The 52,777-nt window shown below is 67.5% G+C and carries 66 protein-coding genes (1 of these 66 cut by a window edge); 52 read left to right on the forward strand and 14 right to left on the reverse strand.

The window, feature by feature from the left end; translation table 11 throughout:
* The 32 genes from E7T09_RS14030 to E7T09_RS14185 form a co-directional block, all read left to right on the forward strand.
* A partial coding sequence (locus E7T09_RS14030) for a hypothetical protein (RefSeq protein ID WP_205747029.1) occupies nucleotides 1-68 on the forward strand: 68 nt, incomplete at its 5' end.
* 5 nt (nucleotides 69-73) lie between these two features.
* Complete coding sequence (gene rpsJ / locus E7T09_RS14035) at nucleotides 74-397, forward strand: 30S ribosomal protein S10 (protein ID WP_092265343.1); 324 nt, start codon at nucleotides 74-76, stop codon at nucleotides 395-397.
* On the forward strand, nucleotides 394-1,014 hold the full coding sequence (rplC, locus tag E7T09_RS14040; protein WP_136389842.1) for a 50S ribosomal protein L3: 621 nt from the start codon (nucleotides 394-396) through the stop codon (nucleotides 1,012-1,014). The genes rpsJ and rplC overlap by 4 nt, the downstream gene beginning before the upstream one ends.
* Nucleotides 1,014-1,622 (forward strand): 50S ribosomal protein L4, encoded by a 609-nt coding sequence (gene rplD, locus E7T09_RS14045; RefSeq protein ID WP_136389843.1) that lies wholly within the window; start codon nucleotides 1,014-1,016, stop codon nucleotides 1,620-1,622. Before rplC ends, rplD begins: the two co-directional genes overlap by 1 nt.
* Nucleotides 1,619-1,906, forward strand: coding sequence for a 50S ribosomal protein L23 (locus E7T09_RS14050; protein WP_136389844.1), 288 nt, complete (start codon nucleotides 1,619-1,621; stop codon nucleotides 1,904-1,906). Before rplD ends, E7T09_RS14050 begins: the two co-directional genes overlap by 4 nt.
* A gap of 13 nt (nucleotides 1,907-1,919) precedes the next feature.
* Nucleotides 1,920-2,753 (forward strand): 50S ribosomal protein L2, encoded by an 834-nt coding sequence (gene rplB, locus E7T09_RS14055; protein WP_136389845.1) that lies wholly within the window; start codon nucleotides 1,920-1,922, stop codon nucleotides 2,751-2,753.
* Between the two features lie 12 nt (nucleotides 2,754-2,765).
* Nucleotides 2,766-3,053, forward strand: a complete 288-nt coding sequence (gene rpsS, locus E7T09_RS14060; RefSeq protein WP_136389846.1) for a 30S ribosomal protein S19 — start codon at nucleotides 2,766-2,768, stop codon at nucleotides 3,051-3,053.
* Nucleotides 3,050-3,463 (forward strand): 50S ribosomal protein L22, encoded by a 414-nt coding sequence (rplV, locus tag E7T09_RS14065; RefSeq protein WP_136389847.1) that lies wholly within the window; start codon nucleotides 3,050-3,052, stop codon nucleotides 3,461-3,463. Before rpsS ends, rplV begins: the two co-directional genes overlap by 4 nt.
* Nucleotides 3,464-3,466: 3 nt before the next feature.
* A complete protein-coding gene (gene rpsC, locus E7T09_RS14070; RefSeq protein WP_136389848.1) occupies nucleotides 3,467-4,213 on the forward strand; it encodes a 30S ribosomal protein S3 in 747 nt (248 codons plus the stop codon).
* A complete protein-coding gene (gene rplP, locus E7T09_RS14075; RefSeq protein ID WP_136390122.1) occupies nucleotides 4,213-4,638 on the forward strand; it encodes a 50S ribosomal protein L16 in 426 nt (141 codons plus the stop codon). Before rpsC ends, rplP begins: the two co-directional genes overlap by 1 nt.
* On the forward strand, nucleotides 4,625-4,843 hold the full coding sequence (gene rpmC / locus E7T09_RS14080; protein WP_136389849.1) for a 50S ribosomal protein L29: 219 nt from the start codon (nucleotides 4,625-4,627) through the stop codon (nucleotides 4,841-4,843). The genes rplP and rpmC overlap by 14 nt, the downstream gene beginning before the upstream one ends.
* Complete coding sequence (rpsQ, locus tag E7T09_RS14085; protein ID WP_136389850.1) at nucleotides 4,840-5,124, forward strand: 30S ribosomal protein S17; 285 nt, start codon at nucleotides 4,840-4,842, stop codon at nucleotides 5,122-5,124. The genes rpmC and rpsQ overlap by 4 nt, the downstream gene beginning before the upstream one ends.
* A complete protein-coding gene (rplN, locus tag E7T09_RS14090; RefSeq protein WP_136389851.1) occupies nucleotides 5,121-5,525 on the forward strand; it encodes a 50S ribosomal protein L14 in 405 nt (134 codons plus the stop codon). The genes rpsQ and rplN overlap by 4 nt, the downstream gene beginning before the upstream one ends.
* Nucleotides 5,525-5,872: a 50S ribosomal protein L24 gene (rplX, locus tag E7T09_RS14095; protein WP_136389852.1), complete on the forward strand. Its 348-nt coding sequence runs from the start codon at nucleotides 5,525-5,527 to the stop codon at nucleotides 5,870-5,872. The genes rplN and rplX overlap by 1 nt, the downstream gene beginning before the upstream one ends.
* A gap of 91 nt (nucleotides 5,873-5,963) precedes the next feature.
* Nucleotides 5,964-6,506, forward strand: a complete 543-nt coding sequence (gene rplE, locus E7T09_RS14100) for a 50S ribosomal protein L5 (protein ID WP_136389853.1) — start codon at nucleotides 5,964-5,966, stop codon at nucleotides 6,504-6,506.
* Nucleotides 6,507-6,516: 10 nt separating this feature from the next.
* On the forward strand, nucleotides 6,517-6,702 hold the full coding sequence (locus E7T09_RS14105; RefSeq protein WP_136389854.1) for a type Z 30S ribosomal protein S14: 186 nt from the start codon (nucleotides 6,517-6,519) through the stop codon (nucleotides 6,700-6,702).
* 376 nt (nucleotides 6,703-7,078) lie between these two features.
* Entirely contained in the window at nucleotides 7,079-7,480 is a 402-nt protein-coding gene (gene rpsH / locus E7T09_RS14110; RefSeq protein ID WP_136389855.1) for a 30S ribosomal protein S8, read from the forward strand.
* A 112-nt stretch (nucleotides 7,481-7,592) separates the two neighbouring features.
* Complete coding sequence (gene rplF / locus E7T09_RS14115; protein ID WP_136389856.1) at nucleotides 7,593-8,150, forward strand: 50S ribosomal protein L6; 558 nt, start codon at nucleotides 7,593-7,595, stop codon at nucleotides 8,148-8,150.
* A complete protein-coding gene (gene rplR, locus E7T09_RS14120) occupies nucleotides 8,150-8,488 on the forward strand; it encodes a 50S ribosomal protein L18 (RefSeq protein WP_136389857.1) in 339 nt (112 codons plus the stop codon). The genes rplF and rplR overlap by 1 nt, the downstream gene beginning before the upstream one ends.
* Nucleotides 8,478-8,990, forward strand: coding sequence for a 30S ribosomal protein S5 (rpsE, locus tag E7T09_RS14125; RefSeq protein WP_168734854.1), 513 nt, complete (start codon nucleotides 8,478-8,480; stop codon nucleotides 8,988-8,990). The genes rplR and rpsE overlap by 11 nt, the downstream gene beginning before the upstream one ends.
* Before the next feature lie 11 nt (nucleotides 8,991-9,001).
* Nucleotides 9,002-9,169: a 50S ribosomal protein L30 gene (gene rpmD / locus E7T09_RS14130; RefSeq protein WP_205747030.1), complete on the forward strand. Its 168-nt coding sequence runs from the start codon at nucleotides 9,002-9,004 to the stop codon at nucleotides 9,167-9,169.
* Nucleotides 9,166-9,636, forward strand: a complete 471-nt coding sequence (gene rplO, locus E7T09_RS14135; RefSeq protein WP_136389860.1) for a 50S ribosomal protein L15 — start codon at nucleotides 9,166-9,168, stop codon at nucleotides 9,634-9,636. Before rpmD ends, rplO begins: the two co-directional genes overlap by 4 nt.
* On the forward strand, nucleotides 9,636-10,961 hold the full coding sequence (gene secY, locus E7T09_RS14140) for a preprotein translocase subunit SecY (RefSeq protein WP_136389861.1): 1,326 nt from the start codon (nucleotides 9,636-9,638) through the stop codon (nucleotides 10,959-10,961). The genes rplO and secY overlap by 1 nt, the downstream gene beginning before the upstream one ends.
* Before the next feature lie 142 nt (nucleotides 10,962-11,103).
* Nucleotides 11,104-11,697 (forward strand): adenylate kinase, encoded by a 594-nt coding sequence (locus E7T09_RS14145; protein ID WP_136389862.1) that lies wholly within the window; start codon nucleotides 11,104-11,106, stop codon nucleotides 11,695-11,697.
* A gap of 141 nt (nucleotides 11,698-11,838) precedes the next feature.
* Nucleotides 11,839-13,161: an SWIM zinc finger family protein gene (locus E7T09_RS14150; protein WP_136389863.1), complete on the forward strand. Its 1,323-nt coding sequence runs from the start codon at nucleotides 11,839-11,841 to the stop codon at nucleotides 13,159-13,161.
* On the forward strand, nucleotides 13,158-14,627 hold the full coding sequence (locus E7T09_RS14155; RefSeq protein ID WP_136389864.1) for a DUF5691 domain-containing protein: 1,470 nt from the start codon (nucleotides 13,158-13,160) through the stop codon (nucleotides 14,625-14,627). The genes E7T09_RS14150 and E7T09_RS14155 overlap by 4 nt, the downstream gene beginning before the upstream one ends.
* 183 nt (nucleotides 14,628-14,810) lie before the next feature.
* A complete protein-coding gene (locus tag E7T09_RS14160; protein WP_136389865.1) occupies nucleotides 14,811-15,902 on the forward strand; it encodes an AAA family ATPase in 1,092 nt (363 codons plus the stop codon).
* A gap of 68 nt (nucleotides 15,903-15,970) precedes the next feature.
* The gene (locus E7T09_RS14165; protein WP_136389866.1) at nucleotides 15,971-16,675 is read left to right on the forward strand and encodes a hypothetical protein; all 705 of its coding nucleotides are present in this window, start codon (nucleotides 15,971-15,973) and stop codon (nucleotides 16,673-16,675) included.
* Nucleotides 16,675-18,858, forward strand: coding sequence for a DUF5682 family protein (locus E7T09_RS14170; protein WP_136389867.1), 2,184 nt, complete (start codon nucleotides 16,675-16,677; stop codon nucleotides 18,856-18,858). The genes E7T09_RS14165 and E7T09_RS14170 overlap by 1 nt, the downstream gene beginning before the upstream one ends.
* Before the next feature lie 121 nt (nucleotides 18,859-18,979).
* Nucleotides 18,980-20,923 (forward strand): bifunctional diguanylate cyclase/phosphodiesterase, encoded by a 1,944-nt coding sequence (locus E7T09_RS14175; protein ID WP_168734855.1) that lies wholly within the window; start codon nucleotides 18,980-18,982, stop codon nucleotides 20,921-20,923.
* A gap of 55 nt (nucleotides 20,924-20,978) precedes the next feature.
* The gene (locus E7T09_RS14180; protein ID WP_136389869.1) at nucleotides 20,979-22,169 is read left to right on the forward strand and encodes a VWA domain-containing protein; all 1,191 of its coding nucleotides are present in this window, start codon (nucleotides 20,979-20,981) and stop codon (nucleotides 22,167-22,169) included.
* Nucleotides 22,166-22,600 carry a DUF6636 domain-containing protein gene (locus E7T09_RS14185; protein ID WP_136389870.1) on the forward strand — a complete coding sequence of 145 codons (435 nt, stop codon included), beginning with the start codon at nucleotides 22,166-22,168 and terminating at the stop codon, nucleotides 22,598-22,600. Before E7T09_RS14180 ends, E7T09_RS14185 begins: the two co-directional genes overlap by 4 nt.
* A gap of 87 nt (nucleotides 22,601-22,687) precedes the next feature.
* Here E7T09_RS14185 and E7T09_RS14190 read toward each other — a convergent pair whose 3' ends face one another.
* Nucleotides 22,688-23,149: a DUF4188 domain-containing protein gene (locus tag E7T09_RS14190; RefSeq protein WP_136389871.1), complete on the reverse strand. Its 462-nt coding sequence runs from the start codon at nucleotides 23,147-23,149 to the stop codon at nucleotides 22,688-22,690.
* A 70-nt stretch (nucleotides 23,150-23,219) separates the two neighbouring features.
* Here E7T09_RS14190 and E7T09_RS14195 point away from each other — a divergent pair, with 70 nt between their 5' ends.
* The 9 genes from E7T09_RS14195 to E7T09_RS14235 all read left to right on the forward strand — a co-directional run bounded on the left by E7T09_RS14195 (nucleotide 23,220) and on the right by E7T09_RS14235 (nucleotide 27,982).
* The gene (locus E7T09_RS14195) at nucleotides 23,220-23,768 is read left to right on the forward strand and encodes a PadR family transcriptional regulator (RefSeq protein WP_136389872.1); all 549 of its coding nucleotides are present in this window, start codon (nucleotides 23,220-23,222) and stop codon (nucleotides 23,766-23,768) included.
* 119 nt (nucleotides 23,769-23,887) lie between these two features.
* Entirely contained in the window at nucleotides 23,888-24,130 is a 243-nt protein-coding gene (infA, locus tag E7T09_RS14200; protein ID WP_136390123.1) for a translation initiation factor IF-1, read from the forward strand.
* A 106-nt stretch (nucleotides 24,131-24,236) separates the two neighbouring features.
* Nucleotides 24,237-24,350, forward strand: coding sequence for a 50S ribosomal protein L36 (gene rpmJ, locus E7T09_RS14205; RefSeq protein ID WP_019012075.1), 114 nt, complete (start codon nucleotides 24,237-24,239; stop codon nucleotides 24,348-24,350).
* Entirely contained in the window at nucleotides 24,350-24,730 is a 381-nt protein-coding gene (rpsM, locus tag E7T09_RS14210) for a 30S ribosomal protein S13 (RefSeq protein ID WP_136389873.1), read from the forward strand. The genes rpmJ and rpsM overlap by 1 nt, the downstream gene beginning before the upstream one ends.
* 3 nt (nucleotides 24,731-24,733) lie before the next feature.
* Nucleotides 24,734-25,129: a 30S ribosomal protein S11 gene (gene rpsK, locus E7T09_RS14215; RefSeq protein ID WP_136389874.1), complete on the forward strand. Its 396-nt coding sequence runs from the start codon at nucleotides 24,734-24,736 to the stop codon at nucleotides 25,127-25,129.
* Nucleotides 25,130-25,284: 155 nt separating this feature from the next.
* Nucleotides 25,285-25,905, forward strand: coding sequence for a 30S ribosomal protein S4 (gene rpsD / locus E7T09_RS14220; protein ID WP_136389875.1), 621 nt, complete (start codon nucleotides 25,285-25,287; stop codon nucleotides 25,903-25,905).
* A gap of 14 nt (nucleotides 25,906-25,919) precedes the next feature.
* Nucleotides 25,920-26,924, forward strand: a complete 1,005-nt coding sequence (locus E7T09_RS14225; protein WP_136389876.1) for a DNA-directed RNA polymerase subunit alpha — start codon at nucleotides 25,920-25,922, stop codon at nucleotides 26,922-26,924.
* Between the two features lie 29 nt (nucleotides 26,925-26,953).
* A complete protein-coding gene (gene rplQ / locus E7T09_RS14230; RefSeq protein WP_136389877.1) occupies nucleotides 26,954-27,304 on the forward strand; it encodes a 50S ribosomal protein L17 in 351 nt (116 codons plus the stop codon).
* A 102-nt stretch (nucleotides 27,305-27,406) separates the two neighbouring features.
* Nucleotides 27,407-27,982, forward strand: coding sequence for an alpha/beta hydrolase (locus tag E7T09_RS14235; RefSeq protein ID WP_136389878.1), 576 nt, complete (start codon nucleotides 27,407-27,409; stop codon nucleotides 27,980-27,982).
* A gap of 63 nt (nucleotides 27,983-28,045) precedes the next feature.
* Here the strand turns inward: E7T09_RS14235 and trxA are convergent, their stop codons facing one another.
* Nucleotides 28,046-28,405, reverse strand: a complete 360-nt coding sequence (gene trxA / locus E7T09_RS14240; RefSeq protein ID WP_136389879.1) for a thioredoxin — start codon at nucleotides 28,403-28,405, stop codon at nucleotides 28,046-28,048.
* A 114-nt stretch (nucleotides 28,406-28,519) separates the two neighbouring features.
* Between trxA and E7T09_RS14245 the strand changes: the two genes are divergently transcribed.
* The 4 genes from E7T09_RS14245 to E7T09_RS14260 all read left to right on the forward strand — a co-directional run bounded on the left by E7T09_RS14245 (nucleotide 28,520) and on the right by E7T09_RS14260 (nucleotide 31,953).
* Entirely contained in the window at nucleotides 28,520-28,885 is a 366-nt protein-coding gene (locus tag E7T09_RS14245) for a DUF309 domain-containing protein (protein ID WP_136389880.1), read from the forward strand.
* 131 nt (nucleotides 28,886-29,016) lie between these two features.
* Nucleotides 29,017-29,616, forward strand: coding sequence for an NYN domain-containing protein (locus E7T09_RS14250; RefSeq protein ID WP_136389881.1), 600 nt, complete (start codon nucleotides 29,017-29,019; stop codon nucleotides 29,614-29,616).
* A complete protein-coding gene (gene plsX, locus E7T09_RS14255) occupies nucleotides 29,606-30,691 on the forward strand; it encodes a phosphate acyltransferase PlsX (protein WP_136389882.1) in 1,086 nt (361 codons plus the stop codon). The genes E7T09_RS14250 and plsX overlap by 11 nt, the downstream gene beginning before the upstream one ends.
* 65 nt (nucleotides 30,692-30,756) lie before the next feature.
* Nucleotides 30,757-31,953, forward strand: coding sequence for a mechanosensitive ion channel family protein (locus E7T09_RS14260; protein WP_136389883.1), 1,197 nt, complete (start codon nucleotides 30,757-30,759; stop codon nucleotides 31,951-31,953).
* A 10-nt stretch (nucleotides 31,954-31,963) separates the two neighbouring features.
* On the opposite strand, the gene ftsH is transcribed toward E7T09_RS14260, so the two are convergent.
* On the reverse strand, nucleotides 31,964-33,925 hold the full coding sequence (ftsH, locus tag E7T09_RS14265; RefSeq protein WP_240741801.1) for an ATP-dependent zinc metalloprotease FtsH: 1,962 nt from the start codon (nucleotides 33,923-33,925) through the stop codon (nucleotides 31,964-31,966).
* A 132-nt stretch (nucleotides 33,926-34,057) separates the two neighbouring features.
* Between ftsH and E7T09_RS14270 the strand changes: the two genes are divergently transcribed.
* The 4 genes from E7T09_RS14270 to E7T09_RS14285 are packed head-to-tail and all read left to right on the forward strand — an operon-like array spanning nucleotide 34,058 to nucleotide 36,072.
* Nucleotides 34,058-34,561, forward strand: coding sequence for a DUF4384 domain-containing protein (locus E7T09_RS14270; protein WP_136389884.1), 504 nt, complete (start codon nucleotides 34,058-34,060; stop codon nucleotides 34,559-34,561).
* 59 nt (nucleotides 34,562-34,620) lie between these two features.
* Nucleotides 34,621-35,010, forward strand: coding sequence for a nucleotide pyrophosphohydrolase (locus tag E7T09_RS14275; protein WP_240741802.1), 390 nt, complete (start codon nucleotides 34,621-34,623; stop codon nucleotides 35,008-35,010).
* A 45-nt stretch (nucleotides 35,011-35,055) separates the two neighbouring features.
* Nucleotides 35,056-35,574, forward strand: a complete 519-nt coding sequence (locus tag E7T09_RS14280) for a YfiT family bacillithiol transferase (protein ID WP_136389885.1) — start codon at nucleotides 35,056-35,058, stop codon at nucleotides 35,572-35,574.
* A gap of 3 nt (nucleotides 35,575-35,577) precedes the next feature.
* Complete coding sequence (locus E7T09_RS14285) at nucleotides 35,578-36,072, forward strand: Nudix hydrolase (protein WP_136389886.1); 495 nt, start codon at nucleotides 35,578-35,580, stop codon at nucleotides 36,070-36,072.
* Nucleotides 36,073-36,141: 69 nt separating this feature from the next.
* Here E7T09_RS14285 and era read toward each other — a convergent pair whose 3' ends face one another.
* Nucleotides 36,142-37,071 carry a GTPase Era gene (gene era, locus E7T09_RS14290; RefSeq protein WP_136389887.1) on the reverse strand — a complete coding sequence of 310 codons (930 nt, stop codon included), beginning with the start codon at nucleotides 37,069-37,071 and terminating at the stop codon, nucleotides 36,142-36,144.
* A 160-nt stretch (nucleotides 37,072-37,231) separates the two neighbouring features.
* Here era and E7T09_RS14295 point away from each other — a divergent pair, with 160 nt between their 5' ends.
* Nucleotides 37,232-37,837, forward strand: coding sequence for a YIP1 family protein (locus tag E7T09_RS14295; RefSeq protein ID WP_136389888.1), 606 nt, complete (start codon nucleotides 37,232-37,234; stop codon nucleotides 37,835-37,837).
* Between the two features lie 55 nt (nucleotides 37,838-37,892).
* On the opposite strand, the gene E7T09_RS14300 is transcribed toward E7T09_RS14295, so the two are convergent.
* The 7 genes from E7T09_RS14300 to E7T09_RS14330 form a co-directional block, all read right to left on the reverse strand.
* The gene (locus E7T09_RS14300; RefSeq protein ID WP_136389889.1) at nucleotides 37,893-38,720 is read right to left on the reverse strand and encodes a transglutaminase family protein; all 828 of its coding nucleotides are present in this window, start codon (nucleotides 38,718-38,720) and stop codon (nucleotides 37,893-37,895) included.
* A 94-nt stretch (nucleotides 38,721-38,814) separates the two neighbouring features.
* Nucleotides 38,815-39,771 carry an alpha-E domain-containing protein gene (locus E7T09_RS14305; protein ID WP_168734856.1) on the reverse strand — a complete coding sequence of 319 codons (957 nt, stop codon included), beginning with the start codon at nucleotides 39,769-39,771 and terminating at the stop codon, nucleotides 38,815-38,817.
* On the reverse strand, nucleotides 39,771-41,597 hold the full coding sequence (locus E7T09_RS14310; protein WP_136389890.1) for a circularly permuted type 2 ATP-grasp protein: 1,827 nt from the start codon (nucleotides 41,595-41,597) through the stop codon (nucleotides 39,771-39,773). Before E7T09_RS14310 ends, E7T09_RS14305 begins: the two co-directional genes overlap by 1 nt.
* Before the next feature lie 173 nt (nucleotides 41,598-41,770).
* Nucleotides 41,771-42,802 carry a galactokinase gene (gene galK / locus E7T09_RS14315; protein WP_136389891.1) on the reverse strand — a complete coding sequence of 344 codons (1,032 nt, stop codon included), beginning with the start codon at nucleotides 42,800-42,802 and terminating at the stop codon, nucleotides 41,771-41,773.
* The gene (gene galT / locus E7T09_RS14320; RefSeq protein WP_136389892.1) at nucleotides 42,799-43,887 is read right to left on the reverse strand and encodes a galactose-1-phosphate uridylyltransferase; all 1,089 of its coding nucleotides are present in this window, start codon (nucleotides 43,885-43,887) and stop codon (nucleotides 42,799-42,801) included. Before galT ends, galK begins: the two co-directional genes overlap by 4 nt.
* 152 nt (nucleotides 43,888-44,039) lie before the next feature.
* Nucleotides 44,040-45,224, reverse strand: a complete 1,185-nt coding sequence (locus tag E7T09_RS14325; RefSeq protein WP_136389893.1) for a maltose ABC transporter substrate-binding protein — start codon at nucleotides 45,222-45,224, stop codon at nucleotides 44,040-44,042.
* Between the two features lie 74 nt (nucleotides 45,225-45,298).
* On the reverse strand, nucleotides 45,299-47,272 hold the full coding sequence (locus E7T09_RS14330; RefSeq protein WP_136389894.1) for a beta-galactosidase: 1,974 nt from the start codon (nucleotides 47,270-47,272) through the stop codon (nucleotides 45,299-45,301).
* 345 nt (nucleotides 47,273-47,617) lie between these two features.
* Between E7T09_RS14330 and E7T09_RS14335 the strand changes: the two genes are divergently transcribed.
* Nucleotides 47,618-48,697, forward strand: coding sequence for a LacI family DNA-binding transcriptional regulator (locus E7T09_RS14335; protein ID WP_136389895.1), 1,080 nt, complete (start codon nucleotides 47,618-47,620; stop codon nucleotides 48,695-48,697).
* Nucleotides 48,698-48,702: 5 nt separating this feature from the next.
* On the opposite strand, the gene E7T09_RS14340 is transcribed toward E7T09_RS14335, so the two are convergent.
* The 3 genes from E7T09_RS14340 to E7T09_RS14350 all read right to left on the reverse strand — a co-directional run bounded on the left by E7T09_RS14340 (nucleotide 48,703) and on the right by E7T09_RS14350 (nucleotide 52,617).
* On the reverse strand, nucleotides 48,703-50,181 hold the full coding sequence (locus E7T09_RS14340) for a glycoside hydrolase family 36 protein (protein ID WP_136389896.1): 1,479 nt from the start codon (nucleotides 50,179-50,181) through the stop codon (nucleotides 48,703-48,705).
* A complete protein-coding gene (locus tag E7T09_RS14345) occupies nucleotides 50,174-52,174 on the reverse strand; it encodes a beta-galactosidase (RefSeq protein WP_136389897.1) in 2,001 nt (666 codons plus the stop codon). The genes E7T09_RS14340 and E7T09_RS14345 overlap by 8 nt, the downstream gene beginning before the upstream one ends.
* A gap of 113 nt (nucleotides 52,175-52,287) precedes the next feature.
* Nucleotides 52,288-52,617: an FKBP-type peptidyl-prolyl cis-trans isomerase gene (locus E7T09_RS14350; protein WP_136389898.1), complete on the reverse strand. Its 330-nt coding sequence runs from the start codon at nucleotides 52,615-52,617 to the stop codon at nucleotides 52,288-52,290.
* 103 nt (nucleotides 52,618-52,720) lie between these two features.
* Between E7T09_RS14350 and lepB the strand changes: the two genes are divergently transcribed.
* A protein-coding gene (lepB, locus tag E7T09_RS14355) for a signal peptidase I (RefSeq protein ID WP_240741803.1) crosses the window boundary here: on the forward strand, nucleotides 52,721-52,777 show its start. It continues 543 nt past the right edge of the window; only the first 57 of its 600 coding nucleotides appear in the window; the start codon lies at nucleotides 52,721-52,723; its stop codon lies beyond the right edge, outside the window.

Genomic DNA, 52,777 nt, shown 5'->3' on the forward strand with positions numbered 1-52,777 from the left:
TGCGCTTCGCCATCCGTGAAGGTGGCCGCACCGTCGGCGCCGGCGTCGTCTCCAAGGTTCTGGAGTAATAGCCATGGTTGCCCCCAAGATCCGTATCAAACTGCGTGGCTTCGACCACAAGGCGCTGGATCAGTCCGCGAGCAAGATCGTGGACACGGTTCGGCGCACCGGCGCGGACGTGAGTGGCCCCGTGCCGCTCCCCACCCGCATCCGCCGCTTCTGCGTGCTGCGTAGCCCCTTCATCGACAAGGACAGCCGCGAGCACTTCGAGATCCGCACGCACAACCGTCTGGTGGACATCATGAACCCCACCAAGAAGACGATCGACAGCCTGATGACCCTCGACCTGCCGACCGGCGTGGACATCGAGATCAAGACCGTGGGGGGCCGCGCATGAAAGGCATCCTCGGCACCAAGATCGGCATGACCCAGATCTGGAAGGGCGACCGCGCCGTTCCCGTGACCGTCGTGCTGGCCGGCCCGTGCCCCGTCGTGCAGCGCAAGACTGCGCAGACCGATGGGTACGAGGCCGTGCAGATCGGCTACGCCCCCAAGGCGGAGCGCAACGTCACCAAGCCTGTTGCCGGGCACTTCAAGAAGGCGGGCGTGACCCCGGTGCGCTTCCTGCGTGAATTCCGCGGCTTTGCGCCCGACGGCGACACCGTGAACGTGGACATCTTCGCCGAAGGCGAGAAGATCGACGCGACCGGCACCAGCAAGGGCAAGGGCTTCCAGGGCGTCATGAAGCGCTGGAACTTCAAGGGCGGCCCCGCCAGCCACGGTTCCAAGAAGTGGCACCGCCGTCCCGGCTCGATCGGCCAGCGCAAGACGCCTGGCCGCGTGTACAAGGGCAAGCGCATGGCCGGCCACATGGGCATGACCCGCATCACTGTGCAGAACCTGGAAATCGTGGAGATCCGCGCCGACGAGAACCTGATTCTCGTCAAGGGTGCGATCCCCGGTGCCAACGGCGGGCTCGTCGTGCTGCGCGGTGCCTCTAAGGGAGGCAAGTAATGGCGCAGATTGACGTCATCGGCAAGAACGGCGGTCGCAAGATCGACGTGGATCTGCCGGAAGTGAACAAGAACATCCTGCACGACGTGGTCACCTGGCAGCTCGCCAGCCGCCGTCGTGGCACGGCCAGCACCAAGACCCGCGCGCAGGTCAGCCGCGGCGGCAAGAAGATGTACTCCCAGAAGGGCACGGGCAATGCCCGTCACGGCGACCGCAGCGTCCCGACCTTCGTGGGTGGCGGCGTGGCCTTCGGGCCCAAGCCCCGCTCCTACGGATACACCCTGCCCCGCCAGGTGCGTCAGCTGGGCCTGGGCATGGCCCTGGCCGCCCGCCAGGGTGAAGGCAAACTGATCGCCGTGGACGGCTTCGACCTCGACGGCAAGACCAAGGGCTTCCTGAGCTGGGCCGCGCAGAACGGTATGGACGGCAGCGAGAAGGTGCTGCTCGCCACCGACGACGAGATGGCCCGCCGCGCCGCCCGGAACGTCAGCTGGATCAGCGTGATGCCGGTCGCGGGCGTGAACGTCTACGACATCCTGCGCCACGACCGTCTGGTCATCGACGCCGCCGCGCTGGAACTCGCGGACGGCGAAGGGGACGAAGCATGAGCTACTACGACATTCTTCAGGCCCCCGTGATCAGCGAGAAGGCGTATGCCGGCATGGAACGCGGCGCGTACTCCTTCTGGGTGAGCCCCAAGGCCACCAAGACCGAGATCAAGGACGCCGTGCAGAAAGCCTTCGGCGTGCAGGTCATCGGGATCAGCACCATGAACGTCCCCGGCAAGCGCAAGCGCGTCGGCAAGTTCATCGGACAGCGCAACGACCGCAAGAAGGCCATCGTCCGCCTCGCCGAAGGCCAGACCATCGCCGCCCTTGAAGGCCAGGCCTAAGGAGAGATTGAACATGGCCGTCAAGAAATACCGTCCCTATACCCCGTCACGTCGCCAGATGACGACGGCGGACTTTAGCGGACTGACCAAGAAGCGCCCCGAGAAGGCGCTGACCACCGCGCTGCCCAAGACCGGCGGACGCAACAACCGTGGCCGCATCACCAGCCGCTTCATCGGCGGCGGGCACAAGCGCCTGTACCGCATCATCGACTTCAAGCGCCGCGACAAGGCGGGCGTGCCCGGCAAGGTCGCCGCGATCGAGTACGATCCCAACCGCAGCGCCCGCATCGCCCTGGTGCACTACGCCGACGGCGAGAAGCGCTACATCCTGGCTCCCGAGGGCCTGGTCGTGGGCGCCACCGTGAACGCCGGCCCGGAAGCCGAGCCCAAGCTGGGCAACGCCCTGCCGCTGCGCTTCGTGCCGGTCGGCGCGGTCGTCCACAGCGTCGAGATGGTGCCCGGCAAGGGTGCCCAGCTCGCCCGCTCGGCCGGCACGTCCATCCAGGTGCAGGGCAAGGAAAGCGACTACGTGATCCTGCGCCTGCCCAGCGGCGAACTGCGCCGCATCCACAGCGAGTGCTACGCCACCATCGGTGTCGTCGGCAACGCCGAGCACAAGAACATCGTGCTGGGCAAGGCCGGCCGCAGCCGCTGGCTGGGCAACAAACCCCACCAGCGAGGCAGCGCCATGAACCCGGTGGATCACCCCCACGGCGGTGGTGAAGGCCGTACCGGCGCGGGCCGTGTGCCCGTCAGCCCCTGGGGCCAGCCCAGCAAGGGCCTCAAGACCCGCAGGAAGCGCAAGGTGTCCGACCGCTTCATCATCACCCGCCGCGGCGGGAAGTAAGGAGGGTAGCTCATGCCCCGTAGCCTCAAAAAAGGGCCGTTCGTGGACGACCACCTCCTGAAGAAGGTGGACGCCCAGAACGACACCAAGCAAAAGCGCGTCATCAAGACCTGGTCGCGCCGCTCCACGGTCGTGCCCGAGATGATCGGCCACACCATCGCGGTTCACAACGGCAAGCAGCACGTGCCGGTGTTCGTGAATGAGCAGATGATCGGCCACAAGCTCGGCGAGTTCTCGCCCACCCGCTCGTACCGCGGGCACGGTTCAGAGAAGTCCGCCAAGGGGAGCAAGAAGAAATGACCGCTCCAGTCTCTGAATTCCGCAACAAGAAGCAGCGCAAGCAGGAAGTCAAGCTGCGTCGTCCCGGCTACGCCGTGGCGAAGTACGTCCGCATCAGCCCCCGCAAGGTGCGTCTGGTGGTCGACGTGATCCGTGGCAAGAGCGTGCGCGACGCCGAGGACCTGCTGCGCTTCATCCCGCGCGCCGCCAGCGAGCCCGTCAGCAAGGTGCTCAACAGCGCCAAGCACAACGCGCTGCACAACGACGAGATGCTCGAAGACCGTCTGGTCATCACGGCGGCCTACGTGGACGCCGGCCCGACCCTCAAGCGCCTGATTCCCCGCGCCCGTGGCAGCGCCAACATCATCAAGAAGCGCACCAGCCACATCACCATCATCGTGGGCGAGAGCGCCGCGAGCCGGGGGAAATAAGTCATGGGCAATAAAATCAACCCGAACGGCTTCCGCCTGGGCATCACGCGGGGCTGGAACAGCCGCTGGTACGCCGGCAAGAAGCAGTACGCCGGCCTGCTGCGCGAAGACGAGAAGATCCGCAACCTGGTGAACAAGGAACTGGCCGCCGCCGGGATCGCGCGCATCGAGATCGAGCGTGCGGGTCAGCAGGTCAACGTGATCATCAGCGCCGCGAAACCCGGCATCGTGATCGGCAAGGGCGGCGACAGCATCAAGAAGCTGCGCGGCGACATCGAGCGTCTGGTCTCGGCGGGCACGGTCGCCGTGAACGTGGCCGAGATCCCCAACCCGAACATCAGTGCGCCCCTGGTCGCCCTGCGCATCGCCGAGCAGATCGAGCGCCGCTTCGCGTTCCGCCGCGCCATGAAGCAGGCCGCGCAGCGCGTGATGGAATCCGGCGCGCGTGGCGTGAAGGTCGTGCTGTCTGGCCGCCTCGGCGGCGCCGAGCAGGCTCGCCGCGAGACCGTCCGTGAAGGCCGCGTGCCGCTGCACACCCTGCGCGCCGACATCGACTACGGCACCGCCCTGGCCCGCACCACCTACGGCATCCTGGGCATCAAGGTCATGGTCTTCAACGGTGAAGTCATCGGGGGCAAGACCGAGACCTTCGCCCGCCCGCAGCGCAAGCAGGACGACCGCCGCCCCGAAGGTGGCGACCGCCCCAACCGCCGTCGGCCCACCGCCCGCCGGCGCACCGGAGGTGAATGATGCTTCTTCCGAAGCGCACCAAGTACCGTAAGCAGCACCGCGGCCGGATGACGGGCGACGCCAAGGGCGGCGATTACGTGGCCTTCGGCGACTACGGCCTGATTGCCGTGGAGCCCGCCTGGATCAAGAGCAACCAGATCGAGGCCTGCCGCATCGTCATGAGCCGTCACTTCCGCCGCGGCGGCAAGATCTACATCCGCATCTTCCCCGACAAGCCCGTGACCAAGAAGCCGGCCGAAACCCGAATGGGGAAAGGGAAGGGCGCCGTGGAATTCTGGGTGAGCGTCGTCAAGCCCGGCCGCGTGATGTTCGAGGTGTCCGGCGTGACCGAGGAGCAGGCCAAGGAAGCCTTCCGCCTGGCCGGTCACAAGCTGCCCATCCAGACCAAGATGGTCAAGCGTGAGGTCTACGATGAAGCCCAGTGACATGCGCAATCTGAAGGCGGACGATTTCGCCAAGGAAATCGACGCCCGCAAGAAAGAACTCATGGAGCTGCGCTTCCAGGCCGCCACCGGCAACCTGGCCCAGCCTCACCGCGTGACGCAGCTCCGCCGTGAAGTTGCCCAGCTCAATACCATCAAGACCGAGCTGGCCAGTGCTGGCAAGAACGGGCAGGGAGAGCAGGCATGAAGAAGACCTTTACCGGCGTCGTCGTCAGCGACAAGGCCGACAAGACGGTCAGCGTGAAGGTGGAGCGCCGCTTCGCCCACCCGCTGTACGGCAAGGTCGTGACCCGCAGCCACAAGTACGCGGCCCACGACGAGAAGAACGAGTACAAGATCGGTGACCGCGTCGAGATCATCGCCGTGCGCCCCATCAGCAAGACCAAGACCTGGAAGGTCACCAAGCTGATCGAGCGTCCGCGCGGCATCGAGACCACCGCCGTCGAAACGGAAGGCGGTAAAGCATGATCATGCCCCAGTCCCGCCTGGACGTGGCGGATAACAGCGGCGCGCGCGAGATCATGTGCATCCGCGTGCTCAACAGCGGCATCGGCGGCAAGGGCCTCACCACCGGCGGCGGCGGCAACAAGCGCTACGCCGGCGTGGGTGACATCATCGTCGCCAGCGTCAAGGACGCCGCCCCGCGCGGCACCGTCAAGGCCGGTGACGTCGTCAAGGCCGTGGTCGTGCGCACCTCGCACGCCATCAAGCGCGCCGACGGCAGCACCATCCGCTTCGACAAGAACGCCGCCGTCATCATCAACAACCAGGGCGAACCGCGCGGCACGCGCGTCTTCGGGCCGGTCGCCCGCGAACTGCGCGACCGCCGCTTCATGAAGATCGTCTCCCTGGCCCCGGAGGTGCTGTAATGCCTCGCCCCAGTGCAGGAAGCCACCACAACGACAAGCTGCACGTCAAGAAGGGTGACACCGTCATCGTTCTGAGCGGCAAGCACAAGGGCAAGACTGGCAAGGTGCTGCTCGCCCTCCCGCGCGACCAGAAGGTCGTCGTGGAAGGCGTCAACGTCGTCACCAAGAACGTCAAGCCTAGCGCCAGCAACCCCCAGGGCGGCCAGGAGCAGCGCGAGCTGGCCCTGCACGCCAGCAAGGTGTCGATCGTCGACCCCGAAACTGGTAAGGCCACCCGCATTCGCAAGACCATCGTCGATGGCAAGAAAGTCCGCGTGGCTGTGGCCAGCGGCAAGAACATCGACTGAACCCTCCGGGCCGCTCCCCGCCGGACGGCGGACGCGGGCGGCCTGAGCGGCGCTGGCTGAAAAACTGCCAGACCGCTCGAAGGAACCCACCATGGAACAGCTCAAACAGAAATACACCGACACGGTTCGCCCGGCCCTGATGCAGCAGTTCGGCTACTCCAGCGTGATGGCCGTGCCCCGCATCGAGAAGATCGTCGTGAACGAGGGCCTGGGCAGCGCCAAGGAAGACAGCAAGGCCATCGACAAGGCCTCGCGCGAACTGGCCCTGATCACCCTGCAAAAGCCCATCGTCACCAAGGCGAAGAAGAGCATCAGCAACTTCAAGCTGCGCCAGGGCATGCCGGTCGGCATCAAGGTCACGCTGCGCGGCGAGCGCATGTACGTGTTCCTCGAGAAGCTGATCAACATCGGCCTGCCCCGCATCCGTGACTTCCGTGGGATCAACCCCAACGCCTTCGACGGCCGCGGGAACTACAACCTCGGCATCAAGGAACAGCTGATCTTCCCGGAGATCACCTACGACATGGTCGACAAGACCCGCGGGATGGACGTCACCATCGTGACCACCGCCAAGACCGACGAGGAAGCCCGCGCCCTGCTGCAAGCGATGGGTCTGCCCTTCCGCAAGCAGTAAAAGGACTGATATGGCGAACACCTCGAAAGTTGTCAAAGCTGCGCGCGGTCATAAATTTGCCGTGCAGAACTACAGCCGCTGCTCCCGCTGCGGCCGTGCCCGCGGGTACTACCGCTTCTTCGGCATGTGCCGCATCTGCATCCGCGAGATGGCCCACAAGGGCGAACTCCCCGGCGTGAAGAAAGCCAGCTGGTAAGCATCGCGTTCAGGAGAAGCCCCCGGAAACGGGGGTTTTTTTGTTGCTCGACACGTCCTGATGCGGCTAGCAGAGGTCAGATCTGCGACGCGCGACACCAAGGACTAGGGTAACGAACTCCACGATTGCCCTCTGCCCCCGGTGTCTGCTACACTTTCTCCTTGCCGCACGTGTGCGGTGTTCGTGCTGTGCCCCCTGGATACGAACCCGTCGGTTTCGAAGGGTGATCGTCCAGTGGTGGATTTCCGACCCAACAGAAGGAACGGCGGATTTTTCCGTCAGGCATTCGAGAGGGGAGACCCGTGGCTGGTACCCGAGGGTGCTGGGCACAACCGCCGGGGCAGTGGTGGAACAACCGCGCCCCTGGAGGAGACACATGCTGAGTGATCCCATCGCTGACATGCTCACGCGCATCCGCAACGCGACGCGCACCCACAAGGAGACCGTGGACATCCCGGCCTCCCGCTTCAAGGAAGAACTGGCCAAGCTGCTGGTCAAGGAAGGCTACGTGGCCAGCGTCGAGCGTCTGGTGCCGGAAGGCCAAAAGTTCGACGTGCTGCGCGTCACGCTGAAGTACGGTGACAAGCGCGAGCAGGTCATCAAGCACATCGAGCGCATCAGCCGTCCTGGGCGCCGCTCGTACGTCAGCGCCGACAACCTGCCCCGTATCCAGCGCGGCCTGGGCCTGGCCGTGGTGTCCACGAGCAAGGGCCTGCTGCCGGACCGCGAGGCCCGCAAGCAGGGCGTGGGCGGCGAAGTCGTCTGCGTGCTGTGGTAATCGACGAGCGCCGGTCGACCGAGAAGTAAGGTGAGGGGAGTTCCCCGAGCTGAAGCACTAGACCTGACCGCGAGGTGCCTGCCTCGACTTAAGGACTCAAGGAGGACACACGATGTCCCGAATTGGTAGACAGCCCATCGCCGTGCCGAGCGGCGTGACCACGACCGCCGCAGACGGCGTGTTCAAGGTCAAGGGCCCCAAGGGTGAACTGACCGTTCCCTACAACACCGAGCTCAGCATCAAGAAAGATGGCGACAACCTCGTCGTCGAGCGGCCCAGTGACCAGCAGCGCCACCGCGCCCTGCACGGCCTGACCCGCACGCTGGTCGCCAACGCCGTCAAGGGCGTCAGCGACGGCTACACCATCAATCTGGAACTGCGGGGCGTGGGCTTCCGCGCCAAGCTGTCCGGCAAGAACCTCGAAATGACCATCGGCTACAGCCACCCGGTCATCATTGAGCCGCCCGCCGGCGTGAGCTTCACCGTGCCGGAACCCACCAAGATTGACGTGAGCGGCATCGACAAGCAGCTCGTCGGTCAGGTGGCCGCGAATGTCCGCAAGGTGCGCAAGCCCGACGCCTACCACGGCAAGGGTGTGCGTTTCCTCGGCGAGAAGATTGCCCTGAAGGCCGGTAAAGCCGGTGCGACGGGCGGGAAAGGGAAGAAATAATGGCGACCCAGACCATGATCCGCCGCAAGCTGCGCGCCCGCCGCAAAGTCCGCACGGCCGCCGGCGAGCGCCTGCGCCTGAGCGTGTACCGCTCCAGCAAGCACATCTACGCCCAGATCATCGACGACAGCAAGGGCATCACCGTTGCTGCGGCCACCAGCGCCGCCGTCAAATCGGGCAACAAGACCGACACTGCCGCCGCCGTGGGCAAGGCCCTGGCGGCCGTGGCGCTCGAGAAGGGCGTCAAGCAGGTGGTCTTTGACCGTGGCTCTTACCGGTACCACGGACGCGTGAAGGCGCTCGCAGACGCGGCGCGGGAGGGTGGCCTTGACTTTTAACCGACGCAACGACCGCAATGCGGAGCGCGAAAGCAGCGAATTCGAAGAGAAGATGCTGTTCGTGAACCGCACCTCCAAGACCTACCAGGGCGGCCGCCGCTTCCGGTTCGCGGCCCTCGTGATCCTCGGCGACCGCAACGGCCGCGTGGGCATGGGCATCGGGAAGGCCAAGGAAGTGCCCGTGGCCATCGAGAAGGCCAAGAGCATCGCCCGCAAGAACATGATCATGGTGCCCGTCGAGAACGGCACCATTCCCCACGACATCGTGGGCGAGAACAGCACCAGCCGCGTGCTGCTCAAGCCCGCCGGCCCCGGCACGGGCGTGATCGCCGGCACCGTGCCCCGCTCCATTGCGGAACTGGCCGGGATCACCAACCTGCTGTCCAAGGAACTCGGCAGCCGCAACAAAGTCAACGTGGCGTACGCCGTGTTCGACGGCCTTAGAAATCTCCGCACCGCGAAACAGGTTCGCGCGCTGCGAGGCGAGACCGGAGGCGCATAAGCATGGCGACCCTGAAAATCACCCTCAAGCGCAGCATCATCGGCCGCCCTGGTTACCAGGTGAAGACCGTGCAGGCGCTCGGCCTGAAGAAGATCGGTGACACCCGCGAAGTGAGCGACACCCCCGCCCTGCGCGGCATGGTGAACACCGTCAAGCACCTGCTGGAGGTGCACGAATGAAACTGCACGAACTGCAGCCCTCACCGGGCAGCCGCAAGAACCGCAAGCGCGTGGGCCGTGGCCCCGGCGGCACGGACAAGACGGCCGGCCGTGGCCACAAGGGCCAGAAGTCGCGCAGCGGCGCCGGCAAGGGGGCCTTCTTCGAGGGGGGCCGCAGCCGCCTGATCGCCCGTCTGCCCAAGCGTGGCTTCAACAACGTCGGCACGACCTTCGAGGTCATCAAGCTCTCGCAGCTGAACGACATCGAAGTCGAGGGTGACACCTTCGACCGCAACGTGCTGGAGATCGCGGGCCTGGTGCGCCGCAAGAACTGGCCCGTGAAGCTCCTCGCCGGCGGTGAGATCTCGCGCGCCGTGACGGTGCACGTGGACGCCGCGAGCGCCTCGGCCATCAAGGCCATCGAGGCCGCCGGGGGCAAGGTCGTCCTGCCCGAACCCAAGACCGAAAGCGCCCAGAAGGCGGAGTAATGCTCCGCGCCTTCCGCGACGCCTTCCGGATTCCGGATCTTCAGCGGAAGATTCTCTTCACCCTGCTGCTTCTCGCCATTTACCGCCTGGGGAGCGCCATTCCCACCCCGGGCGTGAACAGTGCCACCCTGAGTAAAGCCAACTCGGGTGGCCTGTTCGGCTTGATCAGCATGATCTCGGGCGGGAATCTTTCGCAGTTCTCGATCTTCGCGCTGGGGGTGCTGCCGTACATCACGGCCAGCATCGTCATCCAGCTGCTGACCACGACCATTCCCGCGCTGGAGAAACTCAGTAAGGAAGGCGAGGAAGGCCGCAAGAAGATCAACCAGTACACCCGGTATGCCGCGGTGGCGCTGGGGGCCGTGCAGGCCACCTTCTTCGCGGCGTTCATCAATTCCAACCCCAGTTACATCGCCATCGGCTGGACGCCCGGCGTCTTCACCATTCTGGTGATGGTGCTCACGCAGGTGGCCGGGATCGCGTTCACCATGTGGATCGGGGAGCGCATCACGGAAGTCGGCGTGGGGAACGGCATCTCGCTGATCATCACGGCAGGGATCATCGCCCGCTACCCCTTCGAGTTCCAGAGCACGGCCGCCCTGGTGCGCTCCGACCCGGAAGCGAACTGGGTGATCCGGCTGGTGGCCTTCGCCGCCGTGATCCTGGTGACCATCGCCGGGATCGTGTACGTCTACCAGGCCGAGCGCCGGGTACCCGTGACCTACGCCCGCGCGCGCGGCGGCGTGGCCGGGCAGGCGCGTGGAGCCACGCAGGCCACCTGGTTGCCCATCAAGGTCAACCAGGCGGGCGTGATTCCAGTGATCTTCGCGTCGGCCATGCTGATCATCCCGAACCTGATTTCGAGCGCCACGACCACCCGCGCGCCCGCCGTGAGCGCGTGGATCCAGACGAACCTGGTGTTCGGGCAGCCGCTGTACATCGTGCTGGAGGCCGCGCTGATTTTCGGCTTCACGTACCTGTACAACAGCGTGCAGTTCGACCCGAAGCGGATCGCCGAGCAGCTGCGCGAGGCGGGAGGCTTCATTCCCGGCGTGCGTCCCGGCACGCCCACCGCCGAGTTCCTGGGCAGCATCAGCGGCCGCCTGAGTCTGTGGGGCGCGATCTTCCTAGTCGTGCTGACCATCATTCCTCAGGTGGTGCAGCGGGCCACGGGCATCACGACCTTCCAGTTCAGCGGGACAGGCCTGCTGATCATCGTGGGGGTGGCCCTCGAAACGCTGAAGCAGCTCGAAGCTCAGCTGACGGTGCGCCGTTACGACGGGTTCATCAGCAAGGGCCGCATTCGTGGCCGGCTGAACAACTGAGTCCCTCGTTTTATTCCGAAGCCGCTCCCGAGTCCGGGGGCGGTTTTTCGTGGTCTGACGTCACCTGAGGGGGAACAGGGCTGGGCAGGGGCTCGGACTCCACCGTGTGGGACTCTATGCTGATGGCCTAACGGAGGAAGCAGTGACTCAAGCGAAAAACAAGGTCGTGGTGTTTCTCGGGCCGCCCGGCGCGGGCAAGGGTACGCAGGCGGAGCGGCTGGCGGCCGAGCAGCACCTGCTGAAGATCAGCACCGGCGATATCCTGCGTGACCACGTTCAGCGGGGAACGGAACTGGGGCAGCAGGTGAAGCCCATTCTGGACGCCGGAAAACTGGTGCCGGACGACATCCTGATCGCCCTGATCCGCGACAAGCTGGCGGGCATGGACGCCGTGCGCGTGATCTTCGACGGCTTTCCGCGCACACTGCCGCAGGCCGAGGGGCTGGACATGCTGCTGGAGGAACTGGGCGCTCCGGTGAACGCCGTGCCGCTGTTGGAAGTGCCCGCCGAGGTGCTGATCTCCCGCATCGTGGATCGGGGCAAACAGGCGCAGGCGGCCGGTCAGGCGGTGCGCAGCGACGACACCGAGGAGGTGGCCCGTCACCGCCAGGACATCTACCGCGAGCAGACGCAGCCCCTGATCGACTACTACGCGGCGCGCGGGCACCTGTACCGTGTGGACGGTGTGGGCAGCATGGATCAGGTGTACGGCCGCATTCTGGACGGCATGAAGTAGGAGCTGGAAAGAGACCGGTGGGCAGAGGGCGTCGAGCACTCTGCCCTCGTTCTTGGGGGGTGTCGGATAGGCTGGGGTTGCCAACCCAGTGTGAATCCGTTACATTACGCCGGTAGCGTAATTCTGTTAAAGGATTTGTCCATGACCTTGACTCCTGATGCCATCCTCGCCCTTGCCCCGGAAGCCGGGAGTGCCAGCAATGCCCGCAAGCTCGCCACCCTGGGGAAATGGCAGCACCTGAACGCCCCGGCGGGCAGCCTGTGGGGCCAGTGCCAGGGCAGCGGCAAGGATCCCTACCTGACCGGCGTGGACCTCAGCGGCCCGGTCGGCAAGTGCTCGTGTCCCAGCCGCAAATTCCCGTGCAAACACGCCCTGGCCCTGCTGCTCCTGCACACCACCCACCCGGGCGAGTTCGGCACCGCCGCGCCGCCCGAAAGCATCCAGACGTGGCTGGACGGACGGGCCCGGCGGGCCGAAGGCAAAGAGCAGCGGCCCGACCAGACACAGGCGGAGCTGGTGACCCCATCCGGCCCGGATGCGGCCGGGCAGGCAAAACGGCGCGCCGCACGGGAGAAGAAGGTCACGGGCGGTCTGGACGCCCTGCGCACGTTCCTCCACGACCTGATCCGGGACGGCCTGGCCCATGCGCCCAGCCGACCCTACAGCGACTGGGATACGCAGGCCGCCCGCCTGGTGGACGCCCAGGCCCCCGGTGCGGCCCGGCTGGTGCGGCAGATCCCCGCGCACCTGGGCGACCCCAGCGCCCTCCTCGCGCACCTGGCCCGTCTCCACCTGCTGACCGAGGCGTGGCCGCGCCGGGACTCCCTGGACGACGCCACCCAGGCCGACCTGCGGGCCGCTCTGGGCTTCCCGCTCGACAACGCCGCCGTCCTGGAGGCCGGAGGCGTGCGCGCGAACTGGAGGGTCATGGGCCAGGCCAGCGTGCAGGAAGACCACCTCAGTACACGCCGTACGTGGCTGGTGAGCGGCGATCAGACCGCGCTGCTCCTCGACTTCGCCGCTGGAGGCCGGCCCTTTCCGCCCGCCCTGCCGCCCGCTGGAACGGTGCAGGCCGAGGTGTGTTATGCCCCCGCCGCCTTCCCCCAACGGGCGCTGCTGAGCGGTGAGGCGCTGAGCGTTCCTGCGGGCGCCCTGCCCGTGCCCGTGACGCTGGACGCGCTGCTCGACCGGCACGGCGCGGCCCTCGCGGCGAACCCGTGGCTGGAACGCAGCGCGCATCAGATCGGCCCGCTGCACCTGATCCCCGGCGAACCATGGCACGTCCAGGACATTGGCGGACAGTTGCCGCTGGGCGGCAGTGACCGCGCCCGCCAGACCATCCTCGCCATCAGCGGCGGACAGCCCGTCACGCTGTACAGCGAGTGGGACGGCGTGGCCCTGCTGCCCTTGAGCCTCGTACACGAGGGCACCCTGATCCCCCTGCGGCAGGCGGAGGACGCATGAGCGATCTCGAGACCCTGCTGGCCCTGGCCCTGGTTGGCACGGCGCGCGGCACGCTCCCCACCCCCGGCCACGGCGCGCTGGATCACGCGGCCGCCCAGGTCACCCGCCCAGAGGCCGAGGGTACCCTTCTCGCCCGCGCGGTTCTGCACACCCTGGCGCACGCGGCTGGACGCGCGCCCGATCCCGCCAGCGATCCGCCGCCTGCGCCCGCGCCCGCCGAGACGCTCCCGGAAGTGCCGGAACGCGCCGCGCGGCACCTGCCCCTGGTGCTGGGCACGCCCCTGCTGCGCGAGTGGCTGGCCCTCTGCGCGCGGACCGGCTGGCGCGTTCCCCCGGCTAGGCTGCCGGAACTCCTTGATCTGGCCCGCCACGACGGCACCCTCCGCGCGGCCCTGAGCCCCGTGCTGGGCGAACGCGGCGCGTGGCTGTCCCAGTTCAACCCCGAATGGCGCTTCACCCCACCCACCCACGGCGAGGACGCCTGGGCCGAGGCCACCGAAGCGGGCCGGGAAGCCCTGTGGAGAGGCGTCCGCGAGCGCGACCCGCAGGCGGCCCGCGACCTCCTGACCACCCACCTGCCCACGGAACGCGCCGGCAGCCGCAAGCGTCTCCTGGGGGCGCTGCTCGACACCCTCACTCCGGACGACCAGACCCTGGAACCGCTGCTGGACTCGCTCACCACGGATCGCAGCGACGACGTCCGCACCCTGGCCCGCACGGCCCTGCACCGCCTGAGCGGCAGCGCCCAGAACGCCCGTAACGCCGCCCGTATCCACGCGCTGGTGACGCCCCGCAAGACCGGCCTGATCGGCCGCCTCACCGGGCAGGCCAGCCACACCCTCACGCCTCCGACCGCCCCGGACGAGCACGCCACCCGCGACGGTCTGCCGGACAAGCCCGGCGCCACGGAACTCCTGACGCACCTGCTGGAGCACACGCACCCTGATTCCCTCCTGGCCGCCCTGAACCTCACGCCAGAGGCCCTCTCCGACCTTGCGAAGCACCACGACGTGATCGCGGCGCTGGCTTCCAATGCGCGCGCTACCGGGCACTCCCTCCTCGCCACCGCCCTGCTCAGGCAGGCCCCCGGCGACCCCGGCCTGCTTGCCACGGCCGGAACCGCGCCCCTGCACCGCGCCATCCTGGCGGCCCTGCCCGCCCGCCAGCCCGACACGCTGCTGCCCCTGCTGGACGCCCTGCCTGCTCCGTGGCCGCAGGAGATCGGCACCCAGGTCGTCACGGCCCTGCGCGACACCATTCCTGACGCGCACTACGCCGGTGCGTGGGGGTACCGCTGGTCACAGATCCTCGATCTGACCGCCCAGCGCACCCATCCCCACACGCCGCCCCCCGCCCCCCTGTCGCCCAACGCCACCGAGTACGCCCACCGCGTGATGAACGAACTTAGGGCCACCCTGGAACTCCGGCGGCAGCTGTCGCACGACTTCGGGCCTGGGGCCGGATGAGCATGCAACAGCCTTGCAACGAAGTCATCTCCACTGACGGGCGCCGCTCCGCCGGTCGGCCTCGCCCGTACCCACCCTCGGCGCCTCCAGCCATCTGCCAGCGGTCCAGCCACATCCCACTCCAGCCGTGAAGGCGCTCTGCACCTCGAAGACGCGTCGAAGCCTGTCTAAAGGAGACCTCCCATGACCACCCCAGACCCCACCGTTCTCCGTCAGCATGCCGAGCAGCAGTACGCGCACGAGTTGTCCGCCCTGGCCGCGCACGATGACAAACCCCGTCCGCCCCGCTGGAACCTGTCGCCGCACGCGGTACTCACGTACCTGATGGGCGGCAAACTCAAGGACGGTACGGAGATCACCGCGAAGTACGTGGGGGAACGCCGCCTGATGGAAATTGCGGTCGCCACCCTCGCCACGGATCGCGCCCTGCTGCTGATCGGCGTGCCGGGCACCGCGAAAAGCTGGGTGAGCGAACACCTGGCCGCCGCCATCTCCGGCAACAGCACCCTGCTCGTTCAAGGCACCGCCGGCACCAGTGAGGAAAGCATCCGCTACGGCTGGAATTACGCCCGCCTGCTCGCCGAAGGTCCCAGCGAGGCCGCCCTTGTCGAAAGTCCCATCGTGCGCGCCATGCGCACCGGCAAAATCGCCCGCCTGGAAGAACTGACCCGCGTGCAGAGCGACGTGCAGGACACCCTCATCACCGTCCTGAGCGAGAAGACCCTCCCAGTTCCGGAACTCAACACCGAAGTCCAGGCCATCAGCGGCTTCAACCTGATCGCCACCGCCAACAACCGCGACAAGGGCGTGAACGACCTCTCAAGCGCCCTCAAACGCCGCTTCAACACGGTCGTCCTGCCCGTTCCGGACACCATCGAAGATGAGGTGAGGATCGTCACGCAGCGCGTCATGCAACTCGCCGGGAACCTCCAGATTCCCAGCCCACCCCCCGCACTGGAAGAAGTCCGGCGGATCGTGACCGTGTTCCGCGAACTGCGCGCCGGAGCCACCGAGGACGGCAAGACCAAACTGAAAAGCCCCAGCGGCAGCATGAGCACCGCCGAGGCGATCAGCGTCGTGAACCAGGGCCTCTCGCTGGCCGCACACTTCGGGAACGGGCACCTCAGCGCGCACGACGTTGCCGCCAGCCTCGTGGGGGCCGTCGTGAAAGACCCCGTGCAAGACAGCGTCATCTGGCGCGAATACCTGGAAACCGTGGCGAAGAAGAGAGACGACTGGAAGGACTTTTACAAGGCGTGCCGGGCGGTGAGCTGAGTGGCAGCCAAAGTGATTGAGCCGGTAGACGACCAGCACGCCGCGATGTGGTCTCGCAGGAGAACAATATGCCCTCGTCAAGCAAACTAAGGGGCAAGGTGTGCGCATATTGTGCAGGGCGCCCCGCAACTACTTGGGATCATATGTTTGCGCGCTCATTTTTCCCTAAACACGATGGATTTCGTGAAAATATCCCGCAAGTTCCCTCTTGTGCCGAATGCAATGCTCGTAAGAGCGCATGGGAGAGTCTGATAGGTGTTATGTATCAGTTCGCTAGAGACTCGCTATCATCTAAGGTCATAAGTGTTTCTGATAAGATTGAGAGGGATCTGCAAATAAATAAGAAGCTTGCACATGAAATGAAAGAAGGTTTATTTACAAGGGAGACGGTGTCGCAGAGTGGTATATATTATCAACACTCTGGTTTTAGACTGTCCGATGAGATGGTAGAAACGATATCTCTTTGGAACGAGTCGGTGGCAAAAGCTTTCTACTATTTTTGGAAGAATGAAAACGTGCGGAAGGATTGGATGTGTATAGTCATGAATCCAGCTGCACATGGGATGCACGAATTTTTGACTTCTATGATTGAAAAAAGCCCTGAATCATATTCTATTGAAAATATTGACAGCGGCTGGAAAGTGATTGGAGCCGAGTCGCCCGATCAAGTTATTCTCATCGGGACTGAGTTCAACTCAATTATCCAATACGTCGCAATATTAAAAGAAAGATATATGCCTTTAGCTGAAACTCTCAAGGCTTTCGCCTACTGATGACCCCAATCATCTTCCCCATCCGTCACCACGGTCCCGGCTCGGCCCGGTCGCTGGAGCATGCGCTGAATCAGCTCAAGCCGGACATCGTGCTCGTCGAAGGCCCGTCCGACGCCGATTCCGTCGTCCCATTCCTGGCCCAGCCTGAGTTGATTCCACCCGTGGCCCTTCTCGGGTACGTGAACGATGATCCGGCCCGCGCGTCGTTCTGGCCGTTCGCGGCGTTCAGTCCGGAGTTCGTGGCGTTCCGCTGGGCGGCAAAGGCGGGAGCGCAGGCGCGGTTCATGGATCTTCCCGCCTCGGCGACGCTGGCGGGCGAGCGCGAGGACGATGACACCGACGATCTGCACAGCGATCCCCTGCGGGTGCTGGCCGAGGCGGCGGGGTACGTGGATTTCGAGCGCTGGTGGGAGACGCTGGTGGAGGCGCGCGGCGACGACTTCGAGGTGTTCGACGCAATCAACGAGGCGATGCAGGCGGTGCGGGCGGACGCTCCGGCGGCGTCGGGCCGGGAGGCGCAGCGTGAGGCGTGCATGCGGCAGACCATCCGCGCGGCCCTGAAAGAGGGCGTCCAGCGCGTGGCGGTGGTGTGCGGCGCGTGGCACGCCCCGGCGCTGGACGTGGAGGCGTTCAGGGCGAAGGACGACGCGGCGCTGCTCAAGGGCCTGCCGAAGGCGAAGGTCACGCTGACGTGGGTGCCGTGGACGCACGGTCGCCTGAGCATGGGCTCTGGCTACGGCGCGGGCGTGCGGTCGCCGGGGTATTATCACCATCTGTTCACGACGCACCGGAACGTGACGGAGCACTGGTTCGCGCGGGCGGCCCGCCTGCTGCGTGAGGAGCGCCTGGAGGCGAGCAGCGCGTCGGTGATCGAGGCGACGCGGCTGGCGAACACCCTGGCGGCCCTGCGGGGGCGGGCGCTGCCGGGCCTGGACGAGCTGAACGAGGCGGCCCTGAGCGTGTTCGGCTGGGACAGCGACCTGCCCCTGCGATTGATCGAGCGGAAGCTGGTGGTGGGGGAGGCGCTGGGCGAGGTGCCGGATGGGGTGCCGACCGTGCCGCTGGCGCAGGATCTGGCGAAGATCCAGAAGAGTCTGCGCCTGAAAGTGCAGCCCGAGCAGATCGACCTGACACTGGATCTGCGGGCGGACACCGATCTGGCCCGCAGCGTGCTGTTCCACCGCCTGAACCTGCTGGGCGTGCCGTGGGCGGCCGAGCGGTATGCGGGCGGGCGGGGCACGTTCAAGGAGGCGTGGGCGCTGGCGTGGAAACCGGAGTTCAGCGTGCGCCTGGTCGAGGCGAGCCGGTCTGGACAGACCGTGCGGGACGCCGCGACGACCATGGCCATTGATGCGGCACGCGGGGCGGGGACGCTGGGGGAACTGACGACCCTGCTGGAGGCCGTGCGCTATGCCGACCTGCCCGGCGCGCTCCCCGTGGCCCTCACGGCGCTGGATGCCCGCGCGGCGGGAAACGCGGACGTGAGCGACCTGCTGGAGGCCCTGCCCCCCCTGGCCCGCCTGGCCCGCTACGGCGATGTGCGTGGGCGTGAAGGAGCGCCCGGTACGCTGGCAGGCGCGACCTTCCGGACGCTGCTCACGCGGGCCGGGGTGGGCCTGCCACTGGCGGGCGTGGGTCTGGCCGACGACGCGGCGGAACTGCTGCGCGGGCATGTGGGGAGCGCGGATGCGGCCGTGAGGTTGCTCGACGATCCGGAAGCCCTGGTCGGCTGGCAGGCGGCCCTGCGTCGCCTCGCGGATCGGGAGGACGCGCATCCCCTCCTGAACGGGGACGCGGTGCGCCGCCTGCGGGATGCCGGACAGCTCGGCGCAGAGGAGGTGGAACGCCGCCTGGCACGGGCCCTGAGTGCGGGCGTGCCATTGGAGGTCACGGCGTGGCTGGATGGGTTCCTGGGCCAGAGCGGCGCCCTGCTGATTCACGATGCGGGGCTGCTGGGCCTGCTGGACGACTGGCTGACCACGCTCGAAGCGGACGTGTTTCAGGAGACCCTGCCGCTGCTCAGGCGCGTGTTCTCCCGCTTCGAGAAGCCGGAGCGTCGCGCGATCGGGGAAGCGCTGCGCGGCGGGAATGCGACCGGGCGTGGCGGTACGCGGGCCATGAACGAGGAACGGGCGCTGCGGGTCGTGCCCGTGGTACTGCGGCTGCTCGGCGCCCCGGTCTAAGAACGGGAGGGAGGGCGCACTCTTCATCTTGCCCCGCTGCTGGGCCAGTATGAAATCTGTAAGAGCGGTGTATAGATCCGCAGGTACTCTGGGAGGCGCGTCACTGACCCGACTTCCAGCTATGAACGAGTCCGTCTTCCACGCTCCCACACCCCACGCGGCCGACGTCACTCCGGCACGCGCTGAGGCGGATCGCGGCTCGGTGACGGTGTGGGTGATCCTGGCGGCCGGCACGCTCGGCCACGTGATCTCGCTCGCCCAGGGGTTCCGACTGCCCGGGTACTTCCTGCCGGTGGACTGGGTGCTGGGCGGCACGGTCATGACGGTCATGCTGGCCCTCGCGGTCGCGCACGCGCTGGGGTGGGGTCGGCGTCCGGTGATCTCGCTGATGCTGGTGGCGAACATCACCTTCTTCGTCGCGCGGCTGGGCGTCGCACTGTTCGTGGTGGGCACGGGAGGGCGCATCCTGACCGACCTAGCCACCCTGCTGGTCTGGCTGCTGACCATGCCGATGATCGAGGCGAGCATGCGCACGTCGCCGCTTGCGCACCGCATGAGCCTGGGTCTGCCCTTCGCGCTGATCGGCATGACGGCCCTCTTCGCGCTTACTCCGGCGGGCCGGGCCGCGCGGCCGGAGGTCTATTTCGGGCTGGGGCAGCTGTCGCTGGTGTGCCTGAGCGTGGTGCTGGGCGCGCAGATGGTGAATACCCTGCGCGCCGCGCTTCACCGCATCCGGGCGGACAACCAGGCGCTCTCCCGCCGGGCGTTCCTCGATCCCCTGACCGGGCTGCACAACCGGGCCTTCCTGGATCGGCATCTGCTGGAACAGGTGGCACTGGGCCAGCCGTTCAGCGTGCTGTTCCTGGATCTGGACGGCTTCAAGGCCATCAACGACACCATGGGGCACGCGACCGGCGACGAGGTGCTGTGCCTGCTCGCGGCGCGGCTACGGGCGTTGGCCCCGCCCGGCAGCTGCCTGACGCGGGTCAGCGGGGACGAGTTCGTGCTGGTCGTGTCCGGCGACGACAGCCTGGAGGTGGCGGCGCTGGCGCAGCAGGTGGTCGATGAGCTGTCCACCGCCTTCGAGGTGGGCGGGCAGATCCTGCGCCTGAGCGTCAGCGTGGGGGTGGCGTGCTTCCCGCACGACGCGGCGGACGCGCGCGACCTGCTGCTCCGTGCCGACCGGGCCATGTACGCCGTGAAGCGCAGCGGCAAGAACGGGTTCCGGCTGTACAGCGGGCACCTGCTCGATCAGGACGAGCGGCGGCAGGTGCTGGAGCGCGAACTGAGGCTGGCGCTGGAACGCGGGCAGCTGTTCCTGGAGTTCCAGCCGATCTGCACGCTGGCTCAGGGGCGGGCGGTCTGCCTGGAGGCCCTGATCCGCTGGCAGCACCCGGCCTTCGGGCTGGTCGCGCCGGACGTGTTCGTCCCAATTGCCGAGGAGTGCGGCCTGATTACGTCGCTGGGCGAGTGGGTGCTGCGGGGCGCCCTGGATGCGGCGAGCGGCTGGCAGGCGGCCGGCTTCCCGGAGGTGAAGGTGGCCGTGAACGTGTCGCCGTATCAGTTGATGCAGCCGCACTTCGCGGACATGGTCGGGCGGGAACTGGCACGGGCGGGCCTGCCGGCGGCGGCGCTGGAACTGGAGGTCACGGAGGGCGTCGATCTGCGTAGCCGCCTGCAGGTATCCCACAGCGTGGAGGGCGTGCGGGCGCTGGGCGTGGGCCTGTCGCTGGATGATTTCGGGACGGGGTTCGCGTCGCTCGCACGGCTCAACGACCTCCCGGTCGATGTGGTCAAGATCGACCGGGTGTTCGTGGCCGACCTCACGGGGGACGTGGAGCGGTCACGGCGGCGGTACGTGCGCACCCTGGTCGCCGCGATGGTCACGGTGGCCGCCACGCTGGGGCTGGAGTTGGTGGCCGAGGGTGTGGAAACGCCGGAGCAGTGCGAGGAACTGCGGATGCTCGGCTGTACGCTGGCGCAGGGCTTCTACTTTTCCACGCCGCTGCCGGAAGCACAGATTCCGGCCCTGTTGAGGCGAACCCAACAGAGTGTTGAGGTATGATTATGTGCATGACAGAATTCTCCCGTGATTGGCCTGTCCGCTCCGGCGGTTGCGTATGACCGTCCCAGACGCCGAGCGGCAGCGCCGCTGGCGGCTCGTGCTGGGTGGGGGAGACGCCGACGGTCTTGCCTCCGGGCCGGGCGAGGGCACCCAGATCAGCCTGAGCCCCCTGGATCGCCGAATGGACGACGCCCTCAGCGGCCTCTACGACGCCGACACCAGCTCCCGCCGGGCGGGCCTGGGTGCCAGCGCCCCGAAGGTCGCGCGCTGGCTCGCCGACCTGCGCGAATTCTTTCCCACCGATGTCGTGCGCGTCATGCAGGGCGACGCCATCCAGCGCCTGAACCTCCAGCAGCTCCTGTTCGAGCCGGAAATGCTGGAGGGCATCGAACCGGACGTGAATCTGGTCGGTACCCTGCTGAGCCTCAGGGGCGTCATGCCGGACAAAGCCAAGGATGCCGCCCGCGCCGTCGTGCGCCGCGTCGTGGACGATCTGACCCGCCGCCTGGAGGAACCCACCCGCGCGGCCGTGACCGGCAGCCTGAACCGGGCCCAGCGCAACTTCCGCCCGCGCCCCGCCGAGATCGACTGGGATCGCACCATCCGCGCCAACCTCAAGAACTACCTCCCGGATCGCAACACGGTCATTCCCGAGCGCCTGATCGGCATGGGCCGCAAACGCCGCGCCCTGCGCGACATCGTTCTGTGCCTCGACCAGTCCGGCAGCATGGCCAGCAGCGTCGTGTATGCGGGCGTGTTCGGCGCGGTGCTGGCCTCCCTGCCTGCCGTCAGCACCCGCGTCGTCGTGTTCGACACCGAGGTCGTGGATCTCAGTGAGCACCTTGACGATCCCGTGGATGTCCTGTACGGGATCCAGCTCGGCGGGGGCACGGACATCAACCGGGCGCTCGCGTACTGCCAGGGCGTCATCCAGAACCCCGAACAGACCATCCTGGTGCTGATCAGCGACCTGTACGAGGGCGGCAACCAGCGCGAGATGCTCGCCCGCGCCCGCGCCCTCAAGGACAGCGGCGTGAACGTGGTGGCCCTGCTCGCCCTGTCGGACGACGGCGCCCCCAGCTACGACCACGGCGTCGCGCGCGAATACGCCAGCATGGGCATTCCCGCCTTCGCCTGCACGCCCGACCATTTTCCCGGCCTGATGGCGGCGGCCATCCGGGGCGACGATGTGAGCACCTGGGCCGGCGAACAGGGCCTCGTCGTGCGGGGCGGAGCGGCGGGATGAGCCGGCGTCTGTGCGGTCGGTGGCAGGTGTGGGCGGCGCTCCTGTCCCTGTGTGGGCCGCAGGGGCACGCGCAGACTGCAGACTCGGGATTTCAGCTTCCATCCGGCCGCCTGCACTGTTCGTATAATCCCGGCGACGCCCAGCAGCCCGCCAGCATGCGCTGTGACGTGCTGGAACCCAGCTTTCGACGTCCACCCAACGGAACGTGCCCGCTCGATTTCGGCGACTCGCTGGCCCTGACCACTCGCGGTCGGCCCCATTGGGTGTGCCATGGCGACACCGTGCTGGATCCGCAGCACCCGGTGCTCGCCTACGGACAGACCTGGAGCTGGGGTGGCTTCCGCTGCACCTCGGCCACGACCGGTGTGCGCTGTGTGAACATCGCCGGGCACGGGTTCGAACTGGCCCGCCGTGCCTACCGCCTGTTCTAGAGGTGTTCCTCCCAGCTCCGCCCGTCCCACTGACTCATGTCGGGCACCTTAGGTGGGTTCAGCATGTGGCTCAGCGGAGAGTGTGGCTCAGTCGGCGGCCTGTCCCATGCGGCCTCGCGCGCTTTCCCGCCGGCCGGTGGCGGGCAGCAGGGTGCCGGCACGTCCCAGGCCGAAGGCGGGCATGTCCACGTACACGGTCTCGTATGCGCCGGCATTCACCAGGTACGTTTCATGCCAGATGCCGACCGCGCCGGGGTGGCGCCGGGCGCCCTGGTTGAAGGCCTTCCACGCGGGCAGGTGGAAGTGCTCGCGGGCTTTCGCATACGCCTGGAGGTGCTCGGCGCTGCGCCAGTACTGCACCAGCGTCGTGCCGTGAAACTGCCCGCCCAGCAGGCCCAGTTCCGGGTGGGCGGCCAGTTCGCGCAGCATGCGCGGCATGGCGCGGAACACGGGCAGCCACGCAGGCACGTTCCAGGGCTGGTTGATGCGCGCCCCGATCAGGAATACGACGAAGGAACCTTCGATCTCGGCGCTCAGACGGGTGGCCATGACAAACCTCCTGACCCTCCAGAACAAATGGTCCAGTCTGGATGGTCTAAGCTGAGAGTACTCTGTCGGTGTGAGTGATGCAACGCTGGGGCCGTCGTCGTACATCGTGCTGGGGTTGCTGGGAGGCTGTGGGGGTGGCACGTCCTACGACCTGAAACGCTGGGCGGACGAGTCAGTCGGGTTCTTCTGGACGTTTCCGCGTTCGCAGCTGTATGCCGAACCGCAGCGTCTGACCGAACTGGGCCTGCTGACCGCTACCCAGGAGCCGGGCGGTCGCCGCCGCCGCCGGTATGCCGTCACGGAGGCCGGTCACGCCGCCCTTCAGGCCTGGCTGGACATGCCCGCCGGACAGCCGGAACTGCGGGACGAGGGCCTCCTGAAACTGTTCTTCAGTCCGCAGGCGTCCCCGGAGACCGTGGCGCAGCTCGCGGCGGGTCAACTCGCTCTGCACCGCCATCGGCTGGCCACATATGAGTCGTTCGGGAAGGCCGGAGAGATGCCCGGCCTGGACGGTGGGCGGCCCTTGGCGATGGGCCTGTTGTACGAGCGGGCCTCGGTGGCGTTCTGGTTCGACGTGCTGGCCGGTGCGTCCAACACCACAGTGCAGTCGTCCAGCTGAACAGGACGCCAGGTCGCGGGGAACGTCAACCGTAACCCCCGTTTGACCACCCGCGCTGGGCCGTGATACCTTTACGTTTGGCTTGTATCAAGCCTGGAGGTTGCGTGGCGAGACGAAAGATGCCGGAACAGCGGGAAAAACGCGTCAAGAAGGAAGATGACACCGTGCGGGCCGAAGGGGTCGTGGAAGAGGCGTTGCCGAACACCACGTTCCGCGTGAAGCTCGATACCGGGCACGACATCCTGGCGTACATCAGCGGGAAGATGCGCATCCACTACATCCGCATTCTGCCCGGCGACCGCGTGGTTCTGGAAATCAGCCCCTACGACACCACTCGTGGGCGCATCGTCTACCGCAAGTAAGCTCCCAGGCCCACGTACCCACAGATTCCCCACCCGCAGAAGGTGGGAGGGGGGTCGAGCGCTGCCAGACAGCACCACGATTGGTGCGGCGGCGCGAGGAGGAAGAATGAAAGTTCGCAGCAGTGTCAAGAAGATGTGCGACAACTGCAAGGTGATCCGCCGCCACGGGCGCGTGCTGGTCATCTGCACCAACGTCAAGCACAAGCAGAGGCAGGGCTAATGGCGCGCGTAGCTGGCGTTGACCTGCCCCGCGAGAAGCGCATCGAGATTGCGCTCACCTACATTTACGGCATCGGTCTGACCCGCAGCAAGGAAGTTCTGGCGCGCGCCGGCATCAACCCGGACACCCGCACCAAAAACCTGACCGAAGCGGAACAGAGCACCCTGCGCGACGCCATCGAGAAGACCTACAAGGTCGAAGGTGACCTGCGCAGCGAAGTTGGTCAGAACATCAAGCGTCTGATGGACATCGGGGCCTACCGTGGCCTGCGCCACCGCCGTGGCCTGCCCGTGCGCGGCCAGCGCACCAAGACGAATGCCCGAACCCGCAAGGGGCCGCGCAAGACCGTCGCCGGCAAGAAGAAAGCGACGAGGAAGTAAGCCATGGCGAAATCCACCAAGGGCAAGACTCCGCGCCGCGCCCGGCGCAACATCAGCGCTGGCCGCGCATACGTGCACGCCAGCTACAACAACACCATCGTCACCATCACGGACCTCGACGGCAACTCCGTCGCGTGGTCGTCCGGCGGCACCATCGGCTACAAGGGCAGCAAGAAGGGCACGCCCTACGCCGCCCAGCTGGCCGCCGCCGACGCCGTGAAGAAAGCGCAGCAGACCTTCGGGATGGCCGCCGTGGACGTCATCGTCCGGGGCAGCGGCTCCGGCCGTGAACAGGCCATCCGCGCCATCCAGGCGTCCGGCATCGAAGTGAAGTCCATCATGGACGACACCCCCGTGCCGCACAACGGCTGCCGCCCGAAGAAGAAGTTCCGCGCCTAAGTGCAGACGCACTGAACGCCAGCGCGCGCCCACCTGCCCCGTCTCCACTGTCCACTTGGACATGAGCCTCACCACAGGCGAAGGGAGACGGGCCCCAGAGGGCCGCAGACCCGGCCGGGCGGTACGCCGCCTGCGCCGACCAGAGGAGAATTTGAATGGGTCGTTTCCGTGGTTCCATCACCAAACAAAGCCGCCGCGAGGGCATTAACCTCGCCGAAACCGAGAAAGTCCAGAAGTACCTGGACAAGCGCCCCTATGCGCCCGGCCAGCACGGCCAGCGTCGCGGCCGCGGTCGTCCCAGCGACTACAGCGTCCGACTGCGCGAGAAGCAGAAGCTCTCCCGCCTGTACGGCATGGGCGAGAAGCAGTTCCGCAACCTCTTCGAGGAAGCCGCCAACGTCCCCGGCGTGACCGGCACCGTGTTCCTGCAGCTGCTGGAACGCCGCCTGGACAACGTCGTGTTCCGCATGGGCTTTGCCAGCACCCGCCGTCAGGCCCGCCAGTTCGTCGGTCACGGGCACATTCTCGTGAACGGCAAGAAAGTGGACATCCCCTCCTACCGCGTGAAGATCGGCGACGAGCTGACCGTGGCCGAGGGTAGCCGCAGCATGGGCTTCATCCAGGAAAACATGGAAGCGCAGAAGCGCCGCCGCGTCGCTCCCTGGGTGGAACTGAACCCCGACACCTTCACGGGTACCTTCTCCCGCCTGCCGGCGCGCGAGGATCTGGCCCTGCCGATCAACGAGAACTTCATCATCGAGTACTACTCGCGCTAATTCAGGAGGCCCCAGTGGATCAAAAGCGCCCTCAACTCAAAGCCCGCGTGGACGGCGATTACGGCGAGTTCGTCCTGGAACCGCTCACGCGCGGTTACGGCGTCACCATCGGGAACCCCATCCGGCGCATCCTGATGTCCTCGATCCCCGGTACCGCGGTCACCAGCGTGTACATCGAGGACGTGCTGCACGAGTTCTCCACCATCCCTGGCGTGAAGGAAGATGTCATTCAGCTCATCCTGAACCTCAAGGAAATGGTCGTCCGCTTCCACGCGCCCGGCCCCAAGACCCTGACCCTGCGCGCGCAGGGTGAAGGCGTCGTCAAGGCCAGCGCCTTCGAGGTGCCGTCCGACGCCGAGATCGTCAACCCCGATCTCGTCATCGCCACGCTCGCCGAGGATGGCAAGCTGGTCATGGAAGTGCGTGTGGAGGAAGGCGAAGGCTACGTGCCCGCCGACAAGCACGCCACCAAAGACCGCATCAACTCCATTCCCGTTGATGCCGTGTTCAGCCCGGTGCGCCGCGTCGCCTACCACGTCGAGAACACCCGCGTGGGCCAGCAGACGGACCTGGATCGCCTGATCCTGCGTGTCTGGACCGACGGCAGCGCCACCCCCCAGGACGCCCTGGACAAGGCCGTGGAGATCCTGCGCGACGAGCTGACCGTGTTCGGCAACGTGGAAACCCTCCCCGCGCTGACCCCGGAATACCAGCCGCCCGTATACACGCCCGCGCCCACACCGCAGGCGAACGTCTACGACCTGCCCCCCACGCCCACGTCGCTGAACCTCAATCCCGGCGATTACCCCGCCGAGATGGACTCGCCCCGCGTGACGCTCGAAGGTCTGGGGCTCACGACCCGCGTGCTGCACTCCCTGAAGGAAGAAGGCATCGATTCGGTGGACGCCCTGTGCGCCCTGAGCGACCGCGACCTGAAGAAAGTGCCCGGCATCGGCGAGCGCAGCCTCGACGAAATCAAACAGCAACTCGCCCAGTTCGGCCTCGCGCTTCGCGACTGAGCCGCACCTGAACCCAAAGGAGACTTCCCATGCGCCACGGTAAAGCCGGACGCAAGCTCAACCGCAACAGCAGCTCGCGTACCGCCCTGGCCCGTGCCCAGGCGACCGCCCTGCTGCGCGAGGGCCGCATCCAGACGACCCTCACGAAGGCCAAGGAGCTGCGCCCTTACGTCGAGAAACTGATCACCACCGCCAAGGGTGGCGACCTGCACGCCCGCCGCCTCGTCGCCCAGGACATCCACGACAACGACGTAGTGCGCAAGGTCATGGACGAGGTGGCCCCCAAGTACGCCGAGCGTCCCGGTGGCTATACCCGCATCCTGCGGATCGGCACGCGTCGCGGCGACGGCGTGACCATGGCCCTGATCGAACTGGTGTAAGACCATCCGGTCTGCCTGCCCCCGCTCCGGCGGGGGTCTTTTTTGGTGTCGGACACGCCGACAGATGTCGCTGTATCGCAGGTTGTCCTGCTACCCTGCCGTATGACTCCAACCCTCGTGATCGTGCCCGGCCTGGGTGACAGCGGCCCGGAGCACTGGCAGACCCTGTGGACGCAGAAATTTGGGGCGACCCGTGTGCAGCAGGACGATCTGCATACCCCCACCCCGGTCACCTGGGCCGGCCGCTTGCAGGAGGTCGTCGACGCCACACCGGGCGATCTGGTGCTGGTCGGCCACTCGACCGGCGTGCTGACCATCGTGCACTGGGCAAAGTTGCACGCCGCCGGGCAGAACCGTGTGAAGGGCGCGCTGCTGGTCGGCCCGTCCGACGCCGAGGATCAGGGTGTGCAGGCAGAGTATCCGGCGCTCGCGGCGATGGCCCCCATTCCGCGGTCGCCGCTCCCCTTCCCGGCCCTGGTGATCGCCAGCGAGAGTGATCCCTTCGTGTCCTTTGACCGTGCCCAGGCCTTCGCGGACGCCTGGGATGCCGAATTCATCTCGGCAGGTGACGCCGGGCACATCAACGTGGCCAGCGGCCACGGCGAGTGGCCGGACGGCGAGATCCTGCTCAGCGAAGCCCTGCACGCCTGGACGCCGCCCGACATCGTCCGCTTCTGATCCAGTAGACATCCACAGAAAGGGCCACCTCCGCGCGGGGTGGCCCTGCTGGTACTGGCGACTTCAGTTCGCGCTGACGCTCTCGGTGACCGCGGCGGCGGGAGCCGGCGTGGCGTACTTGTCGAGCAGGGCTTCGAAGGCGCGCTTGGGCTGGGCGCCCACCACGCCCTCGACCGGCTGGCCGTCCTTGAAGAGGATCAGGGTCGGGATGCTCATCACGCGGAACTGGCCCTGCGTGACGGGATTGTCGTCGACATTCAGTTTGCCGACCTTGACGCGGCCCTCGTACTGCCCGGCGATTTCTTCGATCACGGGCGCGATGATGCGGCACGGTCCGCACCAGGGGGCCCAGAAGTCCACCAGGGTCAGGCCCTCGCTGATTTCGCTGGTAAAGGTGCTGTCGGTGAGTTCCACAGGCTTCATGCCCAGCACTATACTCCGGAAGTACCCCCCGGGGCTATATCCGGGATGGGAAAATGCTAACACTGTCTTTATCGGAAAGCAGCGCTGGAACACCCTGGCGGCGTACTGTGGGGTATGCCCGGTGACCTCCGATCGGAACCTGCCGCCTGGGCCGCGTTCCAGGCTGGGGCAGAGTTCTTCAACGCCGGCCACTGGTGGGAAGCGCACGAGGCCTGGGAAACTCCCTGGGCGCAGGCGACCGGCGAGGATCGTCACTTCCTGCAGGCGCTGATCCTGCTGGCCGCCGCCCTCCACAAACGCTGGCGGCATGGCAGCCACACGCACCGCAACCTGTACAAGGCCGACGCGTATCTGGCCCGGCTCCCGGGGGTATACGCGGGCGTAGATCTTATCGCGCTGCGGGCGGAGGTCTGGGCGGCCCTGCACGATCCAGGGCGGCGGCCGCAGGTGATCAGTCAAGTAGAAATCGGCGTGGATTGAGGGCGTCCTCGTCCCTCCGCTATCCTGGGGTCAGGTGGTGCCCACGGGCCCGCCCCATTGCCCGTACTCCTATTCACACGACATTGTCTGGGCCCCGCACCCGTGCGCTGGGCCCACTCCCGGAGGATCCGATGGAACGCATTGCCCTGTTCATTGATGGTGCGAACGTATACGCCGCCGCCAAACGCCTCGGCTGGAATTTCGACCACCGCAAGATCCTCGAGCACTTCTCCGCTGGCGGGGCACTGTACAACGCCTTCTACTACACGGCGGTGCCCACGCCCATTGACGACAAGCAGAAGCGCTTCACCGACGCCCTGACCTACATGGGCTACACGGTTCGCACCCGCCCCCTGCGCGAGACGACCGACGACTCGGGCGAGACCTCCCGCCGCGCGAACCTCGACATCGAGATCGTCACGGACCTTCTGACCACCGCTGACCGTTATGATACGGCCGTCCTGCTGACCGGCGACGGTGACTTTGAGCGGCCCGTCGAGGTGCTGCGCGCCCGGGGCAAGCGGGTGGTCGTGGCGAGTATCGCCGAGATGACCAGTTACGAGCTGCGCAACGCCGCCGATCAGTACGTGGATTTCAAGGACATCCGCGAGCAGGTCGAGCGACCCGGCTATCGCCTGCCCAGCGATCACCGTGGATCGGGGGATCAGCGTGGCGCGGACAGCCGTCCGTACTACGTGTCTGCCACGCTGACCGAGACCGATGACCGCTGAGCCCGGCGCCCAGGAGCCCCCGCGCGCCGACAGTCTGCCGGTCGCTCTGGACGCGGTCGGTGGGGATCACGGGGCTCCCCCGAATGTCGAGGGTGCCGTGGAGGCCGCCCGTGCTGGCGTGAACGTGCTGCTGGTCGGCGATCAGGTTCGGCTGCACGCGGAACTCGGGAAGCATCCGGGCAGCGCCAGCCTGCCGCTGGAGGTCGTGGACGCGGGCGACGTGATCGGTATGGACGAGCATGCCACCGACGTCCGCAGCCGACCGCAGGCGAGCATCAACGTCTGCACCCGGCTGGTGAAGGAGGGAAGGGCCAGTGCCGCCGTCTCGATGGGGCACTCCGGGGCGACCATGGCGTCGGCGCTGCTCACCCTGGGCCGCCTGAAAGGCGTGGATCGGCCGGCCATCCTGACGCACCTCCCGGCGCGCGGCGGCTTCACCACCATGCTGGACGTGGGGGCCAACGCCGACGTGCGGGCCGCTTACCTGGCGCAGTGGGCGCAACTGGCCAGCGTGTACCTGAACGTGCTGGAGGGCCGCGAACAGCCCACCGTGGGCCTGCTGAGCATCGGTGAGGAGGATCACAAGGGCAGCGCCCTGGTGCTGGAGGCCCACGCGCTGTTACGGGCGCTGCATGGGCATGGCGTGAACTTCCACGGGAACATCGAGGGCCGCGACATCTTCCTCGGCACCACCGATATCGTCGTCACCGACGGCTTCACCGGCAACGTGTGCCTGAAGCTCGCGGAGGGCGAGGCCAAGGTCATGTTCGGGTGGGTGCGCGACGCCCTCCAGGGCAGCGTGCGGAGCAAACTAGGCGGCCTGCTGGCGCGTCCCGCCCTGCGCGGCCTGGCCGACCGCATGGATCCCAGCACCTATGGTGCCAGCATCCTGATCGGCGTGCGCGGCCTGGCCTTCATCGGGCACGGCAGCGCCGACGCGCGGGCGGTGAAAAACGCCCTGCTGCGCGCTGCCCGGGCCCACGAGGCCGGGCTGATCCCGCGCCTGGAGGCGGCCTTCCGCCCGGCCCCGCCCTCCGCTCCGCAGGTTCCCGGCTCCCCCCGCCCCGCCCCCTGAGCTTCAGCGTCCGGTGAGGGCGGCCCCCCCTTGGCCTCTCATGAGGAATGTGGAATGCTCGGCGGATGTGGTCTGACCTGCTCGCTGAATTTCAGAAACCGCAGGTGTGGCTGGGGCTGGCCCTCACCCTGCTGATCGCCTACGCCCTCTACCGTTTTGGCCGGACGCTCCTGAAACTCCTCGAACAGCACGTCGGCGCGCGGTTCCGGCGGGGCCTGGATCTGCTGTGGCTGATCGTGGTGGCTGTGGGGTGGCTGGCCGTCGCCACGGACATCACCTCGCTCAGCGGCGTGCCCGTGCTGTACAGCCTGGGTCAGGACATCACCAGCGGGTTCCGACACTCGGCCGGTCAGTTCCTGGTGGTGTTCGCCATGGCCCTGATCGCGTGGAACCTGATTGGCACCATGAGCCGCCGCATCGTCGCCGACGAGGAATTCAACCGCCGCAGCGTGCGCGTCCAGACCCTCAAGGGCGTCGTGGAGAGCACCCTGCGCGTGATCATCGTGGTCATCGCCCTGATCTCGGCCCTCCAGACCATCGGCATCAACCCCGCCGGTCTGCTGGCTGGCGTGTCGGTGTTCGGCCTGGCCGTGGGTTTCGGCGCGCAGAGCCTCATCAAGGACGTATTCACGGGCTTCTTCATCCTGCTCGAGGATCAGTACGGGGTGGGCGACGTCATCACCGTGAACAGCGGCCAGCTCTCCGGCGGCGTGGAGCGCGTGAACCTGCGCGTGACCATGCTGCGCGCCCTGGACGGCACCGTGCACATCATTCCCAACGGGCAGATCAACACCGTCAGCGTGAGCAGCAAGGACTGGTCGCGCGTGGTCGCTGAGGTGGACGTGACCTATGCCGCGAACATCAACGACGCCCTGCGGGTGTTGCAGAAGGTGAGCGACGAGATCTACGCCGACAAGGAGTGGCAGCACTTCTTCCTCGACAAGCCCGAGATGCAGGGCGTGACGCAACTCGCCCCGGACGGTGTGACCCTGCGCGCCCTGTTCAAGGTGCAGCCGAAAAGCCAGTACGCCATCGGGCGGGAGTTCAACCGACGGATCAAGATCGCCATGGATCAGAGCGGCATCGACATTCCCTTTCCGCAGCGCAGCCTGAATTTTGGCAGCACGCCCATCGAGGTACGCCTCACGTGCGCCGACCCACCGAAGGCCCAGGACGCGCTCGCCACGCAGGATCGTCAGAACGCGCCCGTGAAACCCACCCTGACCCGCGAGGAAGAGGAAGGCGAACTGACCTCCTCCTGAGCCCTCGGGCTCAGGCCGGCAGGGGAGACGTGGGGCCGGACGGAGGCACGGCAGGCGGCAGGGGTTCCAGGGTGCCGCCCGCCAGCAGGGTGCTGAATTCCTCGCCGCTCAGGGTCTCGCGCTGCATCAGGACACGGACGATCTCGTGCACGCGGTGAAGCTGCTCGCGCACCAGCGCCATCGCCCGGTCGTAGGACTCATCGATCAATAAGCGGACATCCTCGTCGATTCTCTGCGCGGTCGCCTCACTCATCGCCGCCATCTGGGGGCCACCCCCCAGGAAGTTCCCGTCGTCGGAGGCGAAGGCCACCTTGCCCAGGCGCTCGCTCATGCCCCACTCGGTCACCATGCGCCGCGCGATTCCGGTCGCCTGCTGGAAATCGTTCTGCGCGCCGGTCGTGACCTCGCCGTACACGACCTCCTCGGCCGCGCGTCCCGAGAGGGCGACCACGATCATGTCCTCCAGCGCAGGTTTTGTGACGTGCAGGCGGTCGTCGGCGTCGGGCATCATGTACCCGGCAGCCCGGCCACGCGGCACCACCGTCAGTTTCGCTACCCGGTTCGCGTGCGGCAACAACTGGGCGGCGAGGGCATGGCCGACCTCATGGTAGGCGGTCACTTTCCGGTCGGCCTCCCGCACCACCAGACTGCGGCGTTCCGGCCCCATCAACACCCGGTCTCTGGCCTCGTCCACATCCCGCCCCGTGATCCGACTCCGTCCACTGCGCGCCGCCAGCAGCGCCGCTTCGTTCAGCAGGTTCTCCAGATCCGCTCCCACCATCCCGGCCGTCCGCCGGGCGATCACACCCAGATCCACGCTGGCATCCAGCGGCTTCTTGCGGGCGTGGATGCGCAGGATCATCTCCCGCCCCCGCACGTCGGGGGCGTCCACCACCACCTGCCGGTCAAATCTCCCCGGACGCAGCAATGCGGCGTCCAGCACGTCGGGTCGGTTGGTGGCCGCCAGGATGATGACCTCCTGTCCCGACCCGAAGCCGTCCATCTCAACCAGCAACTGGTTGAGGGTCTGTTCGCGTTCGTCGTTGCCACCCTGGAGGGAGATGCCACGCTTGCGGCCGACGGCGTCGATCTCGTCGATGAAGACGATGCAGGGCGCGCTTTTGCGCGCCTGCTCGAACAGGTCGCGCACGCGGGCGGCGCCGACGCCGACGAACATCTCGACGAAGTCGGAGCCGGAGATGGAGAAGTAGGGAACTTTGGCTTCACCGGCGACGGCCTTGGCGAGGAGGGTCTTGCCACTCCCGGGGGGGCCGACGAGGAGGACACCGTGGGGAATGCGGGCACCGAGGGCGTGGTAGCGGTCGGGCTGGCGCAGGAAGTCGACGACTTCCTGCAGGTCGGCCTTGGCCTCGTCACAGCCGGCGACGTCCTGGAAGGTGAGTTTGATCTGCCCTTCTGCAATCACCGCCGCCTTCGACTTCCCGAACGTGCTCGCGCCGCCCGTGCCGGAACTGCCGCGCATGCTGCGCCACAACACCAGCAGGATCAGGCCCGTCAGCACCAGCGGCAGGGCCTGCCCGATCCACCCGAAGGCCGATCCACCCGGCACGATCCGCAGGGGCACCCTCGCCGCGCGGATGCGGTCGAGCGTCGCGCCGTCGGGCGGCACGACCAGCGAGCGGGCCCTACCGCCATTGTCCGAGTAATCGCAGCCGCCAGCCGACGTGCAGGGCATGAAGCTCACGCTCGCGTTGCCCAGGCTGTCCAGCGTGACGGACGCCACGCGCTTGTTCTTCAGATCCTCGAAGAAGCGGTTCGTGGAGTATCCGCCCCCCAGGCGTGCGGCCGGCACGCTCGCCACCGTGCCCTGCGTGATGGCGGCGGGGGTGGGGGTGACGAGCGCCGTGGCCGTCGTCCCCTGGGCGTGCACGAGGGTCAGCATCCCCGTCAGCCCCACGGCAAGGCCCCACCGGGCGATCAGGCGGCGGATGGACGTCGGAAAGCGCGACATGCGCCATGCTACGCCAGCGGGTCGGCGGCAGACCGTTACCTCGGGACACACGCCTGAACCTCCCTCCGTGCGTGAACCGGGGTGCGGCCGGACACTCAGGTTCCCGTCAGACCCGGCCCGTATGCTGCGCCCATGCGTTCCCTTCAGACCACTGCCCTGATTGCCAGCACCGTTGCCCTGGGGCTCAGCGCCTGCACCCTGTCCGTCCGCCCGAACCTGACCCTGCAGGCCAGCGGCGGCAACCTGATCAGCGGCCTGCACCCGGATCGGGGCGAGGGCAGCACCTACGCGGTCGGGGAAAACGTGCGGATCAATGTCGGCACGCGCACCGCCGGCTACCTGACCCTGGTCGCGCTGCAGAGCAACGGCTACGCCAGCGTGCTGGCCCGCAACGTGTACGTGCAGCCCGGCACCACCACCTTCCCGCGCGCTCAGGACGGCGTGGTGTACACGGTCGCGCAGCCGCGCGGCATCCAGCGGGTGCGGGCGATTTTCACCCGCGTGCGCCCCACCACGGACCTCGTCGTGAGCGGGTACTACGATGGCAATCGCTGGAACACCTTCACCGAGACCTACGTGAGCCCCTACCCGCAGGCCGACCGGGACGTGCAGGAAACCTTCTTCTACATCCGCTGAGCCGACCCCCTCACAGAGCCAGTCGCTCCGCGCGGCTGGTTTTCCTTTACCCTCCCGGCATGTCCCTGACTTTTGCCGACGCGAGCGCCCGCGTGGACGCCTACATCTCGCAGTTCAAGGAGGGGTACTTCCCGCCCCTGCTGATGCTGGCCCGCCTGACCGAGGAGACCGGTGAGATCGCGCGGGTGATCGCACACATGAACGGCAAGACGCCCAAACCCGGTGAGGACGTGGGCGATCTGGAACTGGAACTCGCAGACCTGCTGTTCGTGATGGTCTGCCTGGCGAACGAACGGGGCCTGAGTCTGGAACGCGGCTTCACGCGCATGATGCACAAGGTCGAGACGCGCGATGCCGGACGCTGGACGCGCAAGGACGCGGAGGCGGGAGCCACTCCGGACTCCGGACTGACCGAACCGGATCTTGATGCCGCGCGGGAGACCTCCTAACCTCAGCGTCGCACGCCTCCCACCCGCCCCTTTCAGGAGCCTCCCATGACCGATTCCCGCTATCCCATCGGCCCGATGCCCATTCACCTCAGCCTGACGCCCCAGGAGCGGGAGGAAGCGCTGGGCGCGATCCGCGCGTTGCCCGCCGAACTGCGCGCCGCCGTGCACGGCCTGGACGACGCGCAACTCGACACCCCCTACCGCGAGGGCGGCTGGACGGTGCGGCAGGTGGTGCACCACGTGGCCGACAGCCACATGAACGCGTACGTGCGTGTGAAGCTGGCGATCACCGAGGACACCCCGACCGTGAAACCCTACGAGGAGCAGCTCTGGGCGGAACTCCCGGACAAAGCGCTGCCGCCCGAGGTCAGCCTGGAGTTGCTGGAGCGGCTGCACACGCGCCTGATGACTGTACTGGGCGGCGTCACCGACTGGGCGCGCGAGTGGACTCACCCCGCGCAGGGCCGCACGTATACCATCGACACGCTGCTCGGCATGTACGCCTGGCACGGCCGGCACCACGTGGCACACATCACGCACCTGCGCGAGCGGCAGGGCTGGTAGGTCGTGCAGTTCGGCCCGGAACTCCATACGCCGGTCACGCACCGCGCCGCCGGTGTGGTCGTGCTGAACGACGCCGGGGACATCCTGCTGGTGCGCGAGAATGGCGTCCCCGGGCAGCGGCAGAAGGCCGGCCTGTGGCATATTCCCAGCGGCACGGTCGAGGACGGCGAGAATCCGCAGGACACCGCCGTGCGCGAGGCGTGGGAAGAAGCGGGCGTGCGCGTGCGGCTGCTGAGGTTCCTCGCCGCGTACGTGGGCCGCTTCCTAGACGGTGAGCCGGTGCTCCGGCATGCGTGGCTGGCCGAGGCACTCCCGGATTCGACCTTCCAGCCCGTCCTGCCGGACGAGGTGACCGAGGTGCGGTTCGTTCCGAAGGCCGAATTCGACGCCCTGTACGAGGCTGGACACATCCGCATGTACCACACCAGACTGTTCTACGAGGACGCGCTGGGGGAACGGTTGCGAATCCTCCGGTCGGATATCCCGCCCTCGCCCTGATCGGCAGACCGGAGAAAGTACGACCTCCCCTTGCGGGGAGGAGGCGGTCAGGACAGCGGGTGGCTGCGCTTACTCGTAGCCGAGTTCGCGCAGGGCCTCCTCGTCCTCGCGCCAGTTGTTGATCACGATGACTTCCAGGCCCAGGTACACCTTGCGGTTCAGGAAGACTTCCAGCTGTTTGCGGGCCGCCTGCCCGATTTCCCGGAGCTGCTTGCCGCCGCTGCCGATGACCATGCCCTTGTGCGCGTTCTTCTCGACGACGATCTCGCCCTCGATGCGTTGCAGGCCGTCCTCGCGTTCCGTCCAGCTGTTCACGCGGGTGGCCACCGCGTAGGGCAGCTCGTCGCGGAGCTTCTTCATGGCCTCCTCGCGGATGATCTCGGCGGCCCACATCTCGCGGGTCTGGTCGGAGGCCCCGCCGCGCGGGTAGAAGAAGGGGTTCTCGGGCAGGGCTTCGAGCACCTGCTCACGCAGGGTCATGACGGCGACCGGGTCGTTCTGTGCGGAGAGCATCAGCTCGCTGGTTTCCGCGCTGCGGCCTTCCAGCAGCCCACGGTAGAGCTTCATGGCTTCCTCGGGATACTTGGCGACGTCCCGCTTGTTGCCGATCAGATACAGCGGTTTGGGCAGCTCGCGAACCTGATGGGCGACCAGGGAGTCCTCGTCGGTGGGTGGGTGGCGCAGATCCACGACCCAGATGATGGCGTCCACATCTGCCAGGGCCGCGTGCACCTCGTGGTTCATGTACTTGCCCAGGGCGTCCTTGGGCTTGTGGACGCCGGGCGTGTCCACGAACACGATCTGGTGCGTGTCGGTGGTGTGGATGCCGCGCACACCCCGCCGGGTGGTTTGCGGGCGGGGACTGGTCGGGGCGACCTTGGTGTTCAGGAAGGCGTTCAGCAGGGTGCTCTTGCCCACGTTGGGCTTGCCGACGATGGCCACGAACCCGCTGTGGGTGTCCGTGGGCGTGTCGTCGGAGGTCATGTGAAGATCAGTCATCGCGGGCATTGTCTCATGGAGGGTGAGATCGACGCTGCCGGGTCGGGCACGATTGTCCTTCGGGCGCACCGCGGGCGATGGCGGCGCACCGCCCAAGAATAAAGATTTCATTAAGATGCGGTGAGGAAACGTGGCTGACCTGCGGGCCGTACTGTGGGGCATGAGAGGCCCAGTTCAGACCGATGCCCGCGCCCAGGTGCAGGAAATGTTCGCCCAGAGCGTGGCCGTGCTCTCGCAGCCCAGCCCCGCCACCTTCGAGCGCTACGAGCGCCGCGGCAACCTGAATGCCGCGCTGCTGTACGTGATGGTCGCGGCCGTGGTGTCGGCTGTGATCGCCGCGTTCTTCGCGCTGTTCCACACCGACGTGTCCTTCTTCGGCCAGCTGATCTCGCGCCTGATCATCATCCCTGTGCAGTTCCTGATCTTCACCGGGGCGGTCTACCTGATCGGCAAGAACCTCTTCAAGGGCACCGGCACCTACCCCGAGGTCGCGTACTCCTTCGCGCTGTTCTTCGTGCCCCTGAGCATCGTCAGCACCCTGATCGGCATCATCCCGATCCTGGGCTGGCTGGTGTCGTTCCTGATCGGACTGGTGATGATCTACTTCGGCTTTCTGGCCGCGCAGTCCAGCATGAACCTCCGCGACCAGGGACAGGCCATCGCCACGCTGGTGCTCTCGTGGCTGGCCAGCTTCCTGGTCGCGGGCGCCGTCACGGCCTTCTTCGCCTCGATCTTCGCGGTCGGCCGGGCCATCAGCGGCAACTGATCCTCACCTTCCCAGGGGCGCGGCCAGGACGGCGGCGCCCCATTCCCATGCCGGCCTACTGCTGCTCGCCGTACACGTGCACGGCCACGTCCAGCTCGCCCTTGCCGCCACCGTAATACGTGCCGCGCACCGGGGAAACGTCGCTGTACTCCCGGCCATGCCCGATCTTCACGTGCTTTTCCTGCGCCACGCAGTTGTTGGTGGGATCGTACCCGAGCCAGCCGTAATCGGGGATCAGCACCTCCACCCACGCGTGCGTGGCCTCCGCGCCCTTCATCTCGCCGCCCGAGTACAGGTAGCCGCTCACGTACCGCGCGGGAATGCCCAGCTGCCGGGTGATGCCGAGCATGGCGTGCGTGAAATCCTGGCACACGCCGCGCCCATGCTGGGCGAACTCGGCCAGGGGCGTCCGGACACCAGTCGCCTTCGTGTCGTAGGTGAAGCGCCGGTAGAGGTACGTGGTGAGGCCCATCATGAAGTCCGGCAGGTCATCGTCCGGCCCCGGACGGGTCACGCCGAAGATCTCCGGCCAGTCGCCCGACGGCACGCGCGGACTGGCCACCAGGAACTCGGTGTTGCGCCGCCGCTCGGCCCGCAGGGTGCTCAGGGGCGTGTGCGGCGGCGCGGGCATGGCGTGCGTGTCCACGATCGCCTGCGCCTCGATGACCAGGTGCGTGTGCGGTTCGTGCACGTGCACGTTGTGTACGATCGCCCCGAAGTAGTCCTTGCGGGAGGTGATGTCGGCGTCCGGCGCCACGTGCAGGTGAAAAGACCGCACGCTCTGCCGCGCCTCCTGCGACGGGTGCAGGCGCACCTGATTGAAGGAATCCCACGCGGGAACAGGGTAACGGTACTCGGTGGTATGACGGATCTCGCAGCGCATAAGAAGTGCCCCTAGCCGGACTGGCCCTGCCGGGCAGTGTGGCAGGAATGTGGCCACACCTGTTCGGATGTGTGGGACAGCGTGATGCTGATCCTCATTCCTGCTCGAAATACGCCGCGTTGATCGCCGCGCCCACCTGGTTGAAATCGCTGAGCAGTTCCTCGATCGACGGGTACTCGTCCTGGACGATGTGCTCCACCGACGCGAACTGCAGCCGGGCCACCAGCCAGCGGGACAGTTTCAGGATCTCCGGATGGGCGCCCGGATGGTGCTGGTCGATCTGCACCAGGGCGTCGTGCAGGTTCTCGGCGCTGTAGCGCACGGACCGTGGAAAATACTCGTTGAGCAGCAGGAACTCCGCGATCAGGATCGGATTGATGCCGCTGTGCACGCTCTTGCGGTAGGCCTCGTAGGCACTTGCGCCCTTGAGGGCACTGACCCAGCGCTGGTCCTGCAACATGCGGCCCGCCGGATCGTTGCGCCGGGCGCTCGACGCGGCGTCCTTCAGGCGGTTTTGCAGCACGCGCAGGGTGTTGTCGCCGCGTTCCAGGGTCTGCCCGGCCCGCAGGAACGACCAGCCCTCATCGCGCGGCAGGGTCGCGAAGGCGATCCCGAAGAAGAACTGTGAGGCGTCGCGCGCCGCCACGCAGTACTCGAACAGCCCGTCCCGGTCGAGGATGTCGCCGTTCTCGAAGCACAGGGTCAGGTACGCGCGGTTCAGGCTCTCCCACATCTCGCTGGGAATCCGGTCGCGCAGCCCACGGGCGTTCTCGCGGGCGCGCACCAGCGAATTGGCGATCGAATTCGGGTTGTCGCGGTCGAAGGCCATCCATGACGAGATCGAGCGCGCGTCCAGCCGGCCGTACTTGGCGCGCAGTTCCGCCTCGCCGCCCGTGAGTTCCAGCAGCGGCGCCCAGTGCTCCCGACCGCGCCCGGTCATCTCCAGGGTGGCGTAGTAGTTCACGTTCAGCAGCCGGGCGGTGTTCTCGGCGCGTTCCATGTACCGCCCGATCCAGTACAGGCTTTCGGCCAGCCTCGACAGCAGCAGCATCAGCCCTCACCTCCGGTCAGTTCGTCCTTTTCCAGCTGCTGCTGGTAGGAATGGCCGCCCGGCGAGTCCACCGGGCCCTGCGACCGGGACTGCCCCTGCGACTGGCGGCCGCCTCCGGACTGCGACTGACTCTGGGACTGGTGCTGCTTGGCGTCCGGCGGGGTCGGGGGCGGTGGGTCGTGGCTCTGCTCGTACGCCTCAATCTGCGCTTCCTCGGCGACCCGTTCCCGCCGCTGCGCGTGCTCCGGCGAGAGCGCGCCATGCGGTTCCTGCGCCGCGTCGATCGGCACGGAACCGAAGCCCCCCTGGAACTGCGACTGGGACTGGGCCTGGAAGCCCGGCGCGCCGGTCACGTCGCCCTGCATCAGCTGGCTCATGCCAGACGGCAGGGCCGGGCCGTCATGATCAAGCACCCAGGTGTCCTTGCTGCCGCCCCCCTGGCTGGAGTTCACGACCAGGCTGCCCCGGCGCAGCGCCACGCGCGTCAGCCCGCCCGGCACGATGGTGACCGGGTCGCCGCACAGCACGTAGGGCCGCAGGTCAATATGCGCGCCCTCGAACTCGGCGCTGTCCGGGTAGAAGGTCGGGTGCCTCGAGAGGCCCACCACCGGCTGCGCGATGAACTCGCGCGGATTGGCCCGCACCTTCTCCAGGTACTCGCTGATCTCGGCGGCGGTGGCCGCCGGGCCGATCAGCATGCCGTAGCCGCCCGCCTCGCCGACCGCCTTGAACACCAGTTCCGGCGCGTTCGCCAGCATGTGGTCGAGGTGCTCGGCATTCCAGCCCAGGAACGTCGGCACGTTGTTCAGGATCGGTTCCTCGTTCAGGTAGTAGCGGATCATGTCCGGCACGTAGGCGTACACGGCCTTGTCGTCGGCCACGCCGGTGCCGATGGCGTTCGCGATCGCCACGCGCCCCTGCCGGTACACCTCGACCAGACCCGGCACGCCCAGCGAGGAGTCGCGCCGGAAGGCCAGGGAATCCAGGAAATCGTCGTCCACGCGGCGGTAGATGACGTCGACCTGCTGGCGGCCGCCGGTCGTGCGCATCCACACGCGGCCCGAGTCCACGAACAGGTCGCGGCCTTCCACGAGTTCCACGCCCATCTGCTGCGCCAGGAACGCGTGCTCGAAGTACGCGCTGTTGTACATGCCCGGCGTCAGCACCACCACTGTGCCATGCTCCCTGGGGCTGACCGACGAGAGCAGCTTCTGGAGCTCGGTCGCGTACTGCTGCACGGGCCGCACGCCCTGGTTCTCGAACATGCCCGGATAGATGCGGGTCATGGCCTGCCGGTTGGCCATCAGGTACGACACGCCGCTCGGCGAACGCAGGTTGTCCTCCAGCACCAGGTACTCGCCCTGCTCGTCGCGGATCAGGTCGGTACCCACGATGTGTGTGTACAGCCCCTGCGGCGGCATCACGCCGTGCACCTCGCGGCGGAAGTGCACCGACGTGTACACCAGCTCGGCCGGAATCACGCCGTCCCCGAGGATCTCCGCCGCCGAGTAGATGTCGCGCAGGAAGGCGTTCAGGGCCTTCACCCGCTGGGTCAGGCCCGCCTCGACGTGGGCCCACTCGCTGGCCGGAATGATGCGCGGTACCGGATCGAAGGGAAAGGTGCGCTCGGTGCCCTGCGCGTCGCCGTACACGGTGAAGGTGATGCCCTGGTTGCGGAAGGCCACATCCAGCAGTTCGTGCCGGCGCTGGAATTCCCGCACGCCCAGCCGGTCGAGGTAGTCCAGGACGCCCTGGTAATGCGGCCGGACTTCGCCCTGTGCAGTGAACATCTCGTCAAAGAACCTGCTCCCCGGCTCGTACTTCATGCGTCTGGCCTCCTTGGGCGCATCCCTGACACGGAAGATAGCGGCTGGGTGCGCCGGGCGGGCCGACGCTGTCCACCTTCCGCACCGGTTGCAGGACGGCGGGGCCGCCCACTGGACGGCCCCGCACGCTGAATTCGACCGGAAAGGGGCTCAGTAGCCTGCGCCCACGGCGCTCAGGGCACCACGCGCCGACCGTCCGGGCCGTAGCTGAGCAGCACCGCGTCGGCGGCGGCCACCGCCTGGCCTGCGCGCACCAGCGCCACCACGGCGCCGCCGAAGCCCGCGCCGGTCATACGCGCCCCGAAGATGTCCGGGTGGGCCTGGAGCAGCGTGACCAGCTCGTCCACCTGCGGGTGCGAGACCTGGTAATCGTCGCGCAGGGACGCGTGGCTGGCGTTCATCAGCTGACCGAAGGCCGCCGCGTCCGCGCCCAGGCCGGCGAGCACGCGCGCGTTCTCGCTGACCACATGGCGGGCGCGTTTCTTCAACAGCTCCGGCAGGGTATCGAGCGCCGAGACGTCCGTCACATCCCGCAATTCCTTCACGCCCAGCAGGCGCGAGGCCTCCTCGACCTGGGCGCGGCGTTCGTTGTAGCCGCTCTCCGCCAGGCGGCGGGGCACGCCGGAATCGATGACCAGCACCTCCGCGCCCGCCGGGAAGGGCACCGCGCGGCGCTCCAGGCTGCGCGTGTCGATCAGCAGCATGGTGGTCGTGTCGGCCAGACTGGACGCCATCTGATCCATTACGCCGCACTGCACGCCCACGAACTCGTGCTCGACCTGCACGCCGCGCAGGGCCAGCGCCACGTCGTCCAGCTCCAGGCCGTACAGCGTTCTCAGGGCTCGCAGGGTCGCGACCTCCAGCGCCGCGCTGCTGCTCAGGCCGCCGCTGGGAACGTTGCCCTGCACGAACACGTCCAGGCCCTCCGTGACGCCGCTGAGGTTCAGGCACCCGGTCAGGTACGGCGCGAAATCGGTGCCCGTCTCGCCGACCGGCACACGCAGGGTCTTGTGGCTGTTGGCGGAGTGCAGCGCGTGCTCCTGCGTGCCGTTGCGCCCCACGCTGACGGTGGTGCGTTGCGGAATCGCGGTGGGCAGCACGAACCCCCCCTGGTAGTCGGTGTGCTCGCCCAGCAGGTTCACGCGGCCGGGCGCGGACGCGGTCGCCTCGGGGGCGCGCCCGAAGAGGGTTTCAAAGCTGCTCACTGGTCACCCCCCTCCAGCTTCACGGCGCGGAGTTCCTGGGCGGCGGCCTCCGGGTACTTGTCGTTGGCGAATTCCCCGGCGCCCTGCTCGGTGCCCGCGAGGTACTTCATGCGGCCCGGCGCGCGCAGGTACGGGTAGATCTCGATGTGCAGCGGGAAGGCCGGGTGCGGGCCGTCCAGCGGGGCCTGATGGACGGTCATCAGGTACGGCATGCGGCCGCCGAACAGCCCGTCCTGCCGCCGCAGGGCGTCCCGCAGCACCCGCGCGAAGCTCTGACGCTCCGGTTCGGTGAGTTCCGAGAGCAGGCCCACCGGCCGGGCTGGCAGGACCCAGGTCTCGTAGGTGTAGCGCGCGAAGGGCGGCACCACGCTCAGGGCGGCCACGTCATCCCGCACGATCCGCTCGCCCGAAGCCCGCTCTTCCGGCACGAAGTCCGCGAGCCACGGGCGGCCCAGATCCGCGAGGTACGACTCGGCGCTGCGCAGCATGGTCGCCTGCACGGGCGGAATGTGGTCGTAGGCGTAGATCTGCCCGTGCGGGTGGTGCAGCGTCACGCCGACCTCCACTCCCCGGTTCTCGAAGGCGAGCACGCTCTTGATTTTCCCGGTCGCCGCGAGCCTAGTCGTGCGGTCGGCCCACACCTGGAGCAGCAGGTCGATCCGCGCGTCCGACAGGTCGCACAGCCGCCCGGTGGCATCCTGGCTGAATACCACGACCTCGCAGGCGCCCACGCCGGCGCGCGTCTCGGCCGGACCGGGATCGGGCTGCGGGGGGTTCAGGGTCAGGCTGGGGAAGCGGTTCTCGAACACCGCGAGGTCGTAGGTGCCGCGTGGCAGTTCAGTCGGGTGCTCCGGATCACTCGTCGGCGCGAGCGGGTTGTACTCCGGTGGGGGCAGGAAGGTGCGGCCCATGCGGTGCGCGGCGTACATGACCCACTCGCCGCGCAGCGGATGCCAGCGCATCACGGGGCGCGCGTCGACCGGCTCGGTGCTGGGGCTGGGAATCTCGCTGTCTACCCGGACAGGTTGCAGGCCGTACAGCGTCAGTGACCGTCCGTCGGGCTTCGTGAAATCCTCTTGATACATGGTGAATATCCTACCTTTCCCCGCAAGGCCCCTCCGTTTCCGGGCGCCCGGAACGCGGCGGATGTCTACATGAGGAGCCCAATAAGGAACCCAGCCTGGGCCGGGGTCTTCGGCCGGTCAGGCTGGGTTCCAGGGCCCTTAGCTGGGAGGGCTTACTTGATGTTGCTGCTGACTTCCTTCAGCGCGCCGTCGAGGATCGAGCGGTAATCCGGGTTGGGTTTCTGGACGCTCTGTGCGACCGCGCTGCCCCACGGCCCCCAGATCGCGCCCATCTGCGGCACGTTGGGCATGGGCGTTCCGGCCGAGATGGCCTTCCCGAAGCCCTGTACGATGGGATTGCTCTTGAGTTTCGTGCGGGCGGCGAGGCTGACCGGGATGCGCCCGCCCGCCTGGTTGAAGGTCGTCTGCGAGTCCTGCGTGACCAGCATCTTCGCGAACTGGGCCGCGACCGCCTTGTTCTTGCCGTACGCGTTCAGGATCACGCCCTGCACGCCCACGAACGGTGACCACTTCGACGTGGCGCCGGGAGGGGTCGGCAGGGTGGTGATGCCGTAATCGATGCCCGCCTTCCTGATGTCGCCCATGTCCCACGGGCCGGTGATGAGCATGCCCAGCTTGCCGTCCACGAAGGCCCCCTTGGCGGCGTCGGCGGTCACGCCTTCGGGCACCAAGTTGTACTTGTAGCGCAGGTCGTTCATCAGGCTGACGGCCTTGAGCGCGCCCGCGTTGCCGATGCCCACGTCCTTCACGTTCAGGGTGCCCGCGGTATTCTTGAAGATGTAGCTGCCGTACGCGCTGAAGATCCCGTAATTCGCGTAGGCGTTCGTCAGGTCCACCAGGAAGCCGAACTTGCCGTTGCCGGTGTTCGCCTGCGCCACCTTGATGAATTCGTCCCAGGTGGTCGGCGCGGTCGGCACGATCTTCTTGTTGTAGATCAGCGCCACAGACTCCGCGAACATCGGCAGGCCGAACAGCTTGCCGTTGTAGGTCATGGCGCTCAGGGCCGTCTTGTCGAGATCGGTCTTCGAGGTCAGGTACTTGTCGAGCGGCTCGATGATCCCCGCCGACGCCAGCTGGCCCAGCCGGTCCTGCGGCAGGGTCACGACCATGTCCGGCCCCTGGCCCTTGGGCGCGGACTGGAGCAGCTTGTCCGGAATCTGGTCGAGCGGCAGGGCCACGATGTTCACGGTGTTGCCGGTGGCCTTCTGGAAGGCGGCGGCCTGCGCGCGGATCCACGCGACCTCGGCGGCGTCCGTGAAGTGGTTCCAGACGGTCAGCGTGACGGCCGAGGCCTGCGAGGCGAGCACGAGCGCGGTGATGGAGAGCAGTCTGTTCATGGGGTTCCTCCTGAAGGAAACGGGGTGGGTCGTATGGGGTGGGGGCGTGCCGGGAAGGTCGGAGCGGTGAGGATTCACCGGCTGACCATCGCCGGGGTCAGCACGCGGCTGCTGACTGGAGCAAGTTCCTGTTCCTGCCACGTCACCGCGTGAGCCGTCCAGTTCTGAACGAGGGTGAGGTCGCCGCGTCGGGAGAGGCGTATACCTTCCGGCAGGGGCGTGACCTCGATCCCCGCCTCCTCCAGCAGTTCAGTCAAGATTGAGGAGATCAACGTGACGCTGTGCGCGCCGATGACGGTTACGTTGCCGTGCCGGATTACGGCGGCCTGCCCATCCAGCGGGCCGCCTGCGTAGGTCGCAAGTGTGTCCGCGCCCTGCGGATCGTAGGATTCAGCCCACAGGCGCGCGGCGTACGTGCGATCCGCGAGCATCACGGCCTGCTCCAGGCCATTTGGCAGCGAGTCGAAGTTCAGCGGACGCGCGCCCAACAGCGCCGAGAGCGGCCCAAAGCCCCCGCCGTCCTGCGCTCGGCCCGACCGTCCGCGCAGCGCCGTGCGCGGCCCGAAGACCACCTTGGCGTGCGTGGCGGCCTCAGTCAGGTGCCCGGCGCGCTGCGGCGTCATGACCGTCAGGGCGGGCGCGACGATCACGCCGTAGCCGCCCAGGTCGCTGTCCGGGTGCACGATGTCCACGTCCACGCCCAGCGCACGCAGCGCCCGGTAGTACGCGAAGGTCTGCGCCCAGTAGTTCATCCCGCTGGCGTGCGGCTGCGCGTTGTAGGCCCACAGGCTCTCGTAGTCGTGCAGTAGCGCCACACGGTTCGCCACCGGCGCCAGCGGGTAGGCTGCCGGGTCGATGCCCTGCACCTCGGTGTACCCGCGATCCGGGGTGCCGTCGTGGCGCAGCAGACCCGAGTGCAGCAGTTCCTGCGCCATGGTGGCGGCCTGCCAGCGGAAATACGCCACGCCGTCCGCGCCGTGCGCCCACGCCTGCGCGGTCCACAGTTCCACCGCGCCCGTCGCGGGCAGCGGGTTACTGGGCGCCCAGTCGATCTGCCCGCACTGCTGCTCCATGATCCAGTGGCCCCGGCGGGTCAGACCCCGGTACAGGTCGTGGTTGAAGGCCGTGATGTCCGGATGCCCGGTGCGGGCGTAGGTCACGGCCACCTCGGGCGCCAGGACCTGCCATTCGTCGATGGCCGTCAGCGTGCCCGTCGGGTACGAGTCCCAGGACGCGAAATCGAGGCCCTCGCTCAGTTCGTAGTGGTCGTAGGCGCTGAAGAACCCCATGAAGTTGTGCGTGACGAAGCGGCCGGGCGAGCACTCGCGCAGGATGTCCACCTGTTCGGCCTGGAACGACGCCATCAGGCCCGAGGTGAAGCGCATGAAGTCCAGCGTGTGCGACGGACTGCACGCCGCGACCGCCTGACCGGGCAGGGGAATCTGCGCCCAGTCGCTGTACTCCATGCTCCAGAACACGTTGCCCCAAGCCTCATTCAGGGCGTCCAGGGTGCCGTAGCGGGCCTCCAGCCACATGCGGAAGGCGTCCTGCGCCGCCGGCGAGTACGTCTGCGCCGTGTCGCCCCAGCCGAACTCGTTGTCCGTCTGCCAGCCGATCACGGCCGGATGCTGCCCGTAGCGCTCGGCCAAGGCGCGCGTGATCCGCCGCGAGTGCTCGCGGAACACCGGACTGGCCGGGTCGTAGTGGCGGCGGGAACCGAAGGTCTTCACACGACCGTCACGGCCCACGGGCAGGACGTCCGGGTGTGCCTGCACCAGCCATGCCGGAGGGGCGGCGGTCGGCGTGCAGAGCACGACCTTCAAGCCCGCATCGGCGGCCACTCGGATCGCCTCATCCAGCCAGGCCCAGTCGTACTCGCCGGCGCGGGGCTCCATCCGGCTCCACGCGAATTCCGCCAGACGCACGAACGACAGTCCCAGTTCCCGCTGCTGCCGCGCGAAGTCGGCCCACAGGGCGGGGGAGACGTGCTCTGGATAATCGCAGACACCCAGCAGCAGGGAAGCAGGTGAAGTGGGTTCAGATGACATGACATGCTCCCGGTATGGGACAAGAACGCCTGGCACCGTCCAGGACGGAGGTGCGGGGCAGGAGGCACGCAGCGGTGCCGGCGGCTACAGATGTGCCAAGAGCTTATGAACTGTTACGGTTAACAGTTGTGTGCTGAAGCGGAATGGGATGGTGGCGCAGAAGCTAAGAAGACACGGGCCAATCTCAGCCTATCGAAAACGGTCGCCTGGAAGTCGAATTCTCTGAGAATGCGTAGGCGTTGTTCACTTACTGATCCTGACTCGGATGTCCCTGTTTGGCTGAACCATACCGGCTGGCCGTAATGGTGTTAGCCTTAACGGCACTGTTGGAATCCAAGGAGGGGTATGACCGAACGCAAGACCATCACCCTCGCCGACGTGGCCGCCCTGGCCGACGTCTCGCAGCAGACCGTGTCCCGTGTCGTGACCGGGAACGGTCAGGTGGCCGCCCGCACGCGCGCCCGCGTGAACGACGCCATCGCGCACCTGAACTACGTGCCCAACCGGCTTGCCACAGGCCTGGCGCGGCAACGCACGTACTCGGTGGGCTTCGCCACGAACGACCTCTCGCTGCACGCCCCCTCACAGCTGACCGCCGGGATCGAGCAGGCGGCCCGCGAGGCCGGGTACAGCCTGCTGGTGTCCATTGTCGCCGCGAACGGCCTGAGCGCCGCCACGCATACCCTGCGCGGCCTGCGCGAACGGCAGGTGGACGGCGTGCTGCTGAACGCCTCGCTCGACAGTGCCGACGCGCTGGAAGTGCAGCGGCGCTTCCCCGGATTGCCCTGCGTGTTCATGGACGTGTCGCCGGGCACGCCGGTTCCTGCGGCGCTGCTCGATCAGGCCCACGGCGCGCGGCTTGCCGCAGAACACCTGCTGGAACTCGGGCACACGCGGGTGGCCTTCGTGGACGGCCCTCGACACGCGGTGGTCGAGAACGCCCGGCATCAGGCGTGGATCCAGACCCTCGCCGCGCGCGGCCTGACCCCCGTGATGGTGGCCGAGGGTGACTGGAGTCCGGCCAGCGGGTACGCGGCGACCCTGCGGCTGCTCGCTGGCGGCGTGCCCTTCACGGCCATTCTCGTCGCGAACGACCAGATGGCCGTGGGGGTGCTTCGCGCGCTGTGGGAACGCGGCCTGAATGTTCCGGCCGACGTGTCCATCGTCGGCTACGACGACACCCCGGAGAGCGCCCTGCTGATTCCGCCCCTGACGACCGTCCGGCAGGATTTCCCTACCCTGGGCCGGCGCGCCTTCACCCACCTGCTGACCGTGCTGGAAGCCGACGCAGACCTGCCGCATCCGCAGGTATTGACGGTTCCGGAACTGGTGGTGCGGGCCAGCACCGCGTCGCCATCGGGCGAACGGCAGACCGTGCAGGCCGCCCTGGACACACTGCGCGCCGCCCTGGCCGGACGCGGCTGAAGCAGCTACTTCACCGGCTGGTAGGTGTGGGCGCGCTGGCAATCCACGGGGGAGTCGGTCAGGTTGAAGGTACCGCGCGTGAAGTGCGTAACCGCGCCGCCATAGCTCTCGGTCAGCGTCCGGGGTCGGTCCGGCGTGCTGATCTCCAGGCTCCGGAGCAGCAGGGCCAGGCCCTCCTCGTTCAGCATGTCCATGGGGTCGCTGCTGGCGCGCAGCCCGCCGATGACGTCCAGCAGGCCGGCCACCGCCTCACGCTCGTGGGGCCACAGCAGGTTCAGTTCGGCGCGGGCCAGCATCACGTCCGGATCCGGCTGGTACCACGTGTGCTGGTACCAGCGCGAGAGGGAGGTGTGCAGCGCGTTGCGGGCCGTGGGGGTCGAGCCGTCGCCAAGCAGCACGCGGCGGGATTCGTCATCCCAGAACGGGGTCACGTCCGGCCCGATCCGCATGGCGTCCACCACGCCCACGGACGTGGCTAGCGGAGCGCCGCAGCCCAGGATGAAGCCGTCCCCGAAGCCCTCGCGGATGGCCTCCAGTCCCATGCGATAGGCCTGCGCGCGGCCCACGGCCGGGTCGTGTCGCTGGCCCGGGTGTGAGGCGCCGTACAGGAAGTCGATCTTCAGGTAGTCGTAGCCCCAGCCGCGCACGGTGGCGGCCAGGTCACGCAGCCACGCGAGCGCCCCAGGGTGCGTGGTGTCGAGGGTGGCGTACGGGCCGCCCCAGTTGTTGCCGAGCAGCAGGGGTGAGCCCGCGTCATCCTGAAGGAGGAACTCCGGGTGCGCCGCGTACAGCTTCGAGTTCGGACTGACCAGGAACGGGGCCAGCCACAGGCCCGCCCGGAAGCCGAGTTCCTTCAGGGCGGCGGGGACATCCTTCGCATGCCCACCGAACCAGCCCGAGGGCTCCGTCCAGTCGCCCAGTTCGGCCTGGAAGCCGTCGTCGAGCTGGAACACGTCGAAGGGCAGCTTCAGGTCGCGGGCGCGGCGGGCGTTGTGGAGCATGTTCTCGAAGGTCACGGCGCGGTAGTACGAGTACCACGAACTCCACACCCGCAGTGGGGCGGGGGTGCGCGCGTGCATGTGCGTTGCGAGGTCGGCACTCAGGCGCTCCACGGTGCCGATCACGTCCGCCGTGTCCTCGAAGACGACCGGGACGTCCGGCCCTTCCAGGGTGCAGGTCAGGGTCACCTGGCCCTGCCCGGCGCGGGCCTCCCAGTGGGTGAAGGTGTGCGTGGCGTCCTGCGCGCAGCCCACCCAGCCGCCGCCATCCGGGCGGATCAGGGCGATCAGGGTGTGGCTGCGCCACACGCCCGCCTCGCCGCTGGGGGGATACCCGGGATCGTTGCCCTGCTCGACCATCCAGTGCATCGTGGCCCGCGCCTGCGTGTCCGTCAGGGGGCGCAGCTCGGCCTCGCTCCATGACTGGTAGCCGCTGGTCAGCACGCGCAGGGTGGTGGGATCGGTCATCAAAGTCCATTCAGGCATGTGTCATCACCTCGAAACTCACGGGGGCCAGCGTCCGGCCCTGCCACTGGATCGGTTCGGCATTCCAGTTCTGAATCAGTGTTCTCCCGGCCCGGCGGCTCAGGCGCACGCCCTCGGGCAACGGCGTGGTGGGAACGCCCGTCCCGCTCAGCACCTCGGTCAGCACGGCCCGGATCAGGCCCACGCTGTGCGCGCCGATCACGGTCGTGTGGCCCTGGCTGGCCACGGCCACCTGCCCGTCCAGCGGGCCACCGCCGTAGGTGTAGCGCGCCTCGGCTCCCTCCAGGCGGTAACTTTCTGCCCACCCGTGCGCCTCGAAGTCGCCGGACGACCCGTGCACGGTCTGCGACAGGGTGGGCCGCAGTGAGTCGAACTGGAGCAGCTTCACCCCCAGCAGGCCCGACAGTGGCCCCGGCTGTCCCTCGGCCCAGGTCTGCCCGCCGGGCATGCGGAAGCCGGTGCGGGGGCCGCACACCAGCTTCACGCCGCCGTTCACCGCCTGCGCCCAGCGCGCCGCGCGGATCTCCGAGACCAGGGTGACTGCCGGGGCGACCGCGACCGCGTAGCCGCTCAGGTCGGCGTCCGCGTGCACGATGTCCACGTCCACGCCCAGCGAGCGCAGCGCGCCGTGGTACGCGACCATCTGCGTCCAGTAGCTCAGGCTGGCCGCGTGCTTCTGCTGGTCGTACAGCCACAGGCTCTCGTAATCGTGCAGCAGTGCCACGCGGGCGGGCACCGGCCCGGTCGGGAACTGCGCCTGATCCAGCGCGCGCACCTCGGCCAGCCCGCGATCCTCGGTTTCGTCGTGGCGCAGCAGTCCCGAGTGCATCACCTCCTGCGCCATGGTCGCCGCACGCCAGCGAAAGTAACTCACGACGTCCGCTCCATGCGCCCAGGCCTGCGCGGTCCACAGGGCCACGGCGCCGTCCTCGGGCAGCGGATTGTAGGGGGCCCAGTTCACCTGCCCGCACTGCTGCTCCATGACCCACATGCCGGGCGGCGTGCCGCGTCCCTCGCGGCCCAGGCCCTCGCCGCCCGCCGCCAGCGAGCGGTAGATGTCATGGTTGAACGCGATCAGGTCCGGGTGCCCCGTGCGGGCGTAGTGCGTCTTGACGTCCTCGCCGCTGCCGCTGGGCGCGAACTGTTCCAGCATGCCCAGCGGGTAGTTGTCCCACGACGCGAAATCCAGGCCCGCCGCCACCTCGTAGTGGTCGAAGCCCGACTCGAAGATCATGAAATTGTGCGTGATGAAGCGTCCCGGCGACATCTCCCGCAGGATCTCCACCTGTTCGCGCTGGAACTCCGCGATCAAGCTGGAGCAGAAGCGCGCGTAATCCAGCACGTGCGACGGATTCAGTTCCGTGACCGTCAGCATGGGCGGGCGGATCTGGTCGAACGACGCGTACTCCATGCTCCAGAACACGTTGCCCCACGCGTCGTTCAGGCGCTCCACGACGCTGTAGCGGCGGCGCAGCCACTCCGGGAAGGCCGCCGCGCTCGCCCCGCCGTAACTGCGCGAGGTCGCGTGACAGCCGAACTCGTTGTCGGTCTGCCAGCCCACCACCGCCGGGTGTCGCCCGTACCGCAGCGCCATGGCCAGCGTCACGCGCCGCGAGTGCTCCCGGTAAACCGGCGACGCGAAATCGTAGTGGCGGCGCGACCCGAACTCGCGCACGCGGCCCTGCTCGTCATAGGGCAGGATCTCCGGATGCGCGCGGATCAGCCACGCGGGCGGCGTGGCCGTCAGGGTGCACAGCACGACCTTCACCCCCGCCGCGTGATACGCCTCGATCGCCTGATCCAGCCAGTTCCAGTCATAGTGCCCCTGGCTGGGTTCCAGGCGGCTCCACGCGAATTCCGCGATCCGCACGAACCTCAGGCCGGCGTCACGCTGCTGCGCCGCGTAGCGTGCCCAGCGGTCACGGGGCACGTGTTCCGGGTAATCGCAGGAACCCAGCAGCAGGTGCGGAGGGGAAGCAGTCGCGTCGGTCATGGATCATCCTTGAATCAGAAGAATATGAGAAGCGTGGGGCGCTGACCCATTTTCTCACGAACACCAAGGCCCCCGCACCACAAGGTCACGGGGGCCAGGAGAATCAGGGTTCGTCAGCCGACGTCCACGAGTTCCACATCGAAGATCAGGGTCGCGCCGCCGGGAATCACTCCCGGCACACCCGCCGCGCCGTACCCCAGGTGCGAGGGCACCGTGAGTTTCGCCTTGTCGCCCACGCGCAGCTGCGCGATGCCTTCATCCCAGCCCTTGATGACATATCCGACGCCCAGTGGGAACTCGATGGGCTGCCCGCGATCCCGGCTGGAATCAAATTTCTGGCCGTTCTCCAGGGTACCGGTGTAATGAACCCGAACCGTCTTGCCCGCCTGCGCCGGTGCGCCGGTGCCCTCGTGGTATTTCTCGACCTTCAACGCCTCGCTCATGCGGGTCAGCGTATCCTGCCTCCGTGCGGTTCTCCCCGCACTCTGAAGCGAGACTAAAGGCCTGCCCAAGAGCCCACATCGCCCGGTGCTAGCCTGGGCAGCCGTGAGCGACGCTCCTCCACCTCCTGTCCGGACGGCCCACCCGCTGGCCGTGGCGTGG

Origin of the sequence: Deinococcus sp. KSM4-11 (assembly GCF_004801415.1) — a bacterium.
Taxonomy (GTDB): Bacteria; Deinococcota; Deinococci; order Deinococcales; family Deinococcaceae; genus Deinococcus.

Bases quoted from the DNA above. Each gene is read 5' to 3' on its own strand.
- rpsJ (WP_092265343.1), top strand. From the start codon at position 74: ATGGTTGCCCCCAAGATCCGTATCAAACTGCGTGGCTTCGACCACAAG.
- rplC (WP_136389842.1), top strand. From the start codon at position 394: ATGAAAGGCATCCTCGGCACCAAGATCGGCATGACCCAGATCTGGAAG.
- rplD (WP_136389843.1), top strand. From the start codon at position 1,014: ATGGCGCAGATTGACGTCATCGGCAAGAACGGCGGTCGCAAGATCGAC.
- E7T09_RS14050 (WP_136389844.1), top strand. From the start codon at position 1,619: ATGAGCTACTACGACATTCTTCAGGCCCCCGTGATCAGCGAGAAGGCG.
- rplB (WP_136389845.1), top strand. From the start codon at position 1,920: ATGGCCGTCAAGAAATACCGTCCCTATACCCCGTCACGTCGCCAGATG.
- rpsS (WP_136389846.1), top strand. From the start codon at position 2,766: ATGCCCCGTAGCCTCAAAAAAGGGCCGTTCGTGGACGACCACCTCCTG.
- rplV (WP_136389847.1), top strand. From the start codon at position 3,050: ATGACCGCTCCAGTCTCTGAATTCCGCAACAAGAAGCAGCGCAAGCAG.
- rpsC (WP_136389848.1), top strand. From the start codon at position 3,467: ATGGGCAATAAAATCAACCCGAACGGCTTCCGCCTGGGCATCACGCGG.
- rplP (WP_136390122.1), top strand. From the start codon at position 4,213: ATGCTTCTTCCGAAGCGCACCAAGTACCGTAAGCAGCACCGCGGCCGG.
- rpmC (WP_136389849.1), top strand. From the start codon at position 4,625: ATGAAGCCCAGTGACATGCGCAATCTGAAGGCGGACGATTTCGCCAAG.
- rpsQ (WP_136389850.1), top strand. From the start codon at position 4,840: ATGAAGAAGACCTTTACCGGCGTCGTCGTCAGCGACAAGGCCGACAAG.
- rplN (WP_136389851.1), top strand. From the start codon at position 5,121: ATGATCATGCCCCAGTCCCGCCTGGACGTGGCGGATAACAGCGGCGCG.
- rplX (WP_136389852.1), top strand. From the start codon at position 5,525: ATGCCTCGCCCCAGTGCAGGAAGCCACCACAACGACAAGCTGCACGTC.
- rplE (WP_136389853.1), top strand. From the start codon at position 5,964: ATGGAACAGCTCAAACAGAAATACACCGACACGGTTCGCCCGGCCCTG.
- E7T09_RS14105 (WP_136389854.1), top strand. From the start codon at position 6,517: ATGGCGAACACCTCGAAAGTTGTCAAAGCTGCGCGCGGTCATAAATTT.
- rpsH (WP_136389855.1), top strand. From the start codon at position 7,079: ATGCTGAGTGATCCCATCGCTGACATGCTCACGCGCATCCGCAACGCG.
- rplF (WP_136389856.1), top strand. From the start codon at position 7,593: ATGTCCCGAATTGGTAGACAGCCCATCGCCGTGCCGAGCGGCGTGACC.
- rplR (WP_136389857.1), top strand. From the start codon at position 8,150: ATGGCGACCCAGACCATGATCCGCCGCAAGCTGCGCGCCCGCCGCAAA.
- rplO (WP_136389860.1), top strand. From the start codon at position 9,166: ATGAAACTGCACGAACTGCAGCCCTCACCGGGCAGCCGCAAGAACCGC.
- secY (WP_136389861.1), top strand. From the start codon at position 9,636: ATGCTCCGCGCCTTCCGCGACGCCTTCCGGATTCCGGATCTTCAGCGG.
- E7T09_RS14150 (WP_136389863.1), top strand. From the start codon at position 11,839: ATGACCTTGACTCCTGATGCCATCCTCGCCCTTGCCCCGGAAGCCGGG.
- E7T09_RS14155 (WP_136389864.1), top strand. From the start codon at position 13,158: ATGAGCGATCTCGAGACCCTGCTGGCCCTGGCCCTGGTTGGCACGGCG.
- E7T09_RS14160 (WP_136389865.1), top strand. From the start codon at position 14,811: ATGACCACCCCAGACCCCACCGTTCTCCGTCAGCATGCCGAGCAGCAG.
- E7T09_RS14165 (WP_136389866.1), top strand. From the start codon at position 15,971: ATGCCCTCGTCAAGCAAACTAAGGGGCAAGGTGTGCGCATATTGTGCA.
- E7T09_RS14170 (WP_136389867.1), top strand. From the start codon at position 16,675: ATGACCCCAATCATCTTCCCCATCCGTCACCACGGTCCCGGCTCGGCC.
- E7T09_RS14175 (WP_168734855.1), top strand. From the start codon at position 18,980: ATGAACGAGTCCGTCTTCCACGCTCCCACACCCCACGCGGCCGACGTC.
- E7T09_RS14180 (WP_136389869.1), top strand. From the start codon at position 20,979: ATGACCGTCCCAGACGCCGAGCGGCAGCGCCGCTGGCGGCTCGTGCTG.
- E7T09_RS14185 (WP_136389870.1), top strand. From the start codon at position 22,166: ATGAGCCGGCGTCTGTGCGGTCGGTGGCAGGTGTGGGCGGCGCTCCTG.
- E7T09_RS14190 (WP_136389871.1), bottom strand. From the start codon at position 23,149: ATGGCCACCCGTCTGAGCGCCGAGATCGAAGGTTCCTTCGTCGTATTC.
- infA (WP_136390123.1), top strand. From the start codon at position 23,888: ATGCCGGAACAGCGGGAAAAACGCGTCAAGAAGGAAGATGACACCGTG.
- rpmJ (WP_019012075.1), top strand. From the start codon at position 24,237: ATGAAAGTTCGCAGCAGTGTCAAGAAGATGTGCGACAACTGCAAGGTG.
- rpsM (WP_136389873.1), top strand. From the start codon at position 24,350: ATGGCGCGCGTAGCTGGCGTTGACCTGCCCCGCGAGAAGCGCATCGAG.
- rpsK (WP_136389874.1), top strand. From the start codon at position 24,734: ATGGCGAAATCCACCAAGGGCAAGACTCCGCGCCGCGCCCGGCGCAAC.
- rpsD (WP_136389875.1), top strand. From the start codon at position 25,285: ATGGGTCGTTTCCGTGGTTCCATCACCAAACAAAGCCGCCGCGAGGGC.
- rplQ (WP_136389877.1), top strand. From the start codon at position 26,954: ATGCGCCACGGTAAAGCCGGACGCAAGCTCAACCGCAACAGCAGCTCG.
- E7T09_RS14235 (WP_136389878.1), top strand. From the start codon at position 27,407: ATGACTCCAACCCTCGTGATCGTGCCCGGCCTGGGTGACAGCGGCCCG.
- trxA (WP_136389879.1), bottom strand. From the start codon at position 28,405: ATGAAGCCTGTGGAACTCACCGACAGCACCTTTACCAGCGAAATCAGC.
- E7T09_RS14245 (WP_136389880.1), top strand. From the start codon at position 28,520: ATGCCCGGTGACCTCCGATCGGAACCTGCCGCCTGGGCCGCGTTCCAG.
- E7T09_RS14250 (WP_136389881.1), top strand. From the start codon at position 29,017: ATGGAACGCATTGCCCTGTTCATTGATGGTGCGAACGTATACGCCGCC.
- plsX (WP_136389882.1), top strand. From the start codon at position 29,606: ATGACCGCTGAGCCCGGCGCCCAGGAGCCCCCGCGCGCCGACAGTCTG.
- E7T09_RS14260 (WP_136389883.1), top strand. From the start codon at position 30,757: ATGTGGTCTGACCTGCTCGCTGAATTTCAGAAACCGCAGGTGTGGCTG.
- ftsH (WP_240741801.1), bottom strand. From the start codon at position 33,925: ATGTCGCGCTTTCCGACGTCCATCCGCCGCCTGATCGCCCGGTGGGGC.
- E7T09_RS14270 (WP_136389884.1), top strand. From the start codon at position 34,058: ATGCGTTCCCTTCAGACCACTGCCCTGATTGCCAGCACCGTTGCCCTG.
- E7T09_RS14275 (WP_240741802.1), top strand. From the start codon at position 34,621: ATGTCCCTGACTTTTGCCGACGCGAGCGCCCGCGTGGACGCCTACATC.
- E7T09_RS14280 (WP_136389885.1), top strand. From the start codon at position 35,056: ATGACCGATTCCCGCTATCCCATCGGCCCGATGCCCATTCACCTCAGC.
- era (WP_136389887.1), bottom strand. From the start codon at position 37,071: ATGACTGATCTTCACATGACCTCCGACGACACGCCCACGGACACCCAC.
- E7T09_RS14295 (WP_136389888.1), top strand. From the start codon at position 37,232: ATGAGAGGCCCAGTTCAGACCGATGCCCGCGCCCAGGTGCAGGAAATG.
- E7T09_RS14300 (WP_136389889.1), bottom strand. From the start codon at position 38,720: ATGCGCTGCGAGATCCGTCATACCACCGAGTACCGTTACCCTGTTCCC.
- E7T09_RS14305 (WP_168734856.1), bottom strand. From the start codon at position 39,771: ATGCTGCTGCTGTCGAGGCTGGCCGAAAGCCTGTACTGGATCGGGCGG.
- E7T09_RS14310 (WP_136389890.1), bottom strand. From the start codon at position 41,597: ATGAAGTACGAGCCGGGGAGCAGGTTCTTTGACGAGATGTTCACTGCA.
- galT (WP_136389892.1), bottom strand. From the start codon at position 43,887: ATGTATCAAGAGGATTTCACGAAGCCCGACGGACGGTCACTGACGCTG.
- E7T09_RS14325 (WP_136389893.1), bottom strand. From the start codon at position 45,224: ATGAACAGACTGCTCTCCATCACCGCGCTCGTGCTCGCCTCGCAGGCC.
- E7T09_RS14330 (WP_136389894.1), bottom strand. From the start codon at position 47,272: ATGTCATCTGAACCCACTTCACCTGCTTCCCTGCTGCTGGGTGTCTGC.
- E7T09_RS14335 (WP_136389895.1), top strand. From the start codon at position 47,618: ATGACCGAACGCAAGACCATCACCCTCGCCGACGTGGCCGCCCTGGCC.
- E7T09_RS14340 (WP_136389896.1), bottom strand. From the start codon at position 50,181: ATGCCTGAATGGACTTTGATGACCGATCCCACCACCCTGCGCGTGCTG.
- E7T09_RS14345 (WP_136389897.1), bottom strand. From the start codon at position 52,174: ATGACCGACGCGACTGCTTCCCCTCCGCACCTGCTGCTGGGTTCCTGC.
- E7T09_RS14350 (WP_136389898.1), bottom strand. From the start codon at position 52,617: ATGAGCGAGGCGTTGAAGGTCGAGAAATACCACGAGGGCACCGGCGCA.